Genomic DNA, 57671 nt, shown 5'->3' on the forward strand with positions numbered 1-57671 from the left:
TTAGTTGGTCAATACGTGACATGCGTACTTTTAGAATCGCAAACTCGGCTCCGACAAAAAAAGCGGTAAGGCCGATAAAGATCGCAACCATTATTAAATTTATCGTTATAACTCCGTCCAAAGTTTTCCCTCAGCGTGAGGGATTCACCTCCAAAGTAATAGATAAGTCCATTTATTCTTAATGCTGTACCTGAGGCTGTTTGTAGTGGAGAATGACCTGCTTGATCTGGAAATTATCCATTTCCATGATCGTCCAGCTTTGTCCTCCGGCTATGAATTCATAGCCAGCTTCAACAGATGTGCCTTCACGGAACTGAATCCAGCCTCCGATGGTGTCAATTTCCTCGCTGTCCTCAAACGTAAAGCCGAACTGCTCCTCAATATCCTCCAGCAGCACACGCCCGCTGATAACATAGGTCTGTTCATCGATCCGCTGAATTTCTGACACTTCATCTGCATCGAATTCATCGCGGATCTCTCCGACCAGCTCCTCCAGGATATCCTCCAGTGTAAGAATCCCGGCAGTACCGCCGTATTCGTCTATGACCAGGGCCATATGCATCTGCTCCTGTTGCATTTTCAGCATCGCTTCCTTGATTGGCGTTACTGAGGATACGGTAGGAAGGCTGCGGACGAATTCCTTAAGATGAGGCTCGCGGCCGGCAATAATGTGCGGAAGCATCTTTTTCACATTGACCACACCAAGCACTTTGTCTTTGTTCCCGGTCTCAATAACCGGATAACGGGTATAGTTATTGGTGTCGAGAATGCTGATAATATCTTCATTTGACATGTCATATTCAAGCGCCACCATTCCGGTTCTCGGAATCATGATATCTTTGGCTATACGCTCATCAAAAGAAAATACATTCTCCAGATACTCCAGCTTTTGTTCGTTAATTTCGCCGCCTTTGAAGCTCTGAGCCATAATGATCCGCAGCTCTTCCTCCGAATAATGCTCCTCATGGCCGGCAGGCTTAACACCGAACATACGCAGAATAACCCGGGAGGTTCCGTTCAGCGCGACGATAAACGGGTGCATAATTTTACCGAACCAGTAAAGCGGCGGGGAAAGCATCAGTGTAAGCTTTTCAGAAAACTGAATAGCCAGTGTCTTGGGCGCCATCTCTCCGACAACCACATGGAGGAAGGTTACAAATATAAAGGCAATTGCATAAGACGCTACAGAAGACGAAGCTTCAGAGACATTCAAATAATCAAATACAGGATAGAGTATACGCTCTACCGCCGGTTTACCGATTGCACCAAGCCCCAGGGCTGTTACAGTGATACCGAGCTGGCAGGCGGACAGATAGTAGTCCAGATCACCGACCACTTTTTTTGCGATAATTGCTTTTTTGTTGCCTTCATCAATCAGCTGCTCAATCCGTGACATCCGCATTTTAACGGCTGCAAATTCAGAAGCTACAAAAAAAGCCGTCATTACAATTAAAACTGCAAGGATAATTAGGTTAGTTAAGGTTATTAAATCCAATCCTTTCCCTCAAAAGAGGGATTCACCTCCAAGTTGAATTAAGGACGTATTTGTGAATCAAACGTAAGCGCCGGGTTACTCATACAGCCGTGGAAGCGGATCAATGTAGGAGTACAATCCATTTGCAATATCGCCTTCCCATTATTGTTCGCCCCCCTTCATAAGATATACGAATGAGTATAACATAATTCAACCCCAACCATCCAGTTGCACGTCATGGTTAGTAGATTCACCCTATTCAGGCTTTCCGGCCGGAATTATTCCAGAATAGATGAGGCGGATAGAATCAATACTAAACCGGGCTTTGAATAAGAGCCTGAATAGGGCAGTTAAATAATATAACCCATTGGAGGAGCAAACGATGCAGCTGCAAAATCGCTGGCCCAGCACAATCAGCTTCAGTAAAAATAAAACAGAGCAGAGATTCTTCCGCTTAAGGAGGAATTCTGCTCTGTTATTTCTTTTTAAATATCGTTAAATAAGAACATAGGTAGCTCTTAACGGACCGTGCACGCCGACTACGAGCTGCATTTCAATATCCGCGGAATTGGATGGGCCGGAGATAAAGTTGATGGAGGAGCCGACCGGCTCGCCTGCCTCAATGCGGCGGTTCAGGTCAGCGGCAGCCTGTGTAGATCGCAGTACAATGCGCTCCTTTTCAATAACGGCAATATAATGCTCAGGTAAAAAATGCAGGGAGCGCCCCTGATCAGGCCTGCTCTCAATAACGACGGTGCCTGACTCGGCAAGTACATAGTCGGCAAAAATAATAGCTGTATTCGCTGCTTCGGCGCGTCTGATATTGCCCTCACGTCCGGAGGCTTCAGTCCATACAGATGAATCCGGAATGCTGAGCTCATAGCGGTTAAACCGCGGGTCTCCCGAGGTCATTACCGGTCCGCCGCCGTTGGCTGCGATCAGATCATCAAGCGTCTTCTGCAGAAGCTCCGGTGTGGATTCAATAAGCTGGGTGTGGATGAAGAAGCACTGCTCCTTCAGAATATTAATCAGATCGTCACTGGTAAGCGTCCCATAGCTGTCGGGAATCATTCCCTTGATATCCGGACGCTTAACGTTATACGCGCGCTCCCGGCCGAGACTGGAAGCCACTCTGTTCAGAAAGGATTCCCTGTTGTTGTGTTTGCTTATGGCAGTCATTGTTGTGTACCTCCCTGACGTTCCTTCATCCAGGTGCGGAAGCTGTCCGCCTGCTTAACGGGCTGATTCAGATCACGTACGCCAACCCAGCCCTGGATCAGGCCTGGTCCCCGGACGATTCTGCCATGCTTACTCATCATCCGGCTGCCCGGATTAGCCAGACGCAGCACCTTGCCGAACATAGAGGGGGAGGAGAGCAGGCGTCCGGCTGCCTTCATCTGGAAGCGTTCGGCCGCCCCGGTCCGTTTCTCCTTGACGATATTTTGCCGGTGCATGATCAGCTGCTCGTGCAGAGGAATTTTGACCGGACAGACGTCGGTACAAGCTCCGCACAGACTGGAGGCAAAGGGCAGCTCCTTGTAATCATCATATCCGCCGAGCAGAGGTGTGATAACTGCGCCGATCGGGCCGGGATAGATGGAGCCGTATGCATGCCCCCCGATATGCCGGTAGATTGGGCAGACGTTCAGGCAGGCGCCGCAGCGGATACATTGCAGAGCTTCGTTGAATTCGCTTCCCAGAATCTCGGACCGGCCGTTATCGACGACAACCAGGTGGAACTCTTCCGGACCATCGCTTTCTCCGGCTGCCTTGGGGCCCATGACCGTGATGTAGCTGGTCAGCTTTTGCCCGACAGCACTCCGGCACAGCAGATTGTCCAGCACCTCCATTTCCTCCATGGTCGGAACAATCCGCTCCATCCCCATAACAGCGATCTGGGTCTTGGGAATAGCGGCTGTCAGATCCCCGTTGCCTTCATTGGTTACCAGATTGATTGCGCCCATATTGGCTACGGCAAAATTGCAGCCGGTGATCCCGACATCCGCCTCCAGAAACTTCTGGCGCAGCACTTCCCGGGCATGGCGGGCCAGCTTTTCCGGGCTTTCATCTCCTGTATATCCAAGCTTTTCTGTGAATACCCGCTTAATCTGGTTGCGGTCCTTATGAAGGGCAGGGGCGACAATATGTGAAGGCGGGTCCCAGTCATCAATCTGCAGTATATATTCGCCAAGGTCAGTCTCGATCAGGTCACAGCCGGCTTCGAGCAGCACCTTGTTCATTTCAATTTCCTCAGTCACCATGGATTTGGATTTGACAATTTTTCGGGCCTGCTTCGAGACAACAACATCCCGGATATAGCTGCTGGCCTCTTCCTTGGTTGCGGCAAAATAGATTTGCCCGCCTTTGGCCTCAATGTTATCTGCCAGCTGGTTCAGATAGAAATCCAAGTTCTGCAGTGTGTGCTGACGAATGGTCTGGCCGACAACCCGCCACGCTTCCCAGTCCCCGAGAGCGGTAGCAGCAGTAAGCCGCCTGGTCTTGAGGCTGTCCTGGGCGGAGCTTACGGCACTGCGCATAAAAGCGTTACCGATCCCGTCCGCCGTCCGCTCACCGAACTCCCGATTATCTGTTTTCAGGCTCATGAGGAGAGGCCTCCTTTGGCTGCGGCTGGTTCGCTGGTATGGTTCAGTACCTCAGCAATATGCATGATTTTGACAGGCAACCCTTTGCGGGACAGCCGTCCGCCGATGTTCAGCAGGCAGCCCATGTCTGCGCTAATGAGGATATCCGCCCCCGTTTCCATCACACTATCACATTTTTCATCCACCATTTGTCCGGATATCTCCGGCATTTTTACTGAAAAAGTCCCGCCAAAGCCGCAGCAGTTATCGCTGTTCTTCAGCGGCTCAAGCTGCAGTCCGCGGACCTGCTCAAGCAGCTGATACGGGGTTTCCTTTTCGCCAAGCAGTCTGGTCATATGGCAGGACCGGTGATAGGTTGCAGTGCCGTCAAGCCTTGCGCCGACATCCGTGATTCCCAGCACTCTGACGATGAATTGGGTGAATTCGTACGATTTTTCTTTTAAGGCAACCGCTTTCAATTCCCAGTCCGGATCACCTTTAAAAATCTTCGGGTACTCATGGAACATGGCAATGCAGGAGCCGGAGGGGCCGACGACATAATCTGAATGCTCAAAGGCGAGCATCATATTTTTCATAGCCAGCTTGGAATCCTCCAGATACCCGCTGTTATACGTGGGCTGGCCGCAGCAGACCTGCGAAGCCGGATAATCAAGCTCACAGCCAAGCCTTTCAAGGACTTCAACCATTGCTTTTCCCGCTGCGGGGGTCATTAGGTCTACTAAACAAGTCGAAAAGATGCTTACTTTCATTCCTGTTCCTCCAATCGCGACGTTGGTAGTTATAGCTTAACTCAAGAAGTCAATGAAAAACAACATAAAAACACATATAAAATGTGTATGTTGTTGACATAAAATGTTGTTAGCGTTTACACTGGAGAGGAAGTGATGGAATAATTTATCTTGAGGGGGAGTACAAGTGGAAAAGCATTTGATGTATATCAACGGCCAATTTACCGAATCAGAAACCCAAGAGTGGATGGATGTTACCAACCCGTCAACCGATGAAGTTATTTCACAGGTACCCAAAGCGACCAAAAATGACGTCGTACGTGCAATCGATGCTGCTGATGCAGCACAGTCAGCCTGGGAAGAAACCCCGGCAGTAGAAAGAGGAAGGTATCTGCACGCCATTGCGGACGGAATCCGGGCTGAGGCGGACAGCATTGCCAGACTTATATCCGAGGAAGTAGGCAAGACGCTGGAATTGTCCACAGTGGAAGTGAATTTTACGGCGGACTACCTGGATTATATGGCTGAGTGGGCACGCCGCTACGAGGGAGAGATTATCCAGAGCGACCGCGATAACGAGAACATTTTTGTGTTCAAACGGGCCATCGGGGTAACTACAGGGATACTGCCCTGGAACTTCCCGTTCTTCCTGATTGCCAGAAAAATGGCACCCGCGCTGATTACCGGTAATACGATTGTAGTTAAGCCGAGTGTGGAGTCACCTAATAATGCTATCGCTTTTACCAAAATTGTAGATAAAGCCGGTCTGCCAAAAGGTGTATATAACCTGGTGACAGGCAGAGGCGGCGAGGTCGGCAACGAGCTGGCCAGCAACCCGAAGGTGGGCATGGTCAGCCTGACTGGCAGCGTTCCGGCCGGGCAAAAGGTAATGGAGGCGGCAGCCGAGAACATTATCAAGGTTAGCCTTGAGCTTGGCGGTAAAGCGCCGGCCATTGTAATGGCTGATGCGGATCTGGATCTGGCAGTTAAAGCGATCGTGGATTCCCGCGTCATTAATACAGGACAGGTGTGTAACTGTGCAGAGCGTGTGTATGTGCATGAATCTATAAAGGATGAATTCACCGCCCGGCTGGTAGAAGCCATGAAGGCAGTGAAGTACGGTAATCCGCTGGTCGATACCGGCATCCATATGGGGCCGCTGATCAACAAGGCTGCCCAGGATTCTGTTCAGCAGAAGGTGGACCGGGCTGTCGAAGAAGGTGCGAAGATTCTGCTCGGCGGTAAAAAAGTCGAAGGCACAGGCAGCTTCTTTGAGCCGACGGTCATTGCTGATGCCACTAACAAGATGGAAATTGTGCAGGATGAGATTTTTGGTCCGGTCATTCCGATTGTTACGTTTGCGACACTGGATGAAGCGATTGAGCTGGCGAATGACAGCGAATTCGGCCTGACCTCCTCCCTGTATACGCAGAACCTGAACGTGGCGATGAAGGTAATCAAGCGGCTGAAGTACGGGGAAACCTACATCAACCGCGAGAACTTTGAAGCGATGCAGGGCTTCCACGCCGGCTGGCGTAAATCCGGCATCGGCGGCGCCGACGGTAAGCACGGCTTGAATGAGTATCTGCAGACTCAGGTTGTGTATCTGCAGTATGATAAGTCGGTTAACTGATGTACGGTGAATGAGGAATAGTAAGTGATGCACAGTTAGTGATGTAAAATCGTTAATGTGTGAGTAATGGATGATTTGTGCAGGATGGATACTGCAACAGAATGCTGTGCACTAATCCTATTTTAGCTACGGGTCCCCGGGTTTATCGGGGGCCTGTTTTCGTTCAGACATAGATAAGGGGATAGGAAGGGGGGATAGAGTAGATAGTGGGAATAGATAGTAGGGAGTAAATAGAAGATAGTAATAGAAGATAGTAATAGAAGATAGTTTGTGGTAAATAGTGGGAAGTGGGTAGTTTGTAGAATAGATGGAAGAGTAACTATCATCACTTGAACTACAGCAGGCGAATGGGTGAAACAATTAAAGGCAAAAAGGCCCTTGATTTCACTCGCAGCAGGCGAATCGGTGAAATCAAAGGCAAAAAGGCCCTTGATTCCGCTCATGGCAGCTCTCCTCCGAGAAGCAGCGAATCCCCTAAGAAACGGCGCTTAAAGCCGCTTCTTCAGGTAATACTTCGTATGCCCCTCATTCGGGCAATCCTTGATCTCGCCGAAAATCTCGTAGCCCTGCTTCTGATAGAAGTGCGGCGCCTGCCAGCTCATGGTGGTGAGCTCACTCACTTTGCAGCCGAGCTGCCGGGCACGGTTTTCAATTTCTGCGAGCAGGGCAGCCCCTAGACCGGTCCCTCTGCACGCCGGATCGACTGCCAGCAGGTGAACATTCAGGATGTTCCAGGCTACATCCCCTGTAACTCCGCCCACATAAATGTCATTCTCGTAAGCCGCAAGGGAGAGCATTGTCCGCTCATAGGCTGGAATGCTGCTATCCGCACCATGGCGGTGCTCTTCCAGTAGCCTCGTTATTTCCCGCTGATTGTGTACTGCATCCAATTCTACAATGTTCAAGTGTGCTCACTCCTTCTGCCTAACTATAACATAACTTGGAAGCGCTACAGACCGCTTAACACCGGCTGACCCAACTCAAAGCTACTCTTACAGCACCAAATACAAGGCACGATCCATATAACTAACTAGAAACATCATATATCAAACCAATCTGCAGTCCGGTTCTTCCTGATTGGGGCATTCGTTATAATTTGGGGCTGGTTAATCTCCGGCTTCTCTGCGATTATGTTCGGGCAATCAACGAAACTACTTAACAGAAAAGGCGGGGAAATCACGTTGAACGGTTCAACTGAGAGCAGAGATGAGCTTCAGGATCTGCTGAATAAAGCAGAGGCACTATTAGAAGCCAGAGGACAATTTTATACGGACGGCGCCAAGCTCGCATTAACCGATATGATGGAGGCAGCGTATCAGGCGCTCGATAACGGAGACAATGTACCCTTCAGGCGTAACCGGGAATTTTATACTCCGCGGACAGAAGAGGCAGTCCTTTTTGCGGCGAAAAGATTTACAATGGTCCCGCCCTTCGGCAAAACGGGCAGTGTACACACCTGCTACGGGCTCGGTCCCGCGCTGGAGTGGTTCGAGACCCAGGATGTGCTCCACGGCGGTAAAGAGCAGCTGTTAGCAAAGGCCGGTCTGGCACTGGAAAAAGCAGAGCAGCTGCGCACTGAAGCCGAAGCTTTTGCCGGGCTCCCAACCGGCTGCTACTCCCCCGACGCTGTCCGCAAGCTCGAAGCTACAGCAAAAGCACTGAAGCTGGCGGCAGGCAGCTTCGATCCGCAGACAACCGGCGAGGTGCTGGCCCTCGCCGTCGTAGATTGCTTCAACCGGCTCCGGGAATGCCGTCATTCCCGTGTACTGCGCACGGATTCCGATCCGGCAGCTTCATTGTATCTGACCAGCCGGGAGCTTGAGCAGCTTCAGCAGCGTGTCGCCGAAGACCCGCTGATCAAAGCGCAATACGGGCAGATTACCGCAATCTCCCGGCAATATAGTCTGGAGGAGCTTCAGTCAGCCGTATCCTTAATCGCGGAAAAAGATACGCTGTATGAAGAGCTGAACAATCATTTCTACCTGTGGAGCTCCACAGACAAAATCGCCAATTTCCGGGCACCGGAACATGCGGCCACAGCTTCTCTGTCCTTTGTTCTGCCCGCCGAAGACAATGAGGAGCAGGGACTCGGCCATGTATGGATCGATAATCTCGAAATCCTGTCTGCAAGCGGTGCAAGCTTGCCGATCCTTAATTCCGGCTTTGATGAAGGCCATTCCTCGCCTGATTACTGGACACCGGAAGCCCTTAAAGGCAATCCGGTTATGCAATGGGAGAGCCGGTATCCTTACTGCGGCGGCGGTGACCGCAAGCATCCCCGGGAGGCGAACCCGTCATCAGAGGTTGCCCCCCGTTACAAGGCAGGAATAGCACACCACTCCCTATATATCTGTAATCCCGGGATAGAAGATGAAGGGGCATGGACCTATAAAGAACAAATCCCGGTAGAGCCCGGGGGGCGTTATACCCTGACCTTCGATGCGAAGCTGGACGGCAAGCTGAAGAGCGGCCTGAAAGCAGTCATTACATTCCGGGATGAAGCCGGGCAGCCGGCAGGGGAATACGCCTACAGCTTCAACCGTAAATCATCGGTTCCGGGCGGCCGATACCAGCTGGCGATGCAGTGTGACGCTATCCAGTATGCGCTAACCGGAGAGATAAACTATGCCTTAAAAGTGAAGTATGCACTGTTATACATTCTGCATGACTTCTGCCAGGGAGCAGAGCACTGGATGGCGGTGAACCTCCGCCCGGAAGGAAGCGACAGCTACGGTGCGGTTCAAGGCGGCCGTCTCCTGAGCAGCGCAGCGGTAAGTTATTCCATGATTAAGCAGGCGGGAGTCTTTTCCGGTGAAGAAAAGAAACATTTCTACGCACGGGTAGAGTATTTGCTCCGCTACATGCTGGATCTGCGTGACCGGACAGAGTGGACAGACCAGGCTGCCCAGGAGGGCTGCAGCAACTGGCAGACCGATATGTGTGCGGGCACCGGACTCATGATGATGGTGCTAAGCGATTTTCCTAACCGGTATACCTGGCTGTATAACGCGGATACGATTCTGAAGGCTCAGCTACAGCTGAACGTGAACCCGGACAGCTCCTGGCCGGAGTCGATCCGCTATCACCATGCGGCACTGGAGCGCTTCGCAGGCTATGCCAAGGCAGCACGTAACGTCACAGGTGACAACTGGTTCAAGTCCACACCGCTCGCCCGGATGTTCGGTTATTCCATAGAGATGCAGACACCGGGCTATGAATACTTCGGCGGACGGATCGGCACGCCGCCTTTCGGTGATCATGCACTTGGCGGTGGAGCCGAATTCGGCAGCTTCGCTACCTACATAAGCGATGTCGCAGAGGTTGACCGTGAACTGGCAGACCGGATGTATCATACCTGGATCGCAGCCGGTAAACCGTTCAAGAAGCTGTGGGGGGAAGGAATCGTCCTCGAAAATCTGCTGGCGCAAGGCAGCCGTTATGTGCCCGAATCCCCGCTTAATTTAAGCTCGACTGCCTCATATCCGCATGCAGGCATCTATGTGTTCCGCAGCGGCTACGGCACACCTGAGCACAGCTATTGTGCAGTTATGTCAAGTCCTGATCCGGTTGCCCACGGTCATCTGGATCAGGGCTCGTTCATTCTGTATAAGAACGGAGTTCCGTTAGTGATGGACCCGGGCATTGAGGGGTACTTTGACAGCAGCACCAGCTGGTTTATCAGTTCGTATTCTCATGCCTGCCTGCAATTCGCAACCGCCAGGGCGGAAATACGCACGGATGACACAGGTGTTATTAATCTGTCCGCCGGAACGTTCAGCCTGGAACGGGGCTGGGCCGACGGGCCGCGGAGCAGCCGAGTGCTGGAGGTGCTGCTTGGGGCTGATATAGACAGTATCACAATCGAAATTACCAACTCTGAAGGAAAAGGCCGGCATATCCGGCATATCACCTGCCATAAGCAGGCCCAGCTCTATATTTTCCGTGACACCATAGAGGAATTTGAGGGTCTTGTACAATTCAGCCTTCCGGTCGCGGCGCAGCAAAGCACTGTCCAGGACAGCAGCGTGTATTCTCATGGGATGTATGGTATGGATCTGGAAACCGTTTTTCTGCACTCCCTGCAGTCAGTCGCGATCGAACAGGGACGGTCTACAGCATTCTTCGGCAGAACCGAAAGCGGCGTAACCCTGATGGATTACATCCGGGCAACCGCAGATGCCAAAGACGGATTTCTTACCCTCCTGTATCCGCAGGAGAGCAGCCAAGCACGTCTCAAGGTAATCAAAAATCCGGATGGAAAGTATACACTGCTGACAGATACGCATGAGTTCATCTTGGAGACGGTTCAGGGACAATACGGGGTGCGGCTGGAAACGGCCAAGCAGAAGGGGGCGGCAGACTAATGAAATTTCATGTTGATTTGCTTAATGAATGGAGAATAGCAGGAAGTTATCCGGAACATAGCTCTCCGGATACAGTGTACAATCTGCAGAATACACTTCTGCTGGAGTATCCCGCAGATCCTGCTCAGGATGACTGGTACCCGATCGGCTTTGAGCGGGGTCATCACGGCACCCTGGATGCGCTGGACTGGTTCGGCCTGATTCTGGAACTCCGCACCGGAGATGAGTCAGCCGCAATCACGATTCAAGCAGGCTTTGCAGGCCATGAGCCAGTAAAGGCAGAAGCTAAGCTTGCCGGAGCAGGCACTCATGAAATAAAGGTGCGCCTCCAGGATTTTGCCATTGAAACGGCCCAAGCAAACATCTGGCGTTTTCTCCGCAGCTTTGAGCTGACCGGCAATGCAGAACTGGTCTCCGCAAGGCTCGTTAAAGGCGAGAAGCTGTTTGTCCAGGCTGAGGTGAAGGGCAAGTCCGGGGAAGCCGGGGAGCAGGTTGCCTACACAATGACAGTATACAACTGTACGGACCGTCCGCAGCATGTAGCTGTGAAGCAGCATTTTGCCGGCTGGGAGTCACTGCAGGCGGTAATCGTGCCTGCTGGATTTGAACTGGCTCCGTACGCAGCACAGGAAGTGACCGCAACAGTACAGGTGCATGAACGGATGGTACCCGGCGGTCATGAGGTTACCATCCTGACCTTCACCGCTAACGGGGACGGCGGAAGCGCAGTACAGGTGGAGCTGAAAACGCTGCGGAAGCTGCAGCATCCTTATATTTACTGGAATAAGCAGCAGTGGGCGGAGCGCAGATCCTTAATTGACACGCATGAATGCTTCCAGCCCGGCTATAAGCAAATAATCGAGGACGCCGAAGCATGGACAGTAGTGCCGCCGGTGCCTGTAGATGAGCGGGACTATTGCTACGATACCCGGGAAGAGCATTACATCATGAGCGCAGCTTACGCTTATGCACTTACCGGAGAAATCCGTTATGCAGACAAAGTGGCACAATTCTTCCGTTATTTTATTGATAAAGACAACGGTTATCCCAAAAAGCTGAAGGGCTGCAGCCAGAGCTATGTTCAGGAGGGCCATTTTTTTCAGCATCTGGCCATTCCGTATGACATTATCCATGATGCCGGTGTGCTGACTGCGGAGGAGCACCGGGGAATCGAAGATTGCTTCCGCAGCTATATGGACATTCTGGATTACCATATCCGCAGCGGACACATTTCCAACTGGCTGCTGTCAGAGATTACGGGAGCGTTCTACTGTGCGCTGGCTATTCAGGATATGGAGCGGGCGCTGCGGTTCGTATTCGGTCCGGGCGGCTCGGTCGAGCAGCTGAAATACGGGCTGTTCAATGACGGCTGGTGGCATGAATGCTCTGTAAGCTATAACACCTGGGTATCCTCCATGTACCTCCATACGGCCCATGCGCTATTGCCGTTCGGAATTAATATTCTTCACACTCATTTCCCTGCTCCCTTTAATGATGAGGTGAACAGCACCTTCGGCGGGAAGGACGCCGCATTCCGGTTCGGAATGTACAATAGGCGCTGGGGCGGGAACAGAAAGAGTTATATCCGGATAAAAGATATGTTCGACGCGACGCTTCCATTTCTTGATTACAGGGGCGTGCTGTTCGGGATCAGCGATTCCGAGGAGAAAAAGCTGGAGGGAGTCCATTTCGGCTCAACCTATGATCTGGCTTACTCATACTATCAGGACCCTGAATATGTTCCGGTTATTAGAATGAATGCATCAGCCGATCCGGTATTCGGACACGCGGAGCTGCCGGACATTCAATCCTCTTATACCGGGAGCAATGCCTGCTCCGATAATGTAGGCGTTGCGATGCTGCGGAGCAGAGCTGCAGGAAGAGAGCAGCGGGAACAGCTTCAGGCGGTGCTGAGATATGGCTCACACGGCTACGCACACGGTCATTTTGACAAAACCGGCCTGCTGTCCGTAATGAGATACGGGCGCAGCATCTTCAATCCCGAGCATGTATGGTGGGGCTACGGCCACTTTATGTATAAATTTTATGTGCAGAATTCATTAGCCAAAAATATGGTGACCGTTGACGGCAAGCTGCAGGTACCGGCGGATGCCAGGAGAACGTTGTTCTACAGCGGACATGCGCTGCAAGCCGCAGCTGTGGAGGTTACCTCCCGCTGGGCATACCCGCCATACGGCGGCATGGTATATAATGACGGCGAAACGCTGGAGGAGCGCTGCACCATGAATGCCAGCTCCCTTCCGGAGGCCCCTCCGGGTGCGCAGTATGGGGAGCTGTCAGGCTACACGGAGCCGGTCCGCCAGAAGCGGATCATGGGGGTAACGGATGATTTCATCGTCCTGTTTGATTACCTGGAAGGAGAGCAGGAGCATCAGTTCGACTGCCTGTTCCAGATCAAAGGCTTCAAGGAGCTGCAGGCAGAAACACTGACCAGGCTCGGGCACACCGGACAATGGTGTGACAATCCGCTGTCGGACGGCCAGTTCATTACGGATTGCCGCTGGTATAAAGCGGAGGGTTCAAGCGTTGCCCGCTTTGAGACGGTATTCGGTGAAGGAGAAGATTTGCGGGGAACAAGAACAGCTTACAATACCCCCGGCCTGCTTAAGCTGGATGTTCATACGGTCTGGCCCAAGCAGAGTGTGCAGATGACCGGCCGGGCTGCCGAGTATCATGGCATTACCATCCCGCTGGACTATAAAGTGGAGGCTGACGGGGAGGTGCTTACAGAGGGAAGCTTCGGGGCCTGGCTGCTGGGTGAGGGCAGAGTAGACCTTGCTCTCACGGGGGAAATGAAGAATCTGACCCTGCGGGTCCGGAATCATCCGCTGTATACGGAACAGAATGATCCGGTTCGCTCGAAGCAGGGCCTGTTCTGGGGCGAAGCCCTAATCCATACGGCTGATGGGCAGGCGCTTAAATTAAGTGATTTATCCCCGGAAGTTGTAAATGTGGACTGCGGCTGCGGAATCGGAAAGGATTACGAGGGCGGGCGTGTAACCATTATCGGCACGGAATATCCGGATGCCGTTCCTGCCAGTCCGGCCGATCATGAACAGGAAGCGCTGATCCGGATCTCGCTTGACGGCCTGCAGGCGGTCCGTTTTACCGGTCTGATCGGGGCGGATGCCTTCCCGGGTGACGAAGCGCAGCGGCGGATTACCTACGGCATCCGGACACATGGCCGGTCAGCCCGTTATATTACCATCGTTGAGCCTTATGAATCGGAGCAGATGATCCGGTCCGTGTATGCGGAAGATGCGGATTGTGTACGTATAGAGCTTTTGGATGGCCGGATACAGGAAATCCGTGTGAACGATATAGAAACACAGCAGAATACAATGCAGCTTAAGGAATATAGAAACGGCAGTCTGATCCGTGAAGAGCTGGCCGCAAATGTATAAACGTTAAGGCATGGAACAGCCGTTTCATGCCTTTTCTTTTGACCCGGCAGCTGCCAGATCTTAAATTAACCGCACATGAAGCTTAAAAAAGCACATACCAGGCCATGTCAGCCTTTACCTATAATGAAGGGTACAAGAAAACAGAACAGGAGCGAAGCCATGAGCAGGATGCGTCATTTTTTATTGAAGAAAAGCTTGTTGATCCGGATTATTCTGTCCTATTTGTTTGTCGGAATGCTGGTTATCGCAGCATTGACCTTAGCGATTACCTCCAAAGTATCGGACAGCCTGAAGCAGGAGCTGACTGAATCTACGGACCGTTCGCTGGAGCAAACCTACAATACGGCGAATATATTGTTGAGCTCCGCCTACCAGCAATTTGCAAACGCTTACGCATCAACTGATATCCAGGCCGGCTTTTATGCCAACGAGTTTGACACCGGCTTAATGGGACGTATTGGCAACAGCTTGTCTGATCTAGTCAGCAGCAATCCGCTGGTGCATTCCGTCTATCTGGTCAATACCCGGCATCAGCTGGTCTTTTCCTCGCTGACCACAGCAAGGTCCTTCGCTGATTTCTATGACCGGCAGATTCTGGACCTGCTTAGTACTCCCGGGGCCATGCGAGGCAGCATTTTTATACCCAGAACGACTTCCTTCTCCTCGGATACGAAGCCGTTCAGCGGCAATCTGATCTCGGTGGCCTATATGAGCACCCGTGATGACCAGACGGCGAACGGAGCGATGATCCTGAATCTGGACCAGCAGGTGCTGCAGGAAATGATGATGAACGGTGCCGGAAGCAGCTCCTTCCAGTCGATGATTCTGAACCGGCAGGGCATCGTTATTTCACATTCTGAGCATTCCATGATCAGCTCAAGCCTGACCGGCTCAGAGGCGGTGAACCGCATTCTGCAGTCGGATACCGGCCGCGGTGTAATTGAAGCAGAGCTTGACGGGACCGCTCACCGCCTATTTTACATCAAATCCGGCAGCCTGGGCTGGGTATTTATCGGTGATGTGAATTACATGACTCTGCTTAGCCAGGTCAATGAGCTGAGAAGCTACATCCTGATCGTCACAGCGGTAATATTGGTGGTCGTTTTGCTGAGCGGCGCCTTTTTTACCCGTATGATTTACAGCCCGATCCACAGACTGGTCAAGAATATCCCGCTATTGCCGGCCTCAGCCGCTCAACCCACTCCTGCCAGTGAATATGCCGTGTTATCCGGAGCCTTTCAGTATCTGGAGGGCAGAGTTCAGGATTTACAGAACAGTATGGCCGGTTATCATCAGGCAGAGCGGAATGAGCTGCTTCATCAGCTGGTTACGGGGGGCTGGAGCCAGGAGGTGCAGATGAGAAATAAGCTGGAGAGGTCAGGCATCCCGTTTGCAGGTGACGGCTTCCAGATCTGCATGCTGCGCCTTGACGATTACAGTGAGCTGACAGAGGTCTATACACGCAACGACCTAATGCTGCTGAAATACGGAATCTGCAATATCGCGGGTGAGCTTGGTTTGGCCCATTTTCCGCTATATAGCTTTGACGGAGGGGAAGACCGGATCAACCTGCTGCTGATTAAGCCTGAGGGCGGGGATGCTCTGGTTGCCCGATTATTAACGGATATCCAGCACAACACGGAGCGTTTCCTTAAGCTGTCTGTTACAGCATCAACCGGCCGCCATGCCGCTGAGCTTCAGCAGATTCCGGCTTCATGGCAGAGTGCCTATAACGCTTCACGCTACCGGCTGCAGTCAGGCAGACGCTCTCTGATTCCTGCAGATATTGAGGACAGCCGTGAACCGGTTGCCGTTACCCTGTCCGCTGCGATGGAGAAGCAGGTGTCCGATAGCATGAAGCTCGGCGATTATAGTAGAACCGTACAAGCATTACAAGAATACTTTGCTATTCTGGGCAACGCGCCTTTTGACGAAACGATGATTCTGCTGAACCAGCTGCTGTTTACCGTTGCCCGGATTTCCAAAGCGATGGCGGGAGCGGACAGAAACGGGCTAAGCACCGACATTGGAGCACTCGGGCAGCAGCTGTACAAATGTGAAACGCTTGAACAGGCGGAGGAATGGTTCGCTGGACTTGCAGAATCGGCTATCAGCATGCGGGACAAGCAGTCCTCGGAGAAAAATGTGATGATTGTGGAAAAAATACGGCAGCATATCCGCCAGTCTTACATGGACCCGAATCTTTCCGTAGAGGTGCTGGCCGAGATTGCCGGACTGTCCGTCAATTATACGCGCAAGATTTTTAAGGACATCGCCTGTGTCTCCCTGAACCAGTACATCAGCGATTACCGGTTTGAGCAGGCGAAGGAGCTGCTGCTTACAACAGACCTCCCGGCTAACCGGATCGGCGAGATGGTGGGCATTAACAATACGAAATACTTCTACATCTCCTTCAAGAAATACAGCGGGAAAACGCCGGATCACTTCCGGAAAAGCAGAAATTAGGGGGAAAAGCGGATTTTAAACCCTGTTTATACGGTGAAAATAGGCTATTCTGCGGATTTTGAGGTATGCCGGATTGCTGAGTGAGGCTAAAGTGAAGCCAGGCCGGAAGAAATGGCAAAGAAACTTGAAGGAGGATTCACATTGCGCAACAACACAGTCAGCCTCACCGGACAGACTTATCCGCGGAACAAGCCGCAGGGGAGAATCAGGGGGTTCCTGGCGGAGCTGGTCAAAAACAAATTTCTGTACCTGCTGGCCCTGCCGGCGATGATCTGGTTCTTCGTCTTCGCTTACCTGCCCATGGGCGGGATTATCATCGCCTTCCAGGATTTCAAAGCGATGAAAGGGATCGCCGGCAGCGAATTCGTCGGACTGAAAAATTTCCAGTTCTTCTTCCAGTCCGGTGACTGGATCAAAATTGTGACGAACACCGTGTTCCTGAACGTGCTGTTCATTACCTTTAATACGCTCGCAGCCGTGCTGATCGCCATTATGATCACGGAGCTTGGGGGAAAATGGTTCAAAAAAATCGCCCAGTCGGTCATGATCTTTCCGCATTTTCTGTCCTGGACCGTCGTGGCCATGTTCGTGATGGCTTTTGTCGCAACAGACGGGGGCTTTGTGAACCAGATCCTGACGATGCTGGGGCTGCCTGCGGTTCAGCTGCTGTCCTCACCCGGCTACTGGCCGCTCATTCTTGTGCTGCTCAAAATCTGGCACGGTGCGGGCTTCGGATCAATTGTCTATATGGCTACGATCTCCGGCATCAACCCGGATATTTACGAATCGGCGTCGATTGACGGGGCAAGCCGGCTGCAAAAAATCCGCTACATCACACTGCCGCTGCTGAAGCCGACGGTGATCCTGCTGACGATTCTCGCGGTCGGAGGGATTTTTAACGGGGATTTCGGCATGATCTATGCGATTATCGGACGCAACCCGCTGCTGTATCCGACTACGGACGTTATCGATACGTATCTGTTCCGGGCCATGATGGATCTCGGGGATATGAGTATGTCGGCAGCCATCGGGTTTATGCAGTCGCTGGTCGGCTTCATCCTGGTGCTGACGGTCAATTCGATTGCCAAGAAGGTTGCGCCGGAGTCGGCTATTTTTTAGAAGGGGAAGTGAATTGATTACATGATTAAAGAAAGCAAAGCGGACCGGCTGCTGAAAACCATGTTCTATCTGTGCATCGGGTTGTTCTCGGTCTATTGTCTGGTGCCGTTCTGGTCCGTTATCGCCAGCTCGTTCACCTCAGAGGCATCACTTGTCAAAAACGGTTATATGTTCTGGCCGTCCGACTTCAGCCTCGAAGCCTACAAAATGATTTTTAAGGATAACACCATCTACCGGGCGTACGGGGTTACCACCTTTGTGACGGTTGTGGGCACGGTGCTGTCCATGATTTTTACAAGCGCAATGGCTTATACCCTGTCGGTAAAATCGGTCAAATACCGCAACCATCTGGCGTTCTACATTTACTTTACGATGCTGTTTCACGGCGGCCTGGTCGCTTCCTATCTGCTGATTTCGAAATACCTGGATATGAAGGATACGATCTGGGTGCTCATTATCCCCGGGATGATCAGCGCCTGGAATATGTTCCTGCTGCGTAACTTCTTCGCTTCAATTGATGATTCGATCGCTGAATCCGCCAAAATCGACGGGGCCAATGATGTCTACATCCTGTTCCGGATCATTCTGCCGATCTCGCTTCCGGCCTTGGCTACTATCGGGCTTTTCTATGCGCTGGGCTACTGGAACAAATGGTTCGACGCGGTGCTGTACATTAACGACAAGGATCTGTTTCCGCTTCAATACCTGATCCAGCGCATTATGAACAACCTCGATTACATTAACCAGATCTCGTCGGATATCAGCATCCCGAATTTCATTGCTCCGGCGATGACGGTCCGGCTGGCTACAACGGTAGTGACGATTGGCCCGATTATCTTTTTGTATCCGTTCCTGCAGAAATATTTCGTTAAAGGCTTGATGGTAGGCGCTGTAAAAGGCTAATGCTGCTTCACGGCAGTTTAGTATATGACCCTGCAAAGGGAAGAAAAGGGGATGTACGAGAAAGATGAAAACAAAACAATTAGTCCTCACCGCACTGTCTGTTACGATGGCTGCTGCTTTGACTGCCTGCGGTAACGGCAATGAAACAGTCTCGCCCGCTTCCGGTAACAATGCCGCTACAGCCGGTCAGCCGCCAAAAGCGGTTACGCTCAAGGGAATGTTGTTCGGCGATGCGCCTAAGGATCTGCCGCGCGTGCTGGAGGAGTTTGAGAAGCAGACCAAGGATACGCTGAATACCAAGCTTGAAATCCAGTGGAATCCGGTGTCCGATCATAAGCAGAAGGTGAAGCTGATGATGGCGGCGGGGGAAGAGGTTGACTTCGTCTTTGATGCCGACTTCCAGAATCTGCGGGAACTCATTCCGCAGGGGGCTTACGCGCAGCTGGACAAATACTTCAACAATGATGAATATCCGGGTCTCAAGGCGGCCTTTTCATCTGAATTTGTAGATATGAACAAACGATATGACGATCACCTGTACACCATTCCGTTTACGCAGTATTTCTATGATATTCCGGTCGTGTATATCCGCAAGGATCTCCGTGAAAAGCTGGGCTTCAGCGAGCCGATTGCCAGCTACGACGAGCTTCAGCAATTTTATGATAAGGTGCTTGAATCCGAGCAGGGTGTTACTCCGCTGGCTGTAAAGGGCAACGGCGGCTTCCAGGAAATGTTCGCACCTGACCGTAAAGAGCTCGATCATGTGCGTCCGCTGAATCTTGGCGGTATCATCTACTATGTTCATCTGTCGGATGATCTCAAGCAGGTGCAGGATGTTGTAGCCTTCGGTGACCCGGAAACAGAGTGGGCCAAGCTGCCTGAGCCGTTTAGCACGATGAAATCAGCTTTTACACAATATGATGAATGGGCGGAGTGGAGCAAATATCTGGAGAAGGATGTGCTCAGCCAAAAGGATCAGAAGGCGTACTTCATGTCCGGTAAAGCTGCGTCCTATTACGGAACCATGTCCTCCTATGCTGCTGATAAAAAAATGCTGCAGCAGACGCTTGCAGGTGCTGATCTTGAGTTCTTCGTCTTCAAGGAGCATATCCGTAACATGGAACCGGAAGCGATTTCAACCAACTATAAAGCGAATAACTCGATTGCCATTCCGGTATCCTCCAAAAATATCGACCGGACGATGAAGTTCTTTGACTGGATGTTCGCAAGCCGCGAGAATCACGATCTGTTCGAGTACGGTATTCCCGGCGTGCATTGGGAGGCAGTGGGTGATACCCAGTTCAAGCTGCTTGAGGGCTCCGAAAACTATGTATTCCCGGGCTATGAATTTACCTGGAATCCGACAATGATCCGCACGCCTGCCGATCTGGATGAAACAGCCAAGCAATATTTGGAGTATTCCGCCAAGCCGGATACGTATTATGCCGCTGTCCTCGCCAAATTCTCCTTTGATACCTCAACTGTCAAAGGCGAGTTCGCGAATGTCCAGTCCAAGGCAGATCCGTTCATTCAGACGCTGAAAGCCGGCCAGGTGAAGAACTGGGAGGCCGAAGCGGCTGCGCTTAACAAGGAGCTGAAGAACCTGGGGCTGGATACGATCCGGGGTGAAATCAAATCGCAGGTCCAGGCTTACCTGGATGCGGGCGGTCAATAAGCAATGGATCAGGAACAGCCTGCCGGGCCGGATGTCAGCCGGCAGGCTGTTTCTTTTCAAACCGGAAAAGTCCTTAAAAAAAAGCGGGAAAACCTGAAAAAGTCGCATACCAATCCCGGTACAGGTATCCTACAATGAAGTCAAATCCGCATACTAAACAGAGAAAGTAGGAAAAGAGACATGCTACAGAATAACGACCGCAATTGGGTGGATTCCGTAATCGGAAAAATTACAGCCAAGCTGGATACCGTCAGTGAAAAATCAAAACATAAAATTCCTTATACCACCGTTAACGGAACGCATGATGACAAGGCGACACAAAATGTAAGCGGCTTCGATGCCGATGGCATCTGCTGGTGGACGAACGGCTTCTGGGGCGGCATGCTGTGGCTGATGTATCATGAGACCGGCAACGGCAAATACAAGGAAATCGCCAATAGATCCGAGGAGCTGCTCGACAAGTGTTTTCAGGATTTCTACGGTCTGCATCATGACGTGGGCTTCATGTGGCTGCCTACCAGTGTTGCCAACTACAAGGTGACCAAGAATCCGGATTCCCGCAAAAGAGCGCTGCATGCCGCCAATCTGCTGGCCGGCCGGTTTAATCTGGCAGGGGGCTTCATCCGTGCCTGGAATGACCTGGACGAAGGCGATACCAGAGGCTGGGCCATCATCGACTGCATGTTCAACATTCCGCTGCTGTACTGGGCGACCGAGGAGACCGGAGACCCGCGGTTTAAACAAATTGCCATGCGGCATGCCGACACGGTCATGTCTAGCTTCGTGCGGCCGGACGGCTCCGTGCACCATATTGTCGAGTTCGATCCGTTTAACGGCGGTGTAGTCCGTACATTTGGCGGTCAGGGCTATGCGGACGGCTCCTCCTGGACCAGAGGACAGACCTGGGCGCTGTATGGCTTCATGATGAGCTATATCCATACCGGCAAAGAAGAATATCTCCAGACCGCGAAGCGGATTGCCCATTATTTCATGGCAAATATCCCGGAGGACGGTGTCATTCCGCTCGATTTCCGCCAGCCTGCTGAGCCTAAGCTTGAGGATGATACGGCTGCGGCCATTGCCGCCTGCGGATTAATTGAGATTGCGAAGGCTGTAGGAGAGCTGGAGCGTGAGCTGTACCTGAATGCTGCGCTTAAGCTGCTGCGGGCACTTGATGAACGTTCCGACTGGTCGGACGAGAATGACTGCATCATTCAAAGAGGATCTGAGGCTTATCACAAGCCGCGCAACCAGCATCATCATGCGATTATTTACGGGGACTATTATTTCATGGAAGCCATGTTCAAGCTGAAGGGGAATGACCTGTATTTGTGGTAGAAAAGCCAGACAAAGCGGGCAGACCCGACTCTAATGCAAAGTGAGGATATCTATACTATGAGCCACATGATCAAGAACCCGGTCCTGCGGGGCTTCAATCCCGATCCGTCCATCCTGCGGGTCGGGGATGATTATTATATCGCTACCTCCACCTTCGAATGGTTCCCGGGCGTGCAGATTCATCATTCCCGGGATCTGGTCCACTGGGAACTGATCACCCGTCCGCTTAACCGGGTCTCCCAGCTGGACCTGCGCGGCATCGGCGCTTCCCAGGGGATCTGGGCGCCATGCCTGACTTATGATAACGGCACGTTCTATCTCATTTACACTATAGTGAATTCCTTTTATGTCAAAATGTACGACACACCCAATTATCTGGTTACCGCGGCGGATATCCGCGGTGAGTGGTCTGAGCCGGTCTACCTGAACAGCTACGGGTTCGATCCGTCGCTGTTTCATGATGAAGACGGCCGTAAGTACATCGTAAGCATGGTAACCGATCACCGGGTAACGAAACGCTACAGAGGGCATCTTGTCATCCAGGAGTATTCTGCTGAGGAGCAGAAGATGATTGGTGAGCCTGTAACCATCTATGCGAGCCAGGATACCTATCTGGAGGGTCCGCATATTTATAAGCGGGGCGGCTATTATTACCTGTTCGCGGCGGATACCGGAACAGGGGAAGGCCACGGCCAGAGCATGCTGAGAGCCAGAGAGCTGTTCGGGCCTTACGAGGCTTACGAGGGCAATTCCCTGATGACCTCAAGGGACAATCCCGGGCTGCCGCTGCAGAAAGCGGGCCACGGTGATCTGGTCGAAACCCGGAACGGGGAGTGGTACATGGTGCATTTATGCGGCCGTCCCTTAGAGAACCGTACGGAAAAAGGAGAGCGGAAATATACACTCGGGCGTGAAACGGCGCTGCAAAAGGTAGAGTGGACCGAAGACGGCTGGCTGCGCCTGGCGAACGGCTCGGTGCTGCCTGATGCCGAGGTAGAAGCTCCTGACCTGCCGCTGCACCCGTTCCCGGTGAAGCCGGCAAGGGATGATTTTGACGGTGCTGAGCTGGATATCAGCTTTCAGTCCCTGCGGGTTCCGCTTGACGCCACCTTCTATTCCCTGAGTGAACGGCCCGGTTATCTGCGGCTGTACGGCCGCGAAGGGCTTGGCTCGAAGTTCCGGCAGAGCCTGATTGCGAGGCGCTGGGAGGAGCATCGCTTCACGGCAGCGGCAGCGCTTGAATTCGAGCCCTCCGGCTTCAAGCAGATGGCCGGCCTGATTCTGATCTATGATACCCAGAACTATTACTATCTCCATGTCACGCATCATGAGGACCTGGGACGGTGCATCAGCATTCTCTCCGCCGTTAACAACAGCTATTCGGAGCCTGCCGGGTATGTACCGCTGCCGGATAACGCAAAGCGGATTCTGCTGCGGGCTGAGGTCGATTATGACAAGCTTCAGTTCTCCTATTCTGTAGCTGGAGAAGACGGATATAAGGTTATCGGACCAGTGCTTGATGCAAGTTCTTTGTCTGACGAAGCCTGCCAGGAGGGCTGGTTCACCGGGTCCTTTGCCGGCATCTGCTGCCAGGATTTAACCGGCTTCCGCCAGCCGGCCGATTTTGATTATTTTGAGTATTATAACAGGGAGCAGGCGGGCTCTGCTAATGGCCATGACTGATATTTTTGATGTGAAGCGGTACGGCGCCGCTGGCGACGGGTTAACGGCGGATACCCGTGCAATCCAGCAGGCCATTGATGAATGCTATGGGTCCGGCGGCGGGACTGTCGTGCTAAGCGGCGGAACGTTTGTTTCGGGGACGATTGTCCTTAAATCGAATGTGAACCTGCACGTCAATCCTTCCGCAGTGCTGCTTGCCAGCCCGGATATCCGCGATTTTGCGGAGGACACACACTATAACCGCTATATTAATGAGAAGGATATGGACAGATGCTTCATCTATGCGGAGGATGCCGTCAATGTCAGCATTACCGGACAGGGCGAGATTAACGGCAACGCCGAGAAATTCCCTAATGAGGGCAGTATTTACCGGCCGATGATGATGCGTTTTCTGCGCTGCAGCAACATTCATGTCACCGGACTGAGACTTTATAACTCGACTGCCTGGACGACCGCCTTTCTGGATAGTGAGAACATCTGGTGTGAAAAGCTCGATATCAGGAACGATAAAAAATACAACGGTGACGGATTGGATTATGACGGCTGCAGGAATGTGTTCATTTCGGACTGTAAAATCCTCGGTACCGATGATAATCTCTGTCTTCAAGCCGGCAGTAAGGATTATCCGATGAAAAATGTGCATATCGTCAACTGTCATTTCACTTCAATCTGCGCCGGTATCCGGATCGGGCTGAAGTCCATCGGGGATATTTCGAATGTCACGATCCATAACTGCACCTTTGAAAATGTCTGGCGGGAAGGAATCAAAATCGAGTGCACAGAGGGCGGCAGCATCAGCGATATCGTGGCCTCCGGACTGGTCATGCGGAATGTATCCCGTCCCGTCTTTATTCTGCTGAATAATCGGCTTGAAAATATCGGCTCCTCCATCGGCCTGGAGCACATGCCGGAGATCGGCTCGCTTGAACGGATTGTGCTGTCAGATATCATCGCCACTGACGATGAAGAGATGTACAAGACCCATTACCGGTTCACAGATGACATTATGGGCAGCCCGTCCTTTAACGGTATCCGCATTGATGCGTGCAGGGAGCATCCGATCCGCGATCTGACCCTTAGAAATATCATATATACTTGCGCGGGCGGTGTACAAAAAACAGATATCCCTGCTGCTTACCCGCAGGTCCATGATATGCGGCTGGAGCATCCGGAGGCAGCTGCAGAGAATTACTATCCCGACTGGAGCCGGACCACCTTCATGGATATCCGGAATGTGGAGCGGCTTACCGTGGACGGAATCAGATTCCATGCGCTGCGGGAGGATACACGGGAATCCTATATAATAGAAGGAAGTAATACGCTTAAGCAGGATATTATGGAATATTAGCTGCGTCAAGACCGTGACCGGGCAGCATAGTGACAGCTGATAGAGGATGAGAATGGGAATGGATTATACAACGGATGCTTATATAAAAGCCTTGTATCAACGGACAGAAGCGGCGAGAAACAACCGGGATTTATGCCTGACACGGGACGAACAGCGGGATTGGCTGATGGGCAGACTGAAACAGGCACTGGGAGAGTTCCCGGAGGCTTCAGCTCCACTTAATCCTGTGCTGCTGGAGCGGGTTGAATACAAAGATTGTATTCTGGAGCGTATTTCTTATTCCACTGAGGAAACGCTTCATGTGCCCGTTATCGTGCTGGTTCCCAAGACTGGCAGCGGGCCGTGGCCGGCTGTAGTGGCCTGCCACGGACATGGCAACGGACAGCTGGATGCCGCCGGACTGAACTCGGATTACCGGGAATTAGAGGAGCCGGGTATACACAACCGGTTCGCAGTTCAGCTTGTCAGGCAGGGGATGATCGTCGTGATCCCTGAGATCCTGGGTTTTGGGGTGCGCCGGGTCGCAGAGGAGATGAAGAACAGTTCCAGCCCAAGCTCCTGCAGCACCCTGGTCTCACAGCTAATGTTATTCGGCAGGACGCTGGCCGGTATGAGAATCTATGAAGCGATGCGGGCAGTTGATTATCTCTCGATGCGGCCGGATTGTGATTCTTCCCGGACCGGGATATTCGGCTTCTCCGGAGGCAGTCTCATTGCGGCCTATGCCGCCGCGCTGGATGAACGGATCACAGCAGCTGTGCTGTGCGGCTGGACGAACACCTTTGGAGGCAGCATATTGGCTATGCATCATTGTATCGACAATTACCTGCCCGGGATCTTGCAGGCTGCCGAGCAGCCGGAGCTGGTTGGCTTAATCGCCCCCAGGGCACTGTTCATCGAATCGGGCGTCCATGATCCGATCTTCCCTGTGCAGCACGTGCATTCTGCCCTTTCCCGGTTGCAGCAGATATATTCGGCCCGGGCTGCCGAATCCCGGCTGTCCTATGATCTTCACCCTGGCAGCCATGAGATTTCCGGAAAGCTCTCCGTGCCGTGGCTGTACCGGATGCTGACCACAGAGGCTGTAAATCCGGGTTAATTATTGGACTTCTGCCAACGCTAAGTTCCATATGGAATCACAAAACAGACTCAGCTGACCCAAGGCTGAGTCTGTTTATTCTGCAATTAACCTTAACGCCTCACACCGTTCCTGTAATCTCAATAAACTTACTTGCTGCCGTAGTCAGCGGCATGTTGCGTCTGGTCATAATACCCACCTGGGCCGGAGGGAGCTGGACATCCAGCTTAATCTCGAACAGCGAGCCTTCCTCTAATTCCTTGGAGACAAACTCGCGGGTTACGAAGGAGATACCGAGTCCTTTGCGGGCAAATTCAATCAGCAGTCCGACACTGCCGACTTCAATTTCCGGCTTAAGCTCATAGCCGTAGCCCCGGAACAGGTCGCTTACTGCTGCACGGGCACGGCTTCTGCGGGAAAAGAGGATGATCGGGTAGCGCAGAAGCTCCCCGATGGTAAGCACCTTTTCGTTCAGCTCCGGATAATGGCTGCTGCCTGCCACGAAGCAGTCCTGCAGCTGCAGACCCTGCCATACTTCGAGCTGGGGATCGGCAATCGGAATGCGGACGACGCCCAGGTCGACCTGGCCCTCTTTTAGATAAGAGATGACTTCCGGGGTAGTTCCGTGGATCAGGTGCAGCCGGATGCCGGGGTAACGCTGGTGAAAGGTTTCAATAAAGGGCAGCAGGTAATGCTTGAACAGGGAGTCACTTCCGCCGATGCGCAGCTCTCCGTTATCGAGATTTTTGAGCTCGGCCATTTTTTTCTCCGCCTGGGTGATGAGGATATGCGACTGCTCAATGTAGGAGTAGAGCACGGCTCCCTCCGGGGTAAGGGTAACGCCTTTGGAATTGCGGTTAAACAGGGTAAGACCGAAGCTGTCCTCGAGCTGCTTGATGGCATGGCTGACGCTCGGCTGGGTGATAAACAGCACTTTGGCAGCCTGAGAGAGGCTTCCTGTTTTGGCAGCCCAATAAAAAACCTTATATAATTCGAAATTGTTCATAGACACAGTCTATAGCTCCTGTACAATATATTAATTACTTGTATAGCTCGTATTTGTATTATAGTGGAACAAGGAAAGATAAACCATAGCAGAAGGAGAATCGAGATGGAGGCGACCACATTTGTTTTATTCGGAGCAACAGGAGATCTGGCCCGCAGAAAAATATACCCTGCACTCTACAACCTGTTTCTCGACAACAAGCTTCATGAATCCTTCGCTGTAATTGGACTCGGCAGAAGAGAAGTTGCTGATGAAGCTTACCAGGCCATGGTGGAGCGCTCGCTCCGGGATTTCTCCCGGCGTGAGGTGAAGGACACAGCGTCCGTACGCAGCTTCCTGAAGGCCTTCCGATATAATGTGCTGGATGTCGGGCACACTGAAGATTATGTGAATTTGCTTGAACGGGTAGAGCAGCTGGAGACAGGCATGGGCAGTGCTCCTAACCGGATGTTCTACTTATCGGTAGGGCCGGAGTTCTTTGAGCCGATTGCCCTTAACATTGAAGCCAGCGGCCTCGGCGCAGCGAAAGGCTGGAAACGGCTTGTCATTGAGAAGCCGTTCGGGCATGATCTGCAGTCAGCGCAGGAGCTGAATCTGACGCTCAGCAAAGCTTTTACCGAAGAAGAGATTTACCGGATTGACCATTACCTGGGCAAGCCGATGGTGCAGGAGCTGGATGTGTTCCAGCAGACTAACCCGGTGCTGCACGCGCTCTGGAACAACCGCTATATTGCCAATGTTCAGATTACCGCTGCCGAAACGGTCGGAGTGGAGGAAAGAGCAGGTTATTATGATCATGTTGGCGCACTGCGGGACATGTTCCAGAACCATATGCTTCAGCTGCTGATGATGCTTGCGATCCGCCTGCCGAAGGACAGCTCTGCGGACGAGGTCCGCTTCAAGAAAAAAGAAGTGATGGAAGCCCTCGAACCGCTGGATGAGAGTAATATCGAAGCCAGTGTTATCCGCGCCCAATACACCGCTGGTGCAATTAAAGGCTTAGCTGTTCCAGGCTACCGTTCTGAAGCAGGTATTTCCGCAGGTTCGGTGAACGATACGTTTATTGCCGCCAGACTGCAGATTGATGATCCGTTCTGGAAGGGTGTTCCCTTCTATATCCGGACAGGCAAGCGCATGAAGGAGAAGTCTACACGGATTGTCATCGAATTCAAAGAGCCGCTGAAGCAGAGCTCAACTGTAGAAGAGGATGATATTCCTAATCTGCTGGTGTTCGAGATCAGCCCGAATGAAGGCATTACTTTGCAGCTGAAGGCCAGAGATCCGCGGAACAAAGGCAAGTTCAAGGCCGTTCATGTCGACTTCCATACCAGCTCCATTGAGGTGCCGGAGGCGTATGAGAACCTGATCTATGATGCGCTGCAAGGCGACCCGTCATTCTTTGCCCACTGGAATGAGGTTGAGCTGTCCTGGAAATGGGTGCAGCCGATCCTTAACGCTTTTGCAGGTAATTCTGTGCCGTTGTATTCTTATGCTGCAGGTTCACACGGACCGGCTGAGTCTGACCAGCTGCTGGCGCAGGACGGCCATCACTGGTGGCTGGATGCCCCGGTTGACGCGGAAAGCGAAATAGCTCTGCCGGATGCTTCAAATTTTTAAAACGAATATTGATAAAAATGAACTTGAAGTATACCAAATTAGGGAAGAATACTCCTTATAGATTGCCAAAAGTTCATTTCATATAGTTCAACTACAAACTGGAGGTTACCACAATGAAATTTTTTATCGACACAGCAAATGTAGAAGATATCAAAAAAGCATACAAGATCGGAGTCCTGTCCGGGGTTACCACCAATCCGTCGCTTGTTGCCAAAGAGGGCGTTAAATTTGAAGACCGCATTGCCGAAATTCTCCAGACTGTACCTGAAGTAGAATCCGTATCCGCTGAAGTAACACCTGACGCTGTAACTGCAGAGCAGATGATTGCCGAGGCCGATGAGCTGATCAAGATCAATAATTATGATAAAAATATTACGATCAAGCTGCCGATGACTCTCGCGGGTCTTGAAGCCTGCCGTTACCTGACCCAAAAAGGCGTAAAAACGAACGTAACGCTAATCTTCACCGTGAACCAGGCGCTGCTGGCTGCCCGTGCAGGTGCTACTTATGTATCGCCGTTCCTCGGACGTCTTGATGATATTTCTGAGGATGGCGTTCAGCTGATTGTAAAAGTTGCCGAGCTGTTCCGCATTCACAAGCTGGACGCTCAGATTATCGCTGCTTCCGTCCGTCATCCGGATCACGTTACCCGTGTAGCCATGGCTGGTGCGCATATTGCCACTATTCCGTTCAGCGTAATTGAGCAGATCTCCAAGCACCCGCTGACTGATCAGGGTATGGAGAAGTTCGCTGCCGACTGGAAGAAGGCTCCGCAGGTTTAATAATCCGGAATATGAAAGGAAGGTCTATCAAAGATGAGTAAACAGCAGATCGGAGTAGTCGGCTTAGCCGTTATGGGTAAGAACCTGGCTATGAATATGGAGAGCAAGGGCTTTTCGGTAGCCGTATATAACCGTTCGAGTGAGAAAACGAATGAGCTGCTGGCTGAAGCAGCAGGCAAAAACTTCGTCGGCGCCTACAGCGTTGAGGAATTCGTGCAATCGCTGGAGCTGCCGCGCAAAATCATGATTATGGTCAAAGCCGGCAAGCCGACGGATGATACGATTCAGCAGCTGGTACCGTTCCTTTCGCCGGGCGATATTCTGATTGACGGCGGCAACGCGTTCTTCCCTGACACACAGCGCCGTAACAAGGAGCTGCACGCTCAGGGCTTCCGCTTCATCGGTGCCGGGGTATCCGGCGGTGAAGAGGGCGCACTGAAAGGGCCGGCAATTATGCCGGGCGGACAGCAGGATGCCTATGAGCTGGTAGAACCGATTCTGACAGCTATTTCCGCAAAAGTGGACGGCGACCCGTGCTCGACCTACATCGGGCCGGACGGTGCGGGACACTATGTCAAAATGGTCCACAACGGCATCGAGTACGGCGATATGCAGCTGATCGGCGAAGCTTACCAGCTGCTGAAGGATGTGCTGGGGCTTGATACCGCTGAGCTGCATGAGATCTTTGCTGAATGGAACCGCGGCGAGCTGAGCAGCTATCTGATCGAGATCACAGCCGACATCTTCGCCAAGGCAGACCCTGAGACGGGCAAGCCGATGGTCGATGTTATCCTTGATTCCGCCGGCCAGAAGGGTACTGGTAAATGGACCAGCCAGAACGCGCTGGATCTAGGCGTGCCGCTGTCTATTATCACCGAATCCGTCTTTGCCCGCTTCCTGTCTGCGATGAAGGAAGAGCGCGTTGCAGCCAGCAAACGCCTGCAGGGTCCTGAAGTCAAGCGCTTTGACGGGGATGCCAAGGAATTCATTGAAGCTGTCCGCAAAGCACTGTATGCCAGCAAAATCGCCTCCTACGCCCAGGGCTTCGCCCAGATGCGCGTAGCCTCAGACGAATACAACTGGAGCCTGAATTACGGAAGCATCGCTATGATCTTCCGCGGCGGCTGCATCATCCGTGCAGGCTTCCTGCAGAATATCAAGGATGCCTATGACCGTGATCCTGAACTGAAGAACCTGTTCCTCGATGAATATTTCAGTAATGTTGTCCATAACTATCAGGACGCATGGAGAGACGTAGTAGCAATTGCCGTTAAACGCGGTATTCCGGTTCCGGCGTTTGCTTCCGGTCTTGCATACTATGACAGCTACCGTTCCGCAAGACTCCCGGCCAACCTGCTGCAGGCACAGCGTGATTACTTCGGTGCACATACCTTTGAACGTGTTGACAAGCCGGGCAGTTTCCACTTCCAGTGGATGAGCCAGGGCGAATAATCTGATAGATGTAAGAAGCCCGGGTCTCTCGACCCGGGCTTCTTCCTTTTGAACGGATCAAGACTTGATATGCGCTTTTATGCTATGATCTTGTTACCACAGGCAGGAGAGAGGTTATTATGAAGAACGCAAATGCCAATCTGATGAAGGAAATCAATCTGAATAATGTGCGCCAGGTGATGAAGCGTGCAGGGACTGCTACCAAGCCGCAGCTGGCTGCGCTGACGAAGCTAAGTGTGGTAACGGTTAACTCGCTGGTTAAGGAGCTGCTGGATTCTAACGAAATTGTAGAGGACCAGACGATAGCATCCGGCAGCGGCCGGCCGGCCCTGACTTACCGGTTCAATTATGATCACAGCCAGGCGCTGGTTATTTATCTAAAGGAGAATCAGGGGCAGCGTGTCGCTTCTGCAGCTGTTATCAATCTGGAGAACCGGACTGTCAGCCAGCAGGAATATGTGCTGCCTGTCTTTGAACAGCACTATTTAGCTGAGATCATCTCCAGCTTTCTTATTGCCTGCCCGCAGGTAAAAGTAATCGGGATGGGGATTCCGGGACAGATTGTCAACGGCAGAATTGTCGTGGCCAGCCATCAGGAGCTGCAGGGAGCTGCGCTGATTGAAGAGCTGGAGCAGCAGTTTCAGCTGCCGGTTATGGTAGAGAATGATGTCAACGCTGCAGTGTTCGGCTACCAGGCTTCCCGTGGAGAAGCAGACGGGCAATGTATAACGGGGATCTACTTCCCGAAGAAGTATCCGCCCGGAATGGGCATTTATCTGAACGGCAATATCATCAGAGGCAAAAACGGTATGGCTGGAGAGATTAAATTCCTGCCTCACCGGATTGACTGGTACGCTGAAAGGAGAGAGGAAGTGCTGCTTGGGGCGGCCAGCCGGATTATCCAGAGTGTGAACGCCGTTCTTGCCCCGGATCTAATCGTGATCTACCAGGAGATAACGGCTGCAGAACACTGGCTTCATTTCTGGAACGGCTATCAGGTCCGGGAACCGATGCCTCATGTTCCTAAAGTGATCCTAAGCAATACCTTTCAGGCGGATTATGAAGCGGGAATGCGCAGATTAACCTTGCAAAAGCTTGACCCGGAAGCCATTCAATTTTAGTAATGTATTGACAAAAGGCGGAGGGGAGTGCATATTAAATAAAGACACTTTATAAAATAGTTGTAATAACGAGTTGAGGCCTTTAATTCGGAATTCATAATGGAGGAACGCTGGATATGAGAATAGAACATGTTGCTATGTATGTAGAGGATCTGGAAGCTGCCAAACAGTTTTTTGTGACCTTCTTTCAGGCTATACCCGGGGATTTGTACCATAATCCTGTTACCGGCTTACGGACATATTTTTTAAGCTTCGAGGGCGGGGCACGTCTTGAAATAATGAACAGACCAGAGATGGAACAGGCAAAAGGGCTGAAGCGTACAGGGCTCATCCACCTGGCATTCAGCGTTGGCAGCAAAACCGGGGTTGACTCGTTAACAGAGCAGTTGAAGGAAGCCGGCTATACAATTGTGAGCAGTCCCCGCACAACAGGGGATGGCTATTATGAGAGCTGTGTTCTCGGATTTGAGGATAATCAGATCGAAATTACGGTATAACGGGCAGCAGCTGCCTTTATTCTAAATTTTTAAGTTGAAAGAGGGATGGTATGGCAACCTGGTTTCTTGTAATTATTTATCTGGCCTTTATCAGTCTGGGGCTTCCCGATTCTCTGCTAGGCTCAGCATGGCCGGTCATGCAGCCTGAATTGAACACTTCATTTGATTCTGCGGGTGTAATCGCCATGATTATCGCCGCCGGCACCATTGTGTCCAGTCTGGCCAGCGGGAAGATGATCGAATGGCTGGGAACCGGTAAAGTAACATTGATCAGCTGTTTAATGACGGCAGCAGCGCTGTTAGGTTTCTCGGCGGCTCCGTCGCTAATGTGGCTGCTGCTGCTGGCGATTCCCTTGGGTCTGGGAGCCGGGTCAGTTGATGCGGCGCTCAACAACTATGTAGCAGCCCACTACAAGGCGCATCACATGAACTGGCTGCACTGCTTCTGGGGAGTAGGGGCAACAATGGGACCTATCATTATGTCCTTCTATATGGCGGGACAGGGCTCCTGGCGAGGCGGTTATGCAGCGGTTGCTGTAATTCAGTTTGCGCTGGTTGTTATTTTACTCGTAACGCTGCCGTTATGGTCCAAGATCGCTGCTGTTCATGAACACAACAAGGCTGGCGGAGAGCCGGAAACGGAACATCACAGGGAAGACACTGGTACAGCCGGAGCATCTGCCAAGACCAGGGTATTTGGGATAAAAGGGGTAAAAACAACTCTGATCGCATTTCTGTTCTATTGCGGGGTAGAGATGACCGTCGGCTTATGGGGGGCCAGCTTCCTGGTAGGAGCCCATGAGCTGGATGCACAGACGGCGGCGGCATGGATCTCCATGTATTATGGAGGGATTACTGCCGGACGTCTGATCTCAGGCTTCATCACCCTGAAGGTGAGCAATAAGCTGCTGATCCGGTCGGGACAGCTTGTTGCCCTCGCGGGCGGAGTGATTATGCTGCTGCCGCTCCCGGATTATTGTCTGCTGGTCGGCCTGATTCTGATCGGTCTTGGGCTGGCTCCGATTTATCCGGGGCTGCTGCATGAGACGCCCGCACGCTTCGGCAAGGAAAATTCTACACGGCTCATGGGCTATCAGATGGCTGTAGCGTATACAGGAACTACTTTGCTGCCGCCGTTATTCGGTTTTATTGCAGCAAAGACTACCGTAGCCATTTTCCCGTTCACAGTCCTGCTGTTCCTGGGCCTGATGTTTATAAGTGCGGAAAATGTTAACCGGGTAATCCGTGCCAAGCGGACCGGAATTTAATAATATGATTGCAGCAGGGAACCCTTGCCGGGTCATCCGTGAAATTACGGAAGCTGACCGGAAATGTTATTTCAAGGACAGAGAGTTTGATGTCGGGGATTATTAGTAGGCCTGATGCTTTAGCCTGGCTTAGCTGGTATGGGATATGCTGTCCCGGCTGCCGGCGGCAGTCAAAGGGGCTGATTACACGCTGCTACACAGCTTGTGATCAGCCCCTTAATTTTTTTAACCGATATACGACCAAAGCGCTTTAAAGAATTCATAAGCAAAATAGAGCGAGAAACCGATTAGAAGAATGCCGGCAATTACCGAGACCAGTCTGATCATGCTGCGGCTCATTACTTTTCGTGTGACGGAGACGATTGAGAGCAGCCCGACATCATGAATCAGAATACCGCTTAATATCCCGCTTGCCGCGATAGCAAAGCTGCCTATATTGGCAGAGCTATAAGAATCAGAGAGAACAGCTCCGAACACGGATACCCAGAAAATCAGATTACCTGGCGATACAGCCACCAGCAGACCGTTGCGGTATGTACTCCAGAAGGATTTTGTGGTTTTTTCGTCTGCCGGCGTTATATCCTTATCCGCATTCCGGATGGAATCGTAGCCCAGATAAGCCAGAAAGCCTGCTCCTATAATCCACAGCGGAATCTGTATATAAGGAAGGGAGAGAACCGCACCAAAGCCGAGCACCATAGCGATGATTAGCGCAAAATCAATGGTCATCCCGCCCAGACCGACTGCCCAGCCGTGAATGAACCCGTTTTTCAGCCCCTGCTTAGTCATTTCTACAGTTATTGCTCCTACCGGCAAGGCAATGGCCAGGCCAATGAGGAAGTACTTCAGATAGATATCCACGACATTACCTCTCATTCTATGTAATATGTTAAAAGACATAAATATGAGTTTAAGCTAATTTTCATGCATTTACAAGCATTTTCCTGAAACAAGCAAGTTTATGTTGTAAATACAACATAAATAGTGTAACCTTGATAAAAACCGCAGTACAGCCAAAGAACAGGAGCTGCCGCCATGAAAGAGATTCTGCGTGAAATCGGGATGATAGCCAGAGCCCTGGATTCAATCAGCAATATAGAATTTAAAGAATTTGATCTGACGAAGGGGCAATACCTTTACCTTGTCCGCATCTGTGAGCATCCGGGTATCATCCAGGAGAAGGTAGCGGAGATGCTCAAGGTGGACCGTACAACGGCAGCCCGGGCAATTCAGAAGCTGGAGCGGAACGGACTTGTGGAGAAGAGGGATGATCCGCACAACAGGAAGATCAACCTGCTGTTTCCCACTGCCAAGGGTGAGCAGGTTTTTCCTTTTATCCTGAGGGAACACGCGCATTCGGACAACGTTGCTCTGGCGGGATTATCCGAAACGGAGACAGATGTCTTGTTTCAGCTGTTGCAGCGGGTCAGACATAATGTGGAAATGGACTGGGAGTCAGTAAAGAAGGGCAATAAACGCGAATATTGATTAGACAAAGCAAAGGGGCCGCTAACGAAATGAATATTACGATAAAAAAATGTATCCTGGACGATCTGCATTTACTTCAAGCCCTTAGTATTGAAACCTTCGATGAGACCTTCAAAGACCAGAATTCTCCGGAGGTTATGAAGGCATATCTGGATAAGGCCTTTTCTGTGGAAAAGCTGGAGCAGGAGCTGGCGTGTCCGGGCTCAGCATTCTTTTTCACTATGGTAAACGGAGAGCCTGCCGGCTATCTGAAGCTGAACATCAATGAAGCCCAGTCGGATGAAATGGGAGCGGATGCCCTCGAAATTGAGAGAATCTACATCAGCAGCAGGTATCATGGGCAAGGGCTGGGCAAGCACTTGATAAACCATGCACTGGTTAACGCAGCTCGGCATAACAAAGGCCGGGTATGGCTGGGAGTATGGGAGAATAACGGTCCGGCAATCGGCTTTTATGAAAAAATGGGCTTTGTCCGCACGGGAACGCATATCTTTCAGATGGGCGATGAAGCACAGACCGATCTGATTATGGAAAAAGTGCTGTAAAAGCCGGAATTACTGTAATGAAAGGGCTTGCGGAAAGGCAGATGATATGGTAAGTTTTAGGAGTAACAATAAATCTAAACGTTTAAATGGCTAAAGGACGATGGTTCGGAGGCTTAGACAGGAGAAGCCTATGAGGAAAACCAGCATCAAAGACATTGCACTTAAGGCCAATGTTTCCATTGCTACCGTCTCTTATGTGCTCAACGGAACCCGGAATGTGCGTCCTGAGACTCACAGAAGGGTAACTGAGGCCATAGAAGAACTGAATTATAAGCCCAATGATATTGCCAAGAGCCTGAAACGCAACCGGACGAATACAATTGGGGTAATTGCCGAGGATATCACGGTGTTCAATGCACCGGAGATTATCGACGGTATCAATGATTACGGAGACCGGCATGAACTGCAAATCCTGCTCGTCAATCTCCGGCTGGATAAACGGATTGGCCGCAATTTCGGCGATACGGACGTTTACCGCAAATATGCCGAGAATGCCGTCTCCGAGCTGCTCCGCAAGCAAGTGGACGGAATCATTTATATCGGTGTACACACCCGCGATTTGACCGGACTGATTGATGTTGAAGGCAAGCCTATTGTGTATACCTACGGCTATACGCAAGACAACTTATCCATCCAGTTTAATGATGAACAGGCTTCCTACGAAGCGATGGCTTATCTGGTCAGCAAGGGACACCGGCGGATCGCGATAATCAGCGGTCTGATGGACTCTATTCCTTCCAGACACCGGCTGAAGGGCTATTACCGGGCTGTCACTGAATTCGAGCTTCCGTTCGATCCCTTGCTGATCAAGATGGGGGACTGGGAGCGCGATTCAGGCTACCGGCTGACCGGAGAGCTGCTTGACCTGCCCGAGCCGCCTACGGCCATTTTGTCGATGAATGATGTTATGGTCGTTGGTGTACTGCAGATGGCGGGCGAACGCGGTGTCAGCATACCCGGTGAGCTGTCGGTCATCGGCTTTGATAACCGCGAATTCAGTGACTATCTGCAGCCGAGCATTACCACGATGGGCTTACCGCTGCACGAGATGGGCTTTCAGGCAATGGAATCGCTATATCAGCTGATCAATGGGAATCAGGTTCATGAGCTTAAGATGCCTGAATGCCGGCTGATTGAGCGCAGCTCCGTGAAAGACCTGCACAGATGATGTGAAACACAGACAGGAGCGGCTGTACCGTCCTGAACAGGGCGGTAACCGGCGCTGCGGGAAAGAGAGGAAGCAGGAGGTACGAGCTGCAATGTCCGTATCTTTTCAATAAAAGTGTGGATTCACATCTTTTTCTTTTTTCTTCGTTTAAACGTTTAAATTAATGTCAGGATACGAAAGAGGTGATGGCGTGACTGCTATACTGGACAACGACCAATATGTAATCTCCCTTAACAGACGGGGAGCAGTAGAATCTCTTGTCCTGAAGGATGACCCGTATGGTATGAACTGGGTTATTAATCCTCAATATCTGCAGCAGGCCGGATACGGGGATGACGAGGATAAGCTGTTCGGTGAGTGGGAGTTGAAGGTTGACGGGATGACGCTGCACAGCAGCAGCTATACGCCAAGCGTAAGTCAAGAAGGTTCCGGGCAGGCTGTTGTAGAATTTAATACGGGAAGCATTAAGCTTAGTATGGTATATACGCTGGAAGACGAGCAGCTGCACTGGGCGGTCCGGTTAAGTAATACCTCAGCCGTGACAGCACAAATGGGAGGGCTTCATATCTGGTTCTCACTGGCTTATGTCATGTTCCGGGATGATAATGTTCTGCGTAACATGCGTGAATCCTGCGCTGTCTATCCGCATTTGGGCGGAGATTTTGCCAAGTTCGCCGCGGTACGGCGCAGCAATGAGGGGCCGCATCTTGGAATATACAGTATGGACGGCAGAACGGTGGCGGCTGGTTCTTATTGCCGTTATAGTAACCGCTTTCTTGAGCAGGTGTCACCGTCTCTGGACGGATTGCTCTACCACCGGCTGTCACTTATTGAAGACGGAACCTCAATGAGCGGCTCTGCCGCAGCAGACTGGATCTATGGTGATGAATATAAGCAGCTCTGTCTCGCTCCGGGAGAGCTGAAGGAGTGGAAGTATATCTTCCAGCCGTTTAATGACATGGAGGATTTCTACCGCCGGGGTGCAGTTCTCGGACATCCGCACTGGAGCTACACGCCCGTGCTGCCAGCCGGAGGAGCATTTCAGGCTTCACTACATATACAGGCTGGTCTGGCTGTTAAGGAGCTCCGCCTTTACAGCGCACCGGGAGATTTAGAAGATATTGTGCTGGAGAATGTTACAGCAGAGCTGCAGCTGACAGCTTCCGGTAGTAATGGAACCCGTTATGAGTTATCCTTCAGACGCTATGTACCCGGCGAGCATAAGCTGGAGCTGGTGCTTGAGGACGGCCGCAGCGATTCTCTGATCTGGAACGTGCTCGAGCCGGTTAGCGCGCTGCTCGGGAAAAGGGCAGCGTGGCTGTGCGTGAACAGCTATGCAGGCGCAGACGCGGCAGAACGTCCCCACGCGTTCCGGCCGCTGTCCAATCAGGGGGAATCGCTGGGGAAGCTTGCCTTTCTGCTGATAAACAACGGAATGACAGAACCCGTGCCATTGCAGGTAGCTGCCGCTGAAAAAGCAGCAGCACTGGACATGCGCTTCCATTGGTTCGAGGAAGGGGATTTCTCGCAGCCGCGGGCGCTGTACGGAGACTTTTACCGGATCTATGACTTTGATTATATTGCACATGTCTTCTATCTGCTGTCGCAGATGGATGACAGCCTGCTTGAGCTGAATACTGCTGAGGTGTATCTCAGATGGGCTGCCGAGGTTATGTGCATGCGGCTCGATCCGGACGCTCATCCCGGCAGCCGTGAAAAGGATGAATCCCGGTTAAACGGCGTGTTTATCCTCTATATAGAGGATTTAATCTCCGCACTGCGGACAGCAGGGCTTACCGCCTGGTATTCCCGGCTCCAGCAGCTGTGGGAAGCCTTCGGACGCTTCATGAACGTGGGTGTGCGCCATTACAGCGGGGCGGTTACGGAGCATTTTTATGATAATGCGGGTTTTGGCCCGACCTGCCAGGCCTTATGCCGGCTGGGGAATACGGCCGAAGCTGCACGCTACGGCCAGCTGATTCTCGCCAATATCGGCTTCAGCAATGATTACCGGCTGCAGAATCCTGACCGGTGGTGGGAAGCCCTGTCTCCGATGATCCATTCCTTGTGGGGCGGGCTGGTAGCTTCGTCTGCACTGGTGACTTATGAGCATTTGGGTGATCCGGCCTATCTGGAGGCCGCTTACCGGGCTACGATGGCTGTGTTCAACTGCTACGACTGGAATGTGCGGTCAACACCTCGCCGCCTGGCACCCGGAGAAGCAGCCTCCACCTACAGCGTTGCTGCACCTAACCTGAATATGCCGGAGCTGTCGCGGAACCGCTTTGGACAGTCGGTGTTTGTAGGCGCAAATGATCCGTTGTTCGCTGCCTTATTCGCAGATGTGTCAGGTGACGACTGGGATATGGGGGAGGAGCTGGCGGCGTATCTGCTTGGCTTTGGAACCACCGCTTACCTGTACCGTGACAGCAGCGGCAGGCTGAAGTGCGTCAACGGGTTCATCACTGAGGAGCAGGGAGGCTTGTTGATTACAAGCTACGCGGCCTATCCTTCCAGATATATGATGCTGGAGGATAACCTGGAATTCCGTGCGCCTGAAGGCAAGCTGCAGCCGAGTATCCGGCTTATACAGGGACAATTCATGGTTTAGCATCCGAGTCAGCTGGCTGAATTGCAGCAGCGCAGAAGGGTCATGCTCTGCTGCCTAAATCCCGTTTTTAAGTTAAACGATTAAACTCGTTTTTCTTAAACTATATACCATCTAGCTCTATCAAAAGGAGGAACAATGATGAAGGTTGGCAAGCGTACACTGATGATGTCCATGGCAGTGACAATGGCGCTCACCGCGCTGACAGGCTGCACAGGTAATTCGGACAATCAGCAGGGCGGTACAAACAAAGCGGCGGAGGGCACCAAAGCACCGGCAAATGCCGGAGATAACAAGGACACCGAAGCAAAGGACATTACACTGGAGCTGCTGTATTGGGGGGATGATGTACAGAAGAAGCTGGTTGAAGCAGCGACAAAGAAATATACAGCCGATACCGGAATCAAGATCAATGCGCAGGTGCTGCCGGCGGACGGAACCTTTGATACCTTTATTCAGACCCGGCTGCAATCCGGCGAGCTGCCGGACATCAGCTACATGGGAGAAGGGGATATCCAGAAATATAATGAAATGGGCATTCTGGCCGATATTTCGGATCTTTTGACGGACGGAAGCATTCCTGAGAAGCTGTCTGCCATAACCATTCATTCTCCTGAGCAAAAGGTAATCGGTGTGGGCCTGTCCAATCAGCTGGAGCTGCTCTTCTACAGCAAGTCCAAGTTCGATGAAGCGGGAGTAGCTTATCCTCCAACTAAGGTGGAAGAGGCATGGGACTGGGATACCTTTGTGGCGAATGCCAAGCAGCTGACCAAAGATACCAAAGGCAAAACAGCAGCAGAGGAGGGCTTCAATGCGGACCTGACCGAGAATTACGGGCTGGGCTTCACGGCCGGTCGTGAATTCCATCATTTCTGGGCGGCAAATGCGAACGGCGGCGGTATTGTATCCCCGGACGGGAAGGAATTCCAGTGGGATTCCCCGGAAAGTGCTGAAGGCATTCAGATGCTGGCCGACCTGGTCAACAAAGATAAGGTAGCATCCCCGTTTACTTACACATGGAGCACAGGGATCGGTTCAGCGGTTGACGCCCTCAGCGGCGGATATGCAATGGCAGTCAGCGGCTCCTGGGATCTGGCGAACATCAAGGGAAATGAAGACATCGGGGTAGGTGTCCTGCCGAAAATGAAGAAAGCGGTAACAATGAATGCCGGCGCTCCGCTTGTCGTATACAACACCTCCAAGAACATAGAAGAAGCCAAAAAATTCTACGCGTATATGGTTAATCCGGAGAACAGCCTGGAGCTGCTGAAGAGCGGGGCTTGGCTGCCGAATCAGGCAGACTGGTATACCGATGCCGCACTGGTTGATAAATGGAGCTCTGAGCTTCCGGTAAGCGCCAAAGAAACCATTCTCAGCTACAGCACCACCAAAGATTCCATTGTACAATGGCCGGCTTATTACGTTCCAGCCTATCTCAAGATGAACACGGAATACGAGAAGTCAATCGACCAGGTCCTGTCCGGCAGCAAAAGCGTAAAGGAAATCTACGATTCCATCATGCCTGTTATCAAGTCTCTGTGGGAAAGCGGCAAAGTCTCCTAGCACTTATTATTCTCTTTATTTGAAAAGAGGGCTGTACAGATGAACCCAGAAAGCAAAACCAGTCCGGCACCCGTCCCTGTCCCCAAACAGGCCAAAGGTGCCGTCAAGGAAGCCGTTGCCGGTTATTTGTTCGCTGCGCCTGCCATCATCGGTTTCCTCGTATTGACCTTGTACCCGATGCTGGCCAGCTTCATTTACAGTTTTCATAAAATAACGATTATGAGCGGTAGTCAGATCATGGAGTGGATCGGGCTGGATAATTACATCTATATCTTTAGCAACCCCAGCTCTGAGTTTAAAAAATCCATAACGGTAACCCTCGTTTACGCTTTTGTGAATGTGGTGCTCGTTATTGTATTTTGCCTGATCATTGCGCTGCTGCTGAACCGCAGGTTCATCGGCAGAAACATGCTGCGGGCGGTATTCTTCCTGCCTTCCGTGGTGCCGATGCTGGCGACAACCATTGTCTGGCAGATGCTGCTGCAAAATCAGGCCAAAGGCGGACTTGTCAACTGGATTCTGCTGCAGCTGGGGATTGCACCCATTGAGTTTCTGACCGACCCTATCCAGATTTTTAGCACCTTGTTTATCATGAGCCTGTGGACCTGCGGCGGGACCATCGTGGTCTTCATCGCGACCTTGCAGGATGTTCCCGGCGAGCTGCTGGAAGCCATTGAAATGGACGGGGGCAATGCCTGGCATAAATTCCTGAAGGTTACTTATCCGACGATCAAGCCGGTGCTGTTCTTCCAGCTGATCATGTGCATGATGACCTCCATTCAGATTTATACCCAGAGTGTCGTGCTGTCCCGAAACGGAGCTCCTGACCGGATGACCTATTTCATTAACGTCATGATCTATGACCATTCCTTTGTGCAGGTCGGCATGCGCGGGCTGGCTTCAGCCGAAGCCTGGATCGTCTTCCTGATTACACTCGCTATTACCATTGTGCTGTTCTACTTCCAGGGTGCATTGAAGCGTGACGATTCCATGGGCAAAAGGAGGAAGGTGAGACCATGATAACGGCCCCAGCCTTGAAATATTCCAGCATCAAGCGGGCAAAAAGCAAGAGCAAAGCCATCCGCCTGGCTTTAATTGCGCTCTCCTGCCTGCTTGGCATAGTCTTTGCCTTTCCGCTCTATTGGCTGCTGCGCGGCGCTTTTGTCAGCCATACAGAGATTCTGGCCCGTCCGCCTGTGTTCTTCCCCAAAGAGCCCGGAATCAATAACTTCCGGCTGGGCCTTGAGCGGATTCAATTCCTGCGTCAGCTCTGGAACTCGGTATCCATTGTAGTTCCTTATGTCATCGGCACCGTGCTGACAACCAGCTTTGCCGGTTATGCATTTGCCAAGCTGAGATTTCCGCTGCGCGGGATGTGGTTCGTGCTGGTCATCAGCAGCATGATGCTGCCGAGCGCCGTTACACTGCTGCCGCAATTTTCACTTTACACCTCACTTGGACTGGCTGGTAAGCCTGCACTGATTATTCCTGCTTTTTTTTGCGCCGGCGGCAATGCCTACTTTGTATTCCTGCTGCGGCAATTTTTCATGACGATCCCTGTGGAATTAAGCGAAGCGGCCAAAATCGACGGAGCCGGCCATTTCCGCATTTACTCCAGAATTATGCTGCCGCTGATCCGTCCGGCGATGATCGTTGTTGCTTTGTTTAGCTTTATTAACTGCTGGAACGAGTTTTTCTACACGATGATTTATCTGAAGACGGAAGCCGATTATACGCTGCCTATGGGTCTTTACATTGTTAACGGTATGCGGATTCCGAACTATGAGCAGGTCATGGCCCTTGCATTGGTCGTCACCGCTCCCTGCCTGGTGTTTTTCCTGATTGGCAACAAATATTTTGTGGAAGGTATTACGTTGACAGGAATTAAAGGTTAGAGAGGAGACTAAGCAACTATGGCAAAGAAGAAGTGGTCACGCAAAATGTGGGTAGCAGCCTTATGTACAGCCGTTACTCTGAACGCTGGGATTGTCCCGGCATCGGCAAATTATACAACGGATTTTGTGCATGAAGGGGTAGGAACGGATTACGGTGAGGCGCAGTGGAAGCCGGGGAACAGCATCACAGCACAGCCGGTCGATTTCAGCCGGGAGACCATTGGGCAGATGATGCAGGCGATTGAGGATTTTGATTTTGCCAAGTTTGCACAAGACAACAAGGATTTGCCGTGGATTGATTCCTTACTGGTTAATACAGGTGTTATTCCGGACGATGGCGGTGACGACGGGGGAGCGAACACGCTTTACAGCCGCGGCAGTGCGCTATATATGAAGACCCAGGATAATTCGAAGCTGGGATTCGTCGGTACAGTGCATTATGCGGATACGCTGAACAAAGATACCATGTACAGCATTTCTCTCTCAACAGGCGGGTTATCCGAGGACAAAAGCAAGCGCAAAAATTACCCCAGCCACGGTGATCAGACCTACAGCAGCGGCGGGCTGGAGATCAACCAGCGTAAATTCATATCCGCATACAACAGCGCAGTAACCCTTCTGAAGCTGACCAATAAGGGCAGCCAGCCGATTACGTTCACAATGACGGTGAAATCCCCTTTTGTCACCAAAGCGGAAGGTAATGAATTAATTGGCAACCGGGTTGCTGCCCCTTTAATGGTTGGACGAGCCGGTGAGCAGTATGTGGAAGCCATGTCTTATGTCGATGTGCATCTCAGCGGGGATGGTATGAGCGCCGCCGGCAGCGAACTGGTTAAAGAGATTACCGTTCCGGCAGGCGGATCAGTGGATGAAAAGGTCGTAATGGGCTGGCTGGCCGAAGAGATTCCCGCCTCCAAAACACAGTATGCCGCGTTTAAGGAAGCCGGAAATGACCAGGCTTTTGCCGATCAGGTTACGCAGTACAATGAGTGGTGGGCCCAGAATATCCCTTATATCGACATACCGGATGAAAATGTGAAAAAGGTGCTCTACTACCGCTGGTGGTGTAACCGCTTTAATCTGCTTGAGGCCAACATTCCGGGGAATGACTGGCAGTTTCCGATGAACATGGAGGGAGTGCTCGGGTATAATAACGGCATCACAGTCAGCGTGCCTTGGGCGATGCAGGATCTGAAATGGCTGCGCGATCCGTCCTATGCCTACGGTACCTGGCTGGCGCAGGGCGAATATTCCGAGAACGCCAACTATAAGAATAACCCCGGACGGCCCAATATCTGGACCTGGGATATGATGCAGAACTCATCGCAGGTCGGCTGGGAGGCTTACAAAATCTACGGAGGCGGCGATAAGGTGCTGAAGAAGTTTGCTGATTTTTCGGCAAATGATGTGACCGGCACGCTGGCACATTTTAAAGGGAATGATCCGAATCTGGTTTATTACAACCATGGTCCGATTACCGGAAATGACGGTGATACCGTCTCCATGCACTGGAAGGGCGGCGGTAATTATGCCCGTCTGGACGGATCAGCTACTGCCTATGCCAATGCGGTGGCCGCGCAGCAGATGTACGAGCAGCTCGGTGATACCGCGAAGGCGACACAGATGAAGGAGATTGCCGGTAAAATCCAGCAGGCCGTGCTTACGGGCATGTGGTATGACGAGAGTGATTTTGACGGTGATGGTGTGGCTGATACGAACGGGGAGGGAAGCTTTTTACACAAGAAGGTTGAAGGCAGCAAGGATGTATTTAACCCGTGGCGTGACAACAATATGTTCGTCTTTAACTTCGGCGTTGTGCCAAAAGCAGGCGAAAGCGGCTATGATCCCAAATACCTGACCCAGCTCTACGATTATGCCGATCCTGATTACTATCCGATCTTCCCGTTCTTCACGGCTGACCAGAACAGCATCATGAAGCGTGTAGAAGCATTCAAAAACGGCGAGACCAGCGCCTTCGGTACAGACCAGTTCGCCTGGTGCAACTTCGGCAATTATATCAATACCATCCGCGCGTCCCTGCGCTATTATCCGGTCAATAATATTGACAGCAGCACTTATAAAACATTGTTTGACTGGGGCGCATGGCTGCATACCGTTGAACCGGGCAATACAGATCATCTGGATTCCAATGAGTTCTTCTGGCTGGAGGATTATTTCTTCGGCACACCTTGGACCAAGGACAACCCTCCTAACCCGAGCGGCAAAATGGTGCGTGCCTGGATTCACCACGATACGCTGGGCATGATGAACTACACCGTGCTGGAGGACATGGCCGGACTGCAGCCGCGTACCGATGATATTATTGAGCTGTGGCCAGTGAATGTGGATTATGACCACTTCGCTGTAGACAATGTGCGTTACCATGATGCTGACCTGACGGTTGTCTGGCAGGACCCGGCTAAATATAGCGACAGCAATCCTTATTACGCAGGGATCCCGGCCGGCTACTCCCTGTTCATTAACGGTGAGCGTGTGCTGACCACTAATGAGATGTCCCATATCCTGTTTGATACAGCTACCGGCAAAGTAACCAAACCGGCAGGGGATGTTGCAGGTGCAGTAGGGGATAACACGAATACACAGGTTCTGTTTGAAAAAGGCAGTGCGATCGCGCTGGCATCGGCTGACGAGACCACACTCGCCGGTAACGATAAAGCGGTAGACATGTTCAATAAAGCGGGCGTTGATGTCATTCATGACGGCACTAACCTTGCGCTTGCAGCAGACACGAAGATTGAAGCAAGCTATATCAGAAGCGGCTCTGATGTGAAAAAGCTCGCTGACGGCTCGACCATTGCGTCCATAACGCATACCTCCAATACGGCGCTGTTAGGCAGTTCACCCAATCCGTCAGACAGCGTAACCTTTGATCTGGGAAGCAGCAAGACCGTGGATAATGTTAAAGTCTACTTCTACAATGACCGCCGTCCGAACGGCTATAGTGCTCCGCAGACTTTTGGGGTGGAGTACTTGGATAAGGATGGGACGACTTGGAGACCTGTAGAGGGACAGTTCCGGTATCCGGATTATGTAGCAGACAATTACAATAACGTTGAGTTTAAAGCAGTGGAGACTTCTGCCCTCCGGGTAAGCTTCACTCATGCCTCCGGTTACTCGACCGGAATTAAAGAAATACAGATTTACAACAATAACCTGACTGTAACGCCTGCGGCCAACCGTGCTCCAAAGGTTATACTGGAGACCCCGGTCAAGGTAGAGCAGGATGCGCCGCTGACCCTTGTACCAGTCATTCAGGATGATGGTCTGCCAAGCGGCAAGCTCACTTATGAGTGGAAGCTGATCTCCGGTGAAGGCGTAGTTGAAGCACCGGTGTTGGATCAGGCAGTCTTGAAGGCAACTTTCAAGGCAACCGGAGAATACAAGTATGGACTGACTGTGAGTGACGGAGAGCTGGCGACTACTATTGAAGTACCGGTCACGGTATTTGTGGCGACAGCAGATCTGTCAGCAATGATCTCGCAATTTGCGTCCAAAAATACACCGCTCGGCCCGCTTGTACGCAATCAGGATGACTATACGCCTGAATCCTGGCCGCAGTTGCAGACCGTGCTGACCGATGCCAAAGCGCTGCTGGCCTCTGCAGAGTACAGCCTGCAGGATATTCAGGATATGACAGGCCGGCTGCGGACAGCTATTAATAATCTGCGCTATAGAAATGCCGCGCTGCTGGCAGTGCCAAGCGCATCCTATACTTCTGCCTGGGAGTCGGTCTATGGCGTTAATGACGGGTTTATTCCGCGCAACTCCAATAACTTGAATGATAAGGCTGTTGAAACCCAGTACGGGAACTGGGGCGGACCGGGTAACAGCCATTGGGTACAATACACCTGGCAGCGTCCGGTAACCCTGTCCGGCAGCTCGCTGTACTTCTTCGATGACGGAGGCGGTGTAATGGTTCCGTCCGACTACCGCTTCGAATATTGGGACAGCACCGCCGGAGCATTCATGCCGGTCAGCGGTCTGAGTGAGAAGAAAATGGCTAAAAATGCATTCAACGAAGTGACGTTTAACGAAATCACAACCGACAGGCTGCGTCTGACCATGGACAAGCAGGGCGGCTCGTACACGGGACTCAAGGAATGGAGAGCCATTTCAGCCAAAGCAGGCGGAGAGGAGCCGCTGCCAGCCGATCACGGAGCCATCACAGCTGTTGAACCGGTCTCTGTCAGCACCACGGTCAACGTTATGCCGGTTCTGCCAGGCAAAGTGACTGTAACCTATGCAGATAATACCAAAGGGCAGTCGGATGTGGTCTGGGATGAAATCCCGGAGAACAAGCTGACGATTGCGACGGATTTTGTGATCTTTGGCAAGCTTGAAGGCAGCGATGTGCGGGCAAGCTGCCGGATCTATGTCAAATACGACAAGTCCCGGCTGAAGACAGCCATTGATACAGCTGCCGACCCAGCGGTAAATGAAGAGCATTACGACGGGACTGCAGCGCAGTGGGAGGCTCTGGCAGCTGCTCTTACAGCGGCCCAAGCCGTATACGGTAATGATGCTTCGACCGAAGGGGATATCGACACCGCATACAAAACGCTTAAAAATGCGTTTGAAGCGCTGACGCCAATAGCTGATCACGGCGCAGCTATAAGCGGCATTACGGTTCCAGGAGGTACACTTGATCAGGTGGTCAAAGAAATTGTTGTGCCTGAAACGACGACCCTGGAACAGCTGAAAGAAGGATTAACCGTACGGGCAGGGGTTACCTTTGCGGTTTATGAAAGCGATCTGAGTACCTTAGCAACGGATCTAAAAACCGGCTATAAGGTAAAAGTAACAGGTACAGATCAGGTTTCAAAATCGATCTATTCGCTGGTGCTGACAGCCGTTCAGGCTCCGGTCAACACCGTGCAGCTTGAAGAACAGCTTACTGTGGTACAAGCATTGAAGCAGGAGCTGTATACGGAAGCAAGCTGGAAGCCGCTTGCAGCAGCTGTCAGCCATGCCGCAGAGCTGCTGGAGAGCGGGACTGCAGTCCAGACGGAGATCGATGATGCTCTTGGCAGGCTGAAGTCAGCTGTTGCGGGATTGCAGCTGATACCTTCTGCAACACCGACTCCATCTCCGACACCTTCACCAATGCCATCGCCATCGCCAACAGCTACACCGGCGGTAGCTATCCCTGGTGGTACGGCTTCTAGCACAGCCAGCCCTAAACCGTCACCGAGTGCAGAACCTGCGGTGAATCAGGGCACTATCAGGCTGCAGCCTTCTGCACAGGCGGATGGTAAGGTTGCTGTGAAGGTGACAGCAGGTGAGATCGAAGCTGCCGCGAAGGAGCTTCTGGAGGGCACGCTGACTGTGTTAGTGGAGTTTGATTCGGCTGCTGCGAAGCAAGTGGCTGTTGAGATACCTGTTAAGGCACTCGCAGGAGCTGCTTCGGTTACTAGAGTAAAGCTGGACACCGGTTCTGCTGTGTTAATCATCCCGCAGAGCTTCTGGAAAACATCCGCAGGCAGCAGTCTCACGCTGCTGGTTGAAGCTGGAGACAGCGGCGGGACTTCTACAACTGGAGCCGGGGTACTTAACATGATCACTGTGAGTATTGACGGTAAGGCTGTTCCGCCAGAAGTGATGCAGACCCAAGGTATCCGCTTGGCGCTACCGTATGCACTGAAAGCGGGGGATAAGGCACATCAGGTAGTCGCCTACAGCTTGCTGGAGGATGGAACAACCAGAGCGGTTGCCGGCGGCAAATATAATGCAGCTTCAGGACTGCTGGAATTCAGCATGAAGCAGAATGGAACCTATACTGTTCACAGCTCAAACATTAACTTTAATGATTTGGTAAATGCAGGCTGGGCTGCCGAGGGCATAGAAGCTCTTGCAGCGAGAGGGGCTATTGCCGGTACGGCTGAAGGTACCTTTAAACCTGGAGCCAATGTGACACGCGGGGAGTTTATCAAGATTCTGATGAACGCGTTTGATCTTCTGGATGAGACTGCAGTTTCTACATTCAAGGATGTTAGCCGGGATGCCTGGTACATTGAAGCTGTAGCCAGCGCACAGAAGCTGGGAATCGTGAACGGGAAAGGAGACGGCAGCTTCGGGGCAAGCGAGCAGATTACCCGTCAGGAAATGGCTGTAATGATCTACCGTCTCGCAAATTTGTTGAAGGTTCCGTTAACTGCTGATGCGGGTGCTCTTTCAGCTTCGTTTACCGATACAAGGCAGCTTCAGCCGGATGCTCTGCAGGCTGTGGAAGCAGTACGCAGCGCGGGCCTGATCAACGGCTTGCCGGACGGCCGCTTTGATCCGCAAGGGAAGGCTACGCGTGCACAGGCGGCAGCCGTGATTTACCGGCTGCTGGGGCAAACGGAATAACATAGTAAGCCAGAGTACGACAAGCAGCCAGTTGAGAGAATTTCAACTGGCTGCTTTTATAACTAAAAGGAGGTAAAGAGTGGGATTAGCACGAAAAAGAAAATTGAACAAAACGGAATGAAGCGAAAAATAAATTTGAGTATAGGGATGTACTAGAGGTAAAACAGGAACATTTATATAATTAACGGGCAGATGCATAGTCACTGACTAAAACAAATGGATGTGTTTTGATGCCAGAATATTCACAAATTCAAACATATCTCAAGTGCGATCAAAATAACTTTTATAGTATTATCAAGAATTTTTCTGTTACTTTAAATTCCCTGGGTCTTGATGCAAAATACTTCACAAATGAACTGGAATGGGAGTACACAGACGAAGAGAATAGTCATGTCGGCGGGGGAGATTACGCTCAGTTATTAGATAATAATGGGAATCCACTTCATATTCGTCCATATGTTATGTTGTGGACGCCACAAGTAATAAGTGAACTACAAGAATCATGGCTTGAAGTTAGCTTGTTATTTGGGTCAGAGGAAATTGTATTCAATAGCAGTACAGGGCAGTTGAAAGATGAGCACAAGTCCCTGTTATGGGCAATGATGAAACATTTCTCGGAACAATTTAAAGAGAGTGGAGTATATTTCACAAACGAAGCTACTGACGGAAGACCTTGGGAAGCATTAGTTTGTGGAGCGCAGGATAATATGTGGGCATTTGATGCAGCTATATTGCCTAAGCACTTGTTTGATGTATATAGGGATAGCCCAAAGGAAATGTACCTCAAAAAGAAGGGGAATATGTTGTGTTTCGCTAGAAAGTCTATCTGGACATCAGAGCCATGGCATAATAAGAATTAAGCAAGCGTGAAATGACAGCTCAATCATTACGGAGCGAAGACTTATGTGCAATACAAAATGAGCACTATTTCATTCAAGGATGTGTTGACCCATGGCATTTGAAGATTTACCAAACGTAGCTGTCCTTACCTTAGAGAAAATTATGAACAGAGAAAGTCCTGTTTTATATGTAACCCATGATGCAGAGGATGGTATGTGGCAATTTCTAGATGGTAACAAGATCAATGAAGAGGAAGCACGTTTGTTATCACTAATGGAGATGGTTAATATTGATTCGACATTAACTGAACTTTTTGATCTTCCCCAAGGTTGGATGGCGTGGAGAGAAAATGAAGAGAGTGAATGGTTCAGAGCACCCAATTTAGATTAGCCAATGAGTCAGGGAAACTTTAGTTTTACAATATTCTATAAGAGTAAGATAATATAAAACAGCATAAACTAACTTTTAACAAAAACAACGGCAGACAAGACTTTTAAAAAAAAGTCTTTGACTGCCGTTTTCATATATCACAATCCTTACAAACAGCTAAACACAATATTCTCGTGCTGGAGATGTCAGTCCGCCTTCCTTAACTACTTTTTGCTGATGGAATCCAGGTATGTAACGGCTTACAGAATCAAACAGATCCAGTTCTCCCCGCTCCAGAAGCAGCATAATGGCTGTAGCTGTTACCGGCTTGCTCATCGAGTACAGCCTGAAGATGGTATCCCGGGCAATAGAGCGTCCAATTTCTATATCTGCCAGGCCGTCCTCATGATAAAATACTTCTTTGCCGTTTTTAATAACCATAAAGTTAGCACCGGCAATCTCGTTGTTTGCAATACTGGTGCTGAGCGTTTTGGTCAGCTGTGCGGTTGTGCCAGAATCGAGCATAGTGGTCTGTCTCCTTTTTAGTAGTTTTCTATGAGCATATTAAGCGTTTAATGAAGCTTGAATAGTGATGGTACATGTGTTTGCAGACAGATGAGGGAAATAATAACTATTATACGACTCAAAAATCATTGTCACACAGGTAAGAAAAAAAATCTAGACATATAAACCGCGATTACCTTTATAACCTCACATTGAGACAATCTATTGCTTCCACAGCTAAAGTCCTTTATCAGCAGGGTTCCGGTTTGGGTTGTAAGGTGATAGAAAAACAAGCTGCACATGCGGATACTCCTTGGGAAACAGCTGTAACTTGGTAGCGAAATGAATTGGGCTGTTGTCCAACATCAAAGCTACTTTTCTGCTGGGGGAAGCAGAGAGAAGATCCAGTAAAACCAAATAAAGGCGGCAGCGTCCGCCTATCCTTCTTCTCGGTGATGCACTTGCCCTGTTTCGTAGGTAATTGCACGGCATCATGAATGATCCGGGTTGAAATAACTGTACTTTTTGCAACTAAACTAGGCTAAATAGCTTCGCTGCAGGTTTTAACTGCACTCTATACATTTATATTTGCCCAAAACGCCCTAAACCGACTTTTTAGCGAAAAATAGATGTATAAAATACAGTTATCTCCTTAAAATGACTGAATTCCCCTGTTTTAATTGCACAAACTACACTTAAAACTCATTTGATTCCGAACCGACTGACTAAGGTTAGCACTTTGGCAAGGGAGATCCATCCGCTGCTCAACGCCTTACCTAAGGCACGAACGGGAGACGGTTTGTTAGTCTTTTAATGACGCTCTATACAGTTTGAACTTGAAAATATCTTATAAGGGAAGAGGGGTAAATAAGAGGGTTGGAACTGGAGTAGCAACAGCGTCCGCCTTACGGCCGGAAGTCCAGACATTCTCTGGAGTTACGATAATATTGATTTAATAAGAAAAACGGCAATCTAGACTTTTTAAATAAAAGTCCGGACTGCCGTTTTCATATATCTCAATCCTTACAAACTGCTAAACACAATATTCCGCAGCTTGCGGGTGACAGGGAGGGTGCCGGCGTCTTTTTTCTGGACCATAAACAGTATCGTCAGCGCATCCTGCGGGCTGTTCATGAAGTAGGCGCCAAGCCAGCCGTCCCAGCCGTATTCGCCTTTGCTGCCGATATGTCCGGCCTGGCCGGGCTCGGTCATAATGCGCATCTGGTTGCCGTAGCTGTGTCCGCACAGGGATTGCCACAGGGCGAAGCCCTTCTGCTGCGGAGGTGTTAAACCAGCCGAGGTCATGTATTGTACGGTTCTTTCTTTAAGCAGCTGTACACCGTTAAGACTTCCGTTGTTCAGAAGCATGGTGGTGAACTTAGCCGAATCTTCGATTGTGGAGGCAAGTCCTGCTCCGCCGGATTCAAATGCCGGTTCACGGTCAAACTGGTGGTTAATGCCGAGGTGGCTGTCAGCGTAGAGTGTTAATCCGCCATTTTCGTCATCCTGATACGTTTTAGCCAGCCGGGTTCTTTGTTCTTCTTCAGTCAGCCAGAAGCCGGTATCCTTCATACCCAGCGGCCCGAAAATTTCCGTCTGCAGAAATTCCCCGTACCTCTTACCGCTTACAGCTTCTACAACCGCCCCGAGTATATCGCCCGAGGTTCCGTATTGCCAGGATGATCCCGGCTCGAAGGCGAGAGGACCCTGACCCAATCTGTCTGCGAATTCCAATGTCGTCATCGGATTCTCTCCATGGAGGCGGCTGCTTAACTCCTGAATCAGTGCTTCTGTATGTTGCCCGGCCAGTCCTGGGCCGCCGTACACCAGTCCCGATGTCATGTTGAGCAGGTCACGGATGTTAACTTCACGTTCAGGAGCTGCCAGTTCACCGTCTTTGTCAACCTTTTGATTGCGGAATCCGGGTATGTAACGGCTTACAGGATCGAACAGATCTATTTCTCCGCGTTCCAGCAGCAGCATAACCGCTGTAGCTGTTACCGGCTTGCTCATCGAGTATAGTCTGAAGAGGGAATCCCGGGCAATCGGGCGTCCCGTCTCCAGATCAGCCAGCCCGTCCTCGTGATAAAAGACTTCCTCACCGTTTTTAATCACCATAAAGTTAGCGCCTGCAATTTCTTTGTTTGCAATGCTGGCGCTAAGTGTTTTTGTTAGCTGTCCTGTTGTGCTTGAATCCAGCATGGTTGTCTGTCTCCTTTGTTATCGTTTTCTATCAGTATATTAAGCGCTTTTATGAAGCTTGTATAGTAGTTTTGCTGTGACAAGCCCCAATGAGACGCTGCCTATTTTTTAATTCGCATATGGTTCCGCCTGGAATATAATAAAAAATACCTCTGCCGCCAATGAAAAGATAACGATAAACCTGTGCGGCATGTTAATATATTATTTATGCTGTTAAGGATCAGAGAAAAAAGAGGGTAGATGAATGAAGAACATTTTTAGGCATAAGGCTTATTTTATTGGAGTACATGTTTTAATGTTTGTGTTTTTGTTTTCAGCATTGTATGCCTATTTTCCATGGATACGGGTGAAGGTTAAGGAGATCATCGATCCGGCGGATAAGGTTATAACGATTGCCCACCGCGGTGCTTCCGGATATGCCCCTGAGAATACCATCCCGGCTATAGAGCTGGCGATTGAAATGCAGGCCGATTACATTGAGCTCGACATCCATCTAACGAAGGACCAGATTCCGGTCGTGATTCATGATGAGACAGTGAACCGGACTACAGGCAGCAGGGGATTTGTGAAAAATATGACCCTGGAGCAGATCAAGCAGCTTGATGCGGGAACCTGGTTTAATGAAGCTTATCCGATGTTCGCCAGGGAACAATATGCCGGAATCACCATCCCGACGCTGGATGAGGTGTTTGAGACATTCGGGGACAAGACCCGTTACATGATCGAGATTAAGCAGCCGGCCGCGAACAGCCAGATTGAGACCTTGTTAAATGAAGCGGTTCTAAAATATAATCTGGAGGATGTTGTCTCCGTTCATTCCTTCAGCAGTGCAAGTCTGCGCAAGCTTCATGCGATCAACCCGGAAATCCCGCTGTACCAGCTTGTATGGAATGATTATAGCGCGGCGAGGGCTCCTGCATCCTATCTGGAGAATGTGAAGACGTATGCTGTCGGAATCAGTCCTAACTTCCAGGGAATCGGACCGTCTTATGTAGCTGAAGTGAAGAATGCCGGGCTTAAAGTGATGCCATATACGGTGAATTATCAGGTCAACATGGATAAAGCCTACCTGTGGGGCGTTGATGGAGTCTATACGAATTACCCGGACCGGTTCAAGGAGGTCATTGATACCAACAGGGAAAATGGACAATGGTAGGTTGATTCTTCTGGACCTATGATATATTGAGAGAAACATAGGCCTGAAGGGCTGCAGGGAGAAGCTGGGTATGGAGAAGCTGACGGAACTGATTACCGATGAATTAATGTTAAAAGCTGCTATTGAGAGTATTGATCCGCAGGAGCCTGTAAAAGTCAGCAATGTACCGCATCCCTGGAGGCTGCTGGGCTGCGGCAATTATGCCGCTGTTTTTTGCCATCCCGATTATGAAGCCTATGCGGTGAAAATCTATGCACCTGGTAGGCCAGGCCTGGAGGAGGAAGCGGAGGTTTACAAGCTTCTGGGACAGCATCCGGCATATGCACAGTGCTATTATATCGGAAATACCTTTCTTATTCTGGACCGGCTGCGCGGCGTTACCTTTTACGACTCTATGAAGCAGGCAATACTGATTACTGAGCAGGCGATCCGCGATATAGACATCGCGCTGGATTATGCCCGATCCCGCGGTCTTCATCCGCATGATGTCCACGCCAAAAATGTGATGGTCAAGGATGGCCGCGGCCTGATTGTCGACGTGTCTGATTTTTTGAAGCAGGAAGACTGCAGCATGTGGGAGGATTTCAAAAAGGCTTACTACCGGCTGTACAAGCCTATTGCCTCACGTTGGATCTTTCCGGTTCCCCAAGCACTATTAGAGCTTGTCCGCAAAGCCTACAAATGGCGTAAAAAGAAGAGCTGAATTCAATAGCAAGCAGGAAGCATGGAGCCTTAAGGGCTTCGTGCTTTTTTTTGTGTTTAAGCTGAAAGGCCAACAAAGCATGAGTGAACCGCCACATAAACCTTATCAAGACAACAAAATGCACATCTCAACACATGAAAAATTCACATCAGAAAAATCAAAAAAATATTCTCACCACCAAACTTCATTTCAACACCAAACAATAGCACTCCACACACCCCCAAATCAGGAAAAAGTATAGACTGCCTTCAAGCTGACGCGTTATGTCAGCAATAATCTAGTAATATCCTCCGCCTCCGCTTATAATAAACGACAATAAATAAGGGAGGTACAGCAATGAACAAACCAATGATAGGCGTCCTGCCATTATACGACTCCGGTAAAGAGAGCTACTGGATGCTCCCGGCTTACATGAAGGCAATCGAGAACGAAGGCGGAATCCCTGTGATGCTGCCGCTTACAACGGATGAGGATATTATTGCTGCTCTGGCCGGCCAATTTGATGGCTTTCTGTTTACCGGCGGACATGATATCAATCCAGAATGGTATGGGGAACAAGCAGAAGCGGTCTGCGGGGAATGGTGTGACGAACGCGACAGAATGGAGCAGCTGCTGTTTGACCGAATAGTCGGATTGGACAAGCCCGCCCTCGGAATCTGCCGCGGATTACAACTGTTCAATGTTCTGTGCGGCGGAACCTTGTATCAGGACATTCCCTCGCAGATGAATGCAGACATTACGGTCAGCCATAAGCAGAAGCCGCCTTATGCCGAGCCGTCCCATTCTGTACATATCCATACAGATACATTGCTTCACTACATATTGCAGACAGATCAAATAGACGTTAACAGCTATCATCACCAGGGGATCAAAGCACTGCCTGCGGGATTGACTGCTGCGGCAACAGCGGAGGACGGCCTGGTTGAAGCAGTATCTCTTCAGGACAAACGATTTATTCTTGCTGTGCAGTGGCATCCGGAGTTCAGTTACGGGACAGACAGCAGCAGCAGAAAGCTATTTTCGGCATTTATAAATGCTTGTATTCATACAACTTAGCCTTCATTCCTTCTTCGGCGGCTTGATCAGCAGAGTTCCGCCCAGTAAAAAGAAGCTGCTGGTATAGAAGACGGTAATGAGTCCCAGCGACGCACCGATCATCCCGAACAGCAGCGGAGCTGTGAACTGTGAGACCCTGTTTATTAATAGACGCAGCCCCAGTACCTCACCCGTTCTTGAAACAGGCGATGACTGATAAGCAACCGACATTGAAATAGGCTGCCCGCAGCCCAGGCCGAGTCCCATCAATACGCTCCAAACTCCAAGCCACACAGGATGTACAGTTAAGGCGACCAGCAAAAATGCTGTCCCGGATGCGGCAATAGAGCCTATCAGGATGGCATCATTAGAAAGCTTACGCTGCAGCCAGGGCATGAACAGGCGGACCAGCACCATGGACAATCCCTGAATGGAGAGAATCCAGCCGATTTCCGTTACTGAGATGCCTTTACTTACTGCATACAGCGGAAAATAGGCGGCAAAGATTTCTCTGGAGTACAGTGCGAGCGCATTGCCGATCAGCGCCCTGCGAAGGGCGGGGAGCTTAAGCAGACCCAGAGAGTCCGCCAGTCCGGTTTTTGCAGCGGCGGCAGCAGGCTTGCCGGAGGAGAGCTTCCATGCAAATACAAAAGTAAACAGAAAAACAAAGAAGGCTGCGGCAAAAACCGCCGGATAGGACAGGTGACTGATAAGATAGCCGGCGGTCACCGGACCGAGCAGGGCGCCGAGGGAATTAGCGGTGCTGAACCAGCCGTAATACTCGTTGCGCTTGCCTTCAGGAGCAGCATGCCCCAGTACATTTTGCAGGGAAATAGCAATGAAAATACTGGAGAAGCCTGTAATCAGCTGGGACGCATAAAGCGCCCAGAGGGAGGGGAAACACCAGGGGAGGGCCATAGATAAGCCTAATCCGGTCATCCCGGCCAGAACCGGGAGGCGGTCGCCGAACCGGTCGGCCATTTTGCCTGCGGAAATAGAGAAAAACATGGGGAGAAAAGCATAGCAGGCGGTCAAAACACCGATCTCGAGCGTGGACGCCCCCAAAGAGGAAGCGAACAAGGGCACTGCAGGTCTGGTTAAGTTAAGAATGAGCTGAAAAGCAATACCAAGAATCATGACATTAATAAACATACGCGGCTACCCTTCTGTCTGAGCTTTTTCTTCATTGTAGCTGCAGGTGCAGAAGCGGAAAAATCGTATTTTTCTATGGATTATCATAGAGTGAGGGTATGGAAGCCCGGTAATGCTGCTGTACAAACTGAACAAAGGCTGAAACTGCCGGTATGTCCAGCAGCTCCTCCCTGTATAATAACCAGGTGGACCAGGTAACGGCTTCGCTGTCTGCCCCGGTTAATGCTGTCCGGTACAGCTGATTGTCATCTTCTGTCAGGACGATGGACGGAACAATGGCGTAGCCCAGTCCGTTTTGTACCATCCGTTTGGCAATTTCTGCATTGTCCACATGCATAAGTACATTGGCGGGCTTGCTGAACTGCTGCTTCCACCAGCCATCGATGATCCTGCTTAAGGAAGGGTCCGTTGTAAAGGTAATCCGGCGTAGCTGCGGAAGCTCCTCCACATTAACCGGCACAGAAGAGAGGATGCATACCTGCTCCTGCTCAAGC

General features: G+C 51.1%; 43 protein-coding genes (2 of these 43 running past the window's edge). 31 read left to right on the forward strand and 12 right to left on the reverse strand.

All coding sequences use genetic code 11. The features are described from left to right. The 5 genes from BN3772_RS25825 to BN3772_RS25845 all read right to left on the reverse strand — a co-directional run. A protein-coding gene (locus BN3772_RS25825) for a hemolysin family protein (protein WP_042203192.1) crosses the window boundary here: on the reverse strand, window positions 1–121 show its 5' portion. It extends 941 nt beyond the left edge of the window; only the first 121 of its 1062 coding nucleotides appear in the window; its start codon is at window positions 119–121; its stop codon lies beyond the left edge, outside the window. Between the two features lie 57 nt (window positions 122–178). Further along, complete coding sequence (locus tag BN3772_RS25830; protein ID WP_042203195.1) at window positions 179–1495, reverse strand: hemolysin family protein; 1317 nt, start codon at window positions 1493–1495, stop codon at window positions 179–181. 474 nt (window positions 1496–1969) lie between these two features. Beyond that, complete coding sequence (locus BN3772_RS25835; RefSeq protein ID WP_042203197.1) at window positions 1970–2653, reverse strand: LutC/YkgG family protein; 684 nt, start codon at window positions 2651–2653, stop codon at window positions 1970–1972. Then, entirely contained in the window at window positions 2650–4077 is a 1428-nt protein-coding gene (locus BN3772_RS25840) for a LutB/LldF family L-lactate oxidation iron-sulfur protein (RefSeq protein WP_042203198.1), read from the reverse strand. Before BN3772_RS25840 ends, BN3772_RS25835 begins: the two co-directional genes overlap by 4 nt. After that, a complete protein-coding gene (locus tag BN3772_RS25845) occupies window positions 4074–4826 on the reverse strand; it encodes a (Fe-S)-binding protein (RefSeq protein WP_042203199.1) in 753 nt (250 codons plus the stop codon). Before BN3772_RS25845 ends, BN3772_RS25840 begins: the two co-directional genes overlap by 4 nt. Window positions 4827–4992: 166 nt before the next feature. On the opposite strand from BN3772_RS25845, the gene aldA reads away from it, so the two are divergent. Then, entirely contained in the window at window positions 4993–6438 is a 1446-nt protein-coding gene (gene aldA / locus BN3772_RS25850; protein ID WP_280114397.1) for an aldehyde dehydrogenase, read from the forward strand. 488 nt (window positions 6439–6926) lie between these two features. Here aldA and BN3772_RS25855 read toward each other — a convergent pair whose 3' ends face one another. Then, window positions 6927–7343: a GNAT family N-acetyltransferase gene (locus BN3772_RS25855; RefSeq protein ID WP_042203200.1), complete on the reverse strand. Its 417-nt coding sequence runs from the start codon at window positions 7341–7343 to the stop codon at window positions 6927–6929. 276 nt (window positions 7344–7619) lie between these two features. On the opposite strand from BN3772_RS25855, the gene BN3772_RS25860 reads away from it, so the two are divergent. The 11 genes from BN3772_RS25860 to BN3772_RS25905 all read left to right on the forward strand — a co-directional run bounded on the left by BN3772_RS25860 (window position 7620) and on the right by BN3772_RS25905 (window position 25858). Beyond that, window positions 7620–10802, forward strand: coding sequence for a heparinase II/III domain-containing protein (locus BN3772_RS25860; protein WP_042203201.1), 3183 nt, complete (start codon window positions 7620–7622; stop codon window positions 10800–10802). Beyond that, the gene (locus tag BN3772_RS25865; protein WP_042203202.1) at window positions 10802–14227 is read left to right on the forward strand and encodes a COG1470 family protein; all 3426 of its coding nucleotides are present in this window, start codon (window positions 10802–10804) and stop codon (window positions 14225–14227) included. Before BN3772_RS25860 ends, BN3772_RS25865 begins: the two co-directional genes overlap by 1 nt. A gap of 159 nt (window positions 14228–14386) precedes the next feature. Beyond that, the gene (locus tag BN3772_RS25870) at window positions 14387–16693 is read left to right on the forward strand and encodes an AraC family transcriptional regulator (protein WP_042203203.1); all 2307 of its coding nucleotides are present in this window, start codon (window positions 14387–14389) and stop codon (window positions 16691–16693) included. 267 nt (window positions 16694–16960) lie between these two features. Next, window positions 16961–17812 carry an ABC transporter permease gene (locus BN3772_RS25875; RefSeq protein WP_425280465.1) on the forward strand — a complete coding sequence of 284 codons (852 nt, stop codon included), beginning with the start codon at window positions 16961–16963 and terminating at the stop codon, window positions 17810–17812. Window positions 17813–17833: 21 nt separating this feature from the next. Beyond that, window positions 17834–18715, forward strand: coding sequence for a carbohydrate ABC transporter permease (locus tag BN3772_RS25880; protein ID WP_042203205.1), 882 nt, complete (start codon window positions 17834–17836; stop codon window positions 18713–18715). 64 nt (window positions 18716–18779) lie between these two features. After that, window positions 18780–20390, forward strand: a complete 1611-nt coding sequence (locus BN3772_RS25885) for an ABC transporter substrate-binding protein (RefSeq protein WP_042203206.1) — start codon at window positions 18780–18782, stop codon at window positions 20388–20390. Window positions 20391–20393: 3 nt separating this feature from the next. Further along, window positions 20394–20528, forward strand: a complete 135-nt coding sequence (locus tag BN3772_RS31605; protein WP_280114398.1) for a hypothetical protein — start codon at window positions 20394–20396, stop codon at window positions 20526–20528. 42 nt (window positions 20529–20570) lie between these two features. Continuing rightward, window positions 20571–21728, forward strand: a complete 1158-nt coding sequence (locus tag BN3772_RS25890; RefSeq protein WP_042203207.1) for a glycoside hydrolase family 88 protein — start codon at window positions 20571–20573, stop codon at window positions 21726–21728. Between the two features lie 57 nt (window positions 21729–21785). Then, window positions 21786–23411: a glycoside hydrolase family 43 protein gene (locus tag BN3772_RS25895; RefSeq protein ID WP_042203209.1), complete on the forward strand. Its 1626-nt coding sequence runs from the start codon at window positions 21786–21788 to the stop codon at window positions 23409–23411. Further along, window positions 23398–24759 carry a glycoside hydrolase family 28 protein gene (locus BN3772_RS25900; RefSeq protein ID WP_244444839.1) on the forward strand — a complete coding sequence of 454 codons (1362 nt, stop codon included), beginning with the start codon at window positions 23398–23400 and terminating at the stop codon, window positions 24757–24759. Before BN3772_RS25895 ends, BN3772_RS25900 begins: the two co-directional genes overlap by 14 nt. A gap of 58 nt (window positions 24760–24817) precedes the next feature. Then, on the forward strand, window positions 24818–25858 hold the full coding sequence (locus BN3772_RS25905) for a dienelactone hydrolase family protein (protein WP_042203210.1): 1041 nt from the start codon (window positions 24818–24820) through the stop codon (window positions 25856–25858). A gap of 100 nt (window positions 25859–25958) precedes the next feature. Here the strand turns inward: BN3772_RS25905 and BN3772_RS25910 are convergent, their stop codons facing one another. Then, on the reverse strand, window positions 25959–26843 hold the full coding sequence (locus BN3772_RS25910) for a LysR family transcriptional regulator (RefSeq protein ID WP_042203211.1): 885 nt from the start codon (window positions 26841–26843) through the stop codon (window positions 25959–25961). Between the two features lie 105 nt (window positions 26844–26948). Here BN3772_RS25910 and zwf point away from each other — a divergent pair, with 105 nt between their 5' ends. The 6 genes from zwf to BN3772_RS25940 all read left to right on the forward strand — a co-directional run bounded on the left by zwf (window position 26949) and on the right by BN3772_RS25940 (window position 33580). Continuing rightward, entirely contained in the window at window positions 26949–28460 is a 1512-nt protein-coding gene (gene zwf, locus BN3772_RS25915) for a glucose-6-phosphate dehydrogenase (RefSeq protein ID WP_042203212.1), read from the forward strand. A gap of 113 nt (window positions 28461–28573) precedes the next feature. Continuing rightward, window positions 28574–29242, forward strand: coding sequence for a fructose-6-phosphate aldolase (fsa, locus tag BN3772_RS25920; RefSeq protein ID WP_042176891.1), 669 nt, complete (start codon window positions 28574–28576; stop codon window positions 29240–29242). A gap of 33 nt (window positions 29243–29275) precedes the next feature. Further along, on the forward strand, window positions 29276–30694 hold the full coding sequence (gene gndA, locus BN3772_RS25925; protein ID WP_042203213.1) for an NADP-dependent phosphogluconate dehydrogenase: 1419 nt from the start codon (window positions 29276–29278) through the stop codon (window positions 30692–30694). A 119-nt stretch (window positions 30695–30813) separates the two neighbouring features. Then, window positions 30814–31815 (forward strand): ROK family protein, encoded by a 1002-nt coding sequence (locus BN3772_RS25930; protein ID WP_042203214.1) that lies wholly within the window; start codon window positions 30814–30816, stop codon window positions 31813–31815. Window positions 31816–31931: 116 nt separating this feature from the next. Beyond that, entirely contained in the window at window positions 31932–32312 is a 381-nt protein-coding gene (locus BN3772_RS25935) for a VOC family protein (protein ID WP_042203215.1), read from the forward strand. A 50-nt stretch (window positions 32313–32362) separates the two neighbouring features. Beyond that, window positions 32363–33580 (forward strand): MFS transporter, encoded by a 1218-nt coding sequence (locus BN3772_RS25940; RefSeq protein ID WP_042203217.1) that lies wholly within the window; start codon window positions 32363–32365, stop codon window positions 33578–33580. 225 nt (window positions 33581–33805) lie between these two features. Here BN3772_RS25940 and BN3772_RS25945 read toward each other — a convergent pair whose 3' ends face one another. After that, the gene (locus BN3772_RS25945) at window positions 33806–34441 is read right to left on the reverse strand and encodes a LysE family translocator (RefSeq protein WP_086074761.1); all 636 of its coding nucleotides are present in this window, start codon (window positions 34439–34441) and stop codon (window positions 33806–33808) included. A 174-nt stretch (window positions 34442–34615) separates the two neighbouring features. On the opposite strand from BN3772_RS25945, the gene BN3772_RS25950 reads away from it, so the two are divergent. The 10 genes from BN3772_RS25950 (at window position 34616) to BN3772_RS25995 (ending at window position 50446) form a co-directional block, all read left to right on the forward strand. Then, complete coding sequence (locus BN3772_RS25950; RefSeq protein WP_042203220.1) at window positions 34616–35068, forward strand: MarR family winged helix-turn-helix transcriptional regulator; 453 nt, start codon at window positions 34616–34618, stop codon at window positions 35066–35068. A gap of 29 nt (window positions 35069–35097) precedes the next feature. After that, complete coding sequence (paiA, locus tag BN3772_RS25955) at window positions 35098–35613, forward strand: spermidine/spermine N(1)-acetyltransferase (protein WP_042203221.1); 516 nt, start codon at window positions 35098–35100, stop codon at window positions 35611–35613. 130 nt (window positions 35614–35743) lie between these two features. Further along, complete coding sequence (locus BN3772_RS25960) at window positions 35744–36781, forward strand: LacI family DNA-binding transcriptional regulator (protein ID WP_042203222.1); 1038 nt, start codon at window positions 35744–35746, stop codon at window positions 36779–36781. A gap of 190 nt (window positions 36782–36971) precedes the next feature. Then, window positions 36972–39392 carry a hypothetical protein gene (locus BN3772_RS25965; RefSeq protein WP_341872594.1) on the forward strand — a complete coding sequence of 807 codons (2421 nt, stop codon included), beginning with the start codon at window positions 36972–36974 and terminating at the stop codon, window positions 39390–39392. A gap of 138 nt (window positions 39393–39530) precedes the next feature. After that, window positions 39531–40952 (forward strand): extracellular solute-binding protein, encoded by a 1422-nt coding sequence (locus BN3772_RS25970; protein WP_052380696.1) that lies wholly within the window; start codon window positions 39531–39533, stop codon window positions 40950–40952. Window positions 40953–40991: 39 nt separating this feature from the next. Then, window positions 40992–41972: a carbohydrate ABC transporter permease gene (locus tag BN3772_RS25975; protein ID WP_052380697.1), complete on the forward strand. Its 981-nt coding sequence runs from the start codon at window positions 40992–40994 to the stop codon at window positions 41970–41972. Further along, window positions 41969–42847 carry a carbohydrate ABC transporter permease gene (locus tag BN3772_RS25980; protein WP_042203224.1) on the forward strand — a complete coding sequence of 293 codons (879 nt, stop codon included), beginning with the start codon at window positions 41969–41971 and terminating at the stop codon, window positions 42845–42847. The genes BN3772_RS25975 and BN3772_RS25980 overlap by 4 nt, the downstream gene beginning before the upstream one ends. A gap of 18 nt (window positions 42848–42865) precedes the next feature. Continuing rightward, window positions 42866–49216, forward strand: a complete 6351-nt coding sequence (locus BN3772_RS25985) for an S-layer homology domain-containing protein (protein ID WP_042203225.1) — start codon at window positions 42866–42868, stop codon at window positions 49214–49216. A 230-nt stretch (window positions 49217–49446) separates the two neighbouring features. Beyond that, window positions 49447–50076 (forward strand): hypothetical protein, encoded by a 630-nt coding sequence (locus tag BN3772_RS25990; protein ID WP_042203227.1) that lies wholly within the window; start codon window positions 49447–49449, stop codon window positions 50074–50076. A 91-nt stretch (window positions 50077–50167) separates the two neighbouring features. Further along, the gene (locus BN3772_RS25995; protein WP_042203229.1) at window positions 50168–50446 is read left to right on the forward strand and encodes a hypothetical protein; all 279 of its coding nucleotides are present in this window, start codon (window positions 50168–50170) and stop codon (window positions 50444–50446) included. A 156-nt stretch (window positions 50447–50602) separates the two neighbouring features. On the opposite strand, the gene BN3772_RS26000 is transcribed toward BN3772_RS25995, so the two are convergent. Both BN3772_RS26000 and BN3772_RS26005 read right to left on the reverse strand, forming a co-directional pair. Next, window positions 50603–50950, reverse strand: coding sequence for a serine hydrolase domain-containing protein (locus tag BN3772_RS26000; RefSeq protein ID WP_042203231.1), 348 nt, complete (start codon window positions 50948–50950; stop codon window positions 50603–50605). A 1002-nt stretch (window positions 50951–51952) separates the two neighbouring features. Further along, window positions 51953–53131: a serine hydrolase domain-containing protein gene (locus tag BN3772_RS26005; protein ID WP_042203233.1), complete on the reverse strand. Its 1179-nt coding sequence runs from the start codon at window positions 53129–53131 to the stop codon at window positions 51953–51955. Window positions 53132–53375: 244 nt separating this feature from the next. Here BN3772_RS26005 and BN3772_RS26010 point away from each other — a divergent pair, with 244 nt between their 5' ends. The 3 genes from BN3772_RS26010 (at window position 53376) to BN3772_RS26020 (ending at window position 56046) form a co-directional block, all read left to right on the forward strand. Continuing rightward, window positions 53376–54287, forward strand: coding sequence for a glycerophosphodiester phosphodiesterase (locus BN3772_RS26010; protein WP_052380698.1), 912 nt, complete (start codon window positions 53376–53378; stop codon window positions 54285–54287). A 70-nt stretch (window positions 54288–54357) separates the two neighbouring features. Next, window positions 54358–54990: a protein kinase family protein gene (locus BN3772_RS26015; protein ID WP_042203234.1), complete on the forward strand. Its 633-nt coding sequence runs from the start codon at window positions 54358–54360 to the stop codon at window positions 54988–54990. Window positions 54991–55326: 336 nt separating this feature from the next. Next, window positions 55327–56046, forward strand: coding sequence for a gamma-glutamyl-gamma-aminobutyrate hydrolase family protein (locus BN3772_RS26020; protein WP_042203235.1), 720 nt, complete (start codon window positions 55327–55329; stop codon window positions 56044–56046). A gap of 3 nt (window positions 56047–56049) precedes the next feature. Here the strand turns inward: BN3772_RS26020 and BN3772_RS26025 are convergent, their stop codons facing one another. Together BN3772_RS26025 and BN3772_RS26030 are read right to left on the reverse strand one after the other, a co-directional pair. After that, a complete protein-coding gene (locus tag BN3772_RS26025; protein WP_042203236.1) occupies window positions 56050–57177 on the reverse strand; it encodes an MFS transporter in 1128 nt (375 codons plus the stop codon). 73 nt (window positions 57178–57250) lie between these two features. Continuing rightward, window positions 57251–57671 carry the end of a LysR family transcriptional regulator gene (locus tag BN3772_RS26030; RefSeq protein WP_042203237.1) on the reverse strand. The gene runs 476 nt beyond the window's last position, so 421 of the gene's 897 nt are visible here — the last part of the coding sequence; its start codon lies off the right edge, out of view; its stop codon occupies window positions 57251–57253.

The organism is Paenibacillus camerounensis (assembly GCF_000723885.1).
GTDB lineage: Bacteria > Bacillota > Bacilli > Paenibacillales > Paenibacillaceae > Paenibacillus_AQ > Paenibacillus_AQ camerounensis.

Coding starts and splice junctions, on each gene's coding strand:
- BN3772_RS25835 (WP_042203197.1), bottom strand. CDS start 2,653: ATGACTGCCATAAGCAAACACAACAACAGGGAATCCTTTCTGAACAGA.
- BN3772_RS25840 (WP_042203198.1), bottom strand. CDS start 4,077: ATGAGCCTGAAAACAGATAATCGGGAGTTCGGTGAGCGGACGGCGGAC.
- BN3772_RS25845 (WP_042203199.1), bottom strand. CDS start 4,826: ATGAAAGTAAGCATCTTTTCGACTTGTTTAGTAGACCTAATGACCCCC.
- BN3772_RS25865 (WP_042203202.1), top strand. CDS start 10,802: ATGAAATTTCATGTTGATTTGCTTAATGAATGGAGAATAGCAGGAAGT.
- BN3772_RS25870 (WP_042203203.1), top strand. CDS start 14,387: ATGAGCAGGATGCGTCATTTTTTATTGAAGAAAAGCTTGTTGATCCGG.
- BN3772_RS25875 (WP_425280465.1), top strand. CDS start 16,961: ATGATCTGGTTCTTCGTCTTCGCTTACCTGCCCATGGGCGGGATTATC.
- BN3772_RS25880 (WP_042203205.1), top strand. CDS start 17,834: ATGATTAAAGAAAGCAAAGCGGACCGGCTGCTGAAAACCATGTTCTAT.
- BN3772_RS25885 (WP_042203206.1), top strand. CDS start 18,780: ATGAAAACAAAACAATTAGTCCTCACCGCACTGTCTGTTACGATGGCT.
- BN3772_RS31605 (WP_280114398.1), top strand. CDS start 20,394: ATGGATCAGGAACAGCCTGCCGGGCCGGATGTCAGCCGGCAGGCTGTT.
- BN3772_RS25890 (WP_042203207.1), top strand. CDS start 20,571: ATGCTACAGAATAACGACCGCAATTGGGTGGATTCCGTAATCGGAAAA.
- BN3772_RS25895 (WP_042203209.1), top strand. CDS start 21,786: ATGAGCCACATGATCAAGAACCCGGTCCTGCGGGGCTTCAATCCCGAT.
- BN3772_RS25900 (WP_244444839.1), top strand. CDS start 23,398: ATGGCCATGACTGATATTTTTGATGTGAAGCGGTACGGCGCCGCTGGC.
- BN3772_RS25905 (WP_042203210.1), top strand. CDS start 24,818: ATGGATTATACAACGGATGCTTATATAAAAGCCTTGTATCAACGGACA.
- BN3772_RS25910 (WP_042203211.1), bottom strand. CDS start 26,843: ATGAACAATTTCGAATTATATAAGGTTTTTTATTGGGCTGCCAAAACA.
- zwf (WP_042203212.1), top strand. CDS start 26,949: ATGGAGGCGACCACATTTGTTTTATTCGGAGCAACAGGAGATCTGGCC.
- fsa (WP_042176891.1), top strand. CDS start 28,574: ATGAAATTTTTTATCGACACAGCAAATGTAGAAGATATCAAAAAAGCA.
- gndA (WP_042203213.1), top strand. CDS start 29,276: ATGAGTAAACAGCAGATCGGAGTAGTCGGCTTAGCCGTTATGGGTAAG.
- BN3772_RS25930 (WP_042203214.1), top strand. CDS start 30,814: ATGAAGAACGCAAATGCCAATCTGATGAAGGAAATCAATCTGAATAAT.
- BN3772_RS25935 (WP_042203215.1), top strand. CDS start 31,932: ATGAGAATAGAACATGTTGCTATGTATGTAGAGGATCTGGAAGCTGCC.
- BN3772_RS25940 (WP_042203217.1), top strand. CDS start 32,363: ATGGCAACCTGGTTTCTTGTAATTATTTATCTGGCCTTTATCAGTCTG.
- BN3772_RS25950 (WP_042203220.1), top strand. CDS start 34,616: ATGAAAGAGATTCTGCGTGAAATCGGGATGATAGCCAGAGCCCTGGAT.
- paiA (WP_042203221.1), top strand. CDS start 35,098: ATGAATATTACGATAAAAAAATGTATCCTGGACGATCTGCATTTACTT.
- BN3772_RS25960 (WP_042203222.1), top strand. CDS start 35,744: ATGAGGAAAACCAGCATCAAAGACATTGCACTTAAGGCCAATGTTTCC.
- BN3772_RS25970 (WP_052380696.1), top strand. CDS start 39,531: ATGAAGGTTGGCAAGCGTACACTGATGATGTCCATGGCAGTGACAATG.
- BN3772_RS25975 (WP_052380697.1), top strand. CDS start 40,992: ATGAACCCAGAAAGCAAAACCAGTCCGGCACCCGTCCCTGTCCCCAAA.
- BN3772_RS25980 (WP_042203224.1), top strand. CDS start 41,969: ATGATAACGGCCCCAGCCTTGAAATATTCCAGCATCAAGCGGGCAAAA.
- BN3772_RS25985 (WP_042203225.1), top strand. CDS start 42,866: ATGGCAAAGAAGAAGTGGTCACGCAAAATGTGGGTAGCAGCCTTATGT.
- BN3772_RS25990 (WP_042203227.1), top strand. CDS start 49,447: ATGCCAGAATATTCACAAATTCAAACATATCTCAAGTGCGATCAAAAT.
- BN3772_RS25995 (WP_042203229.1), top strand. CDS start 50,168: ATGGCATTTGAAGATTTACCAAACGTAGCTGTCCTTACCTTAGAGAAA.
- BN3772_RS26000 (WP_042203231.1), bottom strand. CDS start 50,950: ATGCTCGATTCTGGCACAACCGCACAGCTGACCAAAACGCTCAGCACC.
- BN3772_RS26005 (WP_042203233.1), bottom strand. CDS start 53,131: ATGCTGGATTCAAGCACAACAGGACAGCTAACAAAAACACTTAGCGCC.
- BN3772_RS26010 (WP_052380698.1), top strand. CDS start 53,376: ATGAAGAACATTTTTAGGCATAAGGCTTATTTTATTGGAGTACATGTT.
- BN3772_RS26015 (WP_042203234.1), top strand. CDS start 54,358: ATGGAGAAGCTGACGGAACTGATTACCGATGAATTAATGTTAAAAGCT.
- BN3772_RS26020 (WP_042203235.1), top strand. CDS start 55,327: ATGAACAAACCAATGATAGGCGTCCTGCCATTATACGACTCCGGTAAA.
- BN3772_RS26025 (WP_042203236.1), bottom strand. CDS start 57,177: ATGTTTATTAATGTCATGATTCTTGGTATTGCTTTTCAGCTCATTCTT.